This is a genomic window from Roseovarius gaetbuli (assembly GCF_900172365.1).
Lineage (GTDB): Bacteria > Pseudomonadota > Alphaproteobacteria > Rhodobacterales > Rhodobacteraceae > Roseovarius > Roseovarius gaetbuli.
This window is the reverse complement of sequence record NZ_FWFJ01000013.1, coordinates 1-57,026: the sequence shown is the minus strand read 5'-3', so window position 1 is coordinate 57,026 and position 57,026 is coordinate 1. Positions and strand designations below refer to the sequence as shown.

At 61.8% G+C, this 57,026-nt stretch carries 51 protein-coding genes and 1 tRNA gene (1 of these 52 running past the window's edge); 28 read left to right on the top strand and 24 right to left on the bottom strand.

What is annotated here, in order from left to right; translation table 11 throughout:
* On the bottom strand, positions 1-180 hold the 5' portion of the coding sequence (locus ROG8370_RS21395) for a LysR family transcriptional regulator (protein ID WP_370738331.1). It extends 180 nt beyond the left edge of the window; the window shows 180 of its 360 coding nt (coding positions 1-180); it begins with the start codon at positions 178-180; its stop codon lies off the left edge, out of view.
* Between the two features lie 102 nt (positions 181-282).
* Between ROG8370_RS21395 and ROG8370_RS08630 the strand changes: the two genes are divergently transcribed.
* Positions 283-876, top strand: coding sequence for a LysE/ArgO family amino acid transporter (locus ROG8370_RS08630; RefSeq protein ID WP_085826682.1), 594 nt, complete (start codon positions 283-285; stop codon positions 874-876).
* A 104-nt stretch (positions 877-980) separates the two neighbouring features.
* The gene (locus tag ROG8370_RS08625) at positions 981-1,904 is read left to right on the top strand and encodes a DMT family transporter (protein WP_085826681.1); all 924 of its coding nucleotides are present in this window, start codon (positions 981-983) and stop codon (positions 1,902-1,904) included.
* Between the two features lie 75 nt (positions 1,905-1,979).
* Here ROG8370_RS08625 and choV read toward each other — a convergent pair whose 3' ends face one another.
* The 4 genes from choV to ROG8370_RS08605 all read right to left on the bottom strand — a co-directional run bounded on the left by choV (position 1,980) and on the right by ROG8370_RS08605 (position 6,552).
* Positions 1,980-3,023 carry a choline ABC transporter ATP-binding protein gene (choV, locus tag ROG8370_RS08620; RefSeq protein ID WP_085826680.1) on the bottom strand — a complete coding sequence of 348 codons (1,044 nt, stop codon included), beginning with the start codon at positions 3,021-3,023 and terminating at the stop codon, positions 1,980-1,982.
* Positions 3,020-3,856 (bottom strand): choline ABC transporter permease subunit, encoded by an 837-nt coding sequence (gene choW, locus ROG8370_RS08615; protein ID WP_085826679.1) that lies wholly within the window; start codon positions 3,854-3,856, stop codon positions 3,020-3,022. Before choW ends, choV begins: the two co-directional genes overlap by 4 nt.
* 73 nt (positions 3,857-3,929) lie before the next feature.
* Positions 3,930-4,856: a choline ABC transporter substrate-binding protein gene (gene choX / locus ROG8370_RS08610; protein WP_085826678.1), complete on the bottom strand. Its 927-nt coding sequence runs from the start codon at positions 4,854-4,856 to the stop codon at positions 3,930-3,932.
* A gap of 121 nt (positions 4,857-4,977) precedes the next feature.
* Positions 4,978-6,552 (bottom strand): ABC transporter substrate-binding protein, encoded by a 1,575-nt coding sequence (locus tag ROG8370_RS08605; protein WP_085826677.1) that lies wholly within the window; start codon positions 6,550-6,552, stop codon positions 4,978-4,980.
* Between the two features lie 258 nt (positions 6,553-6,810).
* Here ROG8370_RS08605 and betI point away from each other — a divergent pair, with 258 nt between their 5' ends.
* The 5 genes from betI (at position 6,811) to ROG8370_RS08580 (ending at position 11,847) form a co-directional block, all read left to right on the top strand.
* Complete coding sequence (gene betI, locus ROG8370_RS08600) at positions 6,811-7,398, top strand: transcriptional regulator BetI (RefSeq protein ID WP_085826676.1); 588 nt, start codon at positions 6,811-6,813, stop codon at positions 7,396-7,398.
* Positions 7,395-8,903: a choline-sulfatase gene (betC, locus tag ROG8370_RS08595; RefSeq protein ID WP_085826675.1), complete on the top strand. Its 1,509-nt coding sequence runs from the start codon at positions 7,395-7,397 to the stop codon at positions 8,901-8,903. The genes betI and betC overlap by 4 nt, the downstream gene beginning before the upstream one ends.
* Positions 8,904-9,073: 170 nt before the next feature.
* Complete coding sequence (gene betA / locus ROG8370_RS08590; protein ID WP_085826674.1) at positions 9,074-10,732, top strand: choline dehydrogenase; 1,659 nt, start codon at positions 9,074-9,076, stop codon at positions 10,730-10,732.
* Between the two features lie 63 nt (positions 10,733-10,795).
* Positions 10,796-11,470 carry a thermonuclease family protein gene (locus tag ROG8370_RS08585; RefSeq protein ID WP_085826673.1) on the top strand — a complete coding sequence of 225 codons (675 nt, stop codon included), beginning with the start codon at positions 10,796-10,798 and terminating at the stop codon, positions 11,468-11,470.
* Positions 11,471-11,610: 140 nt separating this feature from the next.
* Positions 11,611-11,847: an HP1242/YdcH family protein gene (locus ROG8370_RS08580; protein ID WP_085826672.1), complete on the top strand. Its 237-nt coding sequence runs from the start codon at positions 11,611-11,613 to the stop codon at positions 11,845-11,847.
* A 160-nt stretch (positions 11,848-12,007) separates the two neighbouring features.
* Here ROG8370_RS08580 and ROG8370_RS08575 read toward each other — a convergent pair.
* The 5 genes from ROG8370_RS08575 to ROG8370_RS08555 all read right to left on the bottom strand — a co-directional run bounded on the left by ROG8370_RS08575 (position 12,008) and on the right by ROG8370_RS08555 (position 16,774).
* Positions 12,008-12,082: transfer RNA gene (locus tag ROG8370_RS08575), tRNA-Glu, on the bottom strand.
* 123 nt (positions 12,083-12,205) lie between these two features.
* Entirely contained in the window at positions 12,206-13,963 is a 1,758-nt protein-coding gene (recJ, locus tag ROG8370_RS08570) for a single-stranded-DNA-specific exonuclease RecJ (protein ID WP_085826671.1), read from the bottom strand.
* A gap of 90 nt (positions 13,964-14,053) precedes the next feature.
* Entirely contained in the window at positions 14,054-15,019 is a 966-nt protein-coding gene (gene glpX, locus ROG8370_RS08565) for a class II fructose-bisphosphatase (protein ID WP_085826670.1), read from the bottom strand.
* An 81-nt stretch (positions 15,020-15,100) separates the two neighbouring features.
* Positions 15,101-16,387, bottom strand: a complete 1,287-nt coding sequence (locus tag ROG8370_RS08560; protein WP_085826669.1) for a homoserine dehydrogenase — start codon at positions 16,385-16,387, stop codon at positions 15,101-15,103.
* 99 nt (positions 16,388-16,486) lie between these two features.
* Positions 16,487-16,774, bottom strand: a complete 288-nt coding sequence (locus tag ROG8370_RS08555; protein WP_085826668.1) for a hypothetical protein — start codon at positions 16,772-16,774, stop codon at positions 16,487-16,489.
* A gap of 110 nt (positions 16,775-16,884) precedes the next feature.
* Here ROG8370_RS08555 and ROG8370_RS08550 point away from each other — a divergent pair, with 110 nt between their 5' ends.
* Positions 16,885-17,472, top strand: coding sequence for a TetR/AcrR family transcriptional regulator (locus ROG8370_RS08550; RefSeq protein ID WP_085826667.1), 588 nt, complete (start codon positions 16,885-16,887; stop codon positions 17,470-17,472).
* Positions 17,473-17,520: 48 nt separating this feature from the next.
* Here ROG8370_RS08550 and ROG8370_RS08545 read toward each other — a convergent pair whose 3' ends face one another.
* Positions 17,521-18,318 (bottom strand): nucleoside deaminase, encoded by a 798-nt coding sequence (locus ROG8370_RS08545; RefSeq protein WP_085826666.1) that lies wholly within the window; start codon positions 18,316-18,318, stop codon positions 17,521-17,523.
* A 538-nt stretch (positions 18,319-18,856) separates the two neighbouring features.
* Positions 18,857-19,768: a pirin family protein gene (locus ROG8370_RS08535; protein WP_085826664.1), complete on the bottom strand. Its 912-nt coding sequence runs from the start codon at positions 19,766-19,768 to the stop codon at positions 18,857-18,859.
* A gap of 166 nt (positions 19,769-19,934) precedes the next feature.
* Between ROG8370_RS08535 and ROG8370_RS08530 the strand changes: the two genes are divergently transcribed.
* A complete protein-coding gene (locus ROG8370_RS08530) occupies positions 19,935-20,417 on the top strand; it encodes a hypothetical protein (RefSeq protein WP_085826663.1) in 483 nt (160 codons plus the stop codon).
* On the opposite strand, the gene ROG8370_RS08525 is transcribed toward ROG8370_RS08530, so the two are convergent.
* From ROG8370_RS08525 to ROG8370_RS08515, 3 genes are read right to left on the bottom strand one after another with little or no spacing between them, the layout of a single operon-like run.
* Complete coding sequence (locus ROG8370_RS08525; protein ID WP_085826662.1) at positions 20,414-20,998, bottom strand: TadE/TadG family type IV pilus assembly protein; 585 nt, start codon at positions 20,996-20,998, stop codon at positions 20,414-20,416. The genes ROG8370_RS08530 and ROG8370_RS08525 overlap by 4 nt on opposite strands.
* A gap of 1 nt (position 20,999) precedes the next feature.
* Entirely contained in the window at positions 21,000-21,536 is a 537-nt protein-coding gene (locus ROG8370_RS08520) for a TadE/TadG family type IV pilus assembly protein (RefSeq protein WP_085826661.1), read from the bottom strand.
* Positions 21,533-23,614 (bottom strand): Tad domain-containing protein, encoded by a 2,082-nt coding sequence (locus ROG8370_RS08515; protein WP_245827275.1) that lies wholly within the window; start codon positions 23,612-23,614, stop codon positions 21,533-21,535. Before ROG8370_RS08515 ends, ROG8370_RS08520 begins: the two co-directional genes overlap by 4 nt.
* Before the next feature lie 82 nt (positions 23,615-23,696).
* Between ROG8370_RS08515 and ROG8370_RS08510 the strand changes: the two genes are divergently transcribed.
* The 13 genes from ROG8370_RS08510 (at position 23,697) to ribD (ending at position 37,845) form a co-directional block, all read left to right on the top strand.
* Complete coding sequence (locus ROG8370_RS08510) at positions 23,697-25,127, top strand: Glu/Leu/Phe/Val family dehydrogenase (RefSeq protein ID WP_085826659.1); 1,431 nt, start codon at positions 23,697-23,699, stop codon at positions 25,125-25,127.
* Positions 25,128-25,220: 93 nt separating this feature from the next.
* Entirely contained in the window at positions 25,221-26,474 is a 1,254-nt protein-coding gene (locus ROG8370_RS08505; RefSeq protein WP_085826715.1) for a sarcosine oxidase subunit beta family protein, read from the top strand.
* A 60-nt stretch (positions 26,475-26,534) separates the two neighbouring features.
* Positions 26,535-26,813, top strand: a complete 279-nt coding sequence (locus tag ROG8370_RS08500; protein ID WP_085826658.1) for a sarcosine oxidase subunit delta — start codon at positions 26,535-26,537, stop codon at positions 26,811-26,813.
* The gene (locus ROG8370_RS08495) at positions 26,810-29,740 is read left to right on the top strand and encodes a sarcosine oxidase subunit alpha family protein (RefSeq protein ID WP_085826657.1); all 2,931 of its coding nucleotides are present in this window, start codon (positions 26,810-26,812) and stop codon (positions 29,738-29,740) included. The genes ROG8370_RS08500 and ROG8370_RS08495 overlap by 4 nt, the downstream gene beginning before the upstream one ends.
* Positions 29,733-30,278, top strand: coding sequence for a sarcosine oxidase subunit gamma (locus ROG8370_RS08490; protein ID WP_085826656.1), 546 nt, complete (start codon positions 29,733-29,735; stop codon positions 30,276-30,278). Before ROG8370_RS08495 ends, ROG8370_RS08490 begins: the two co-directional genes overlap by 8 nt.
* Positions 30,279-30,387: 109 nt before the next feature.
* Positions 30,388-30,678 carry a DNA primase gene (locus tag ROG8370_RS08485; RefSeq protein WP_085826655.1) on the top strand — a complete coding sequence of 97 codons (291 nt, stop codon included), beginning with the start codon at positions 30,388-30,390 and terminating at the stop codon, positions 30,676-30,678.
* 80 nt (positions 30,679-30,758) lie between these two features.
* The gene (gene dnaG / locus ROG8370_RS08480) at positions 30,759-32,708 is read left to right on the top strand and encodes a DNA primase (protein WP_085826654.1); all 1,950 of its coding nucleotides are present in this window, start codon (positions 30,759-30,761) and stop codon (positions 32,706-32,708) included.
* A gap of 119 nt (positions 32,709-32,827) precedes the next feature.
* The gene (gene rpoD, locus ROG8370_RS08475; RefSeq protein ID WP_085826653.1) at positions 32,828-34,819 is read left to right on the top strand and encodes an RNA polymerase sigma factor RpoD; all 1,992 of its coding nucleotides are present in this window, start codon (positions 32,828-32,830) and stop codon (positions 34,817-34,819) included.
* A gap of 8 nt (positions 34,820-34,827) precedes the next feature.
* On the top strand, positions 34,828-35,115 hold the full coding sequence (locus ROG8370_RS08470; RefSeq protein WP_085826652.1) for an HlyU family transcriptional regulator: 288 nt from the start codon (positions 34,828-34,830) through the stop codon (positions 35,113-35,115).
* A gap of 126 nt (positions 35,116-35,241) precedes the next feature.
* Positions 35,242-35,670 carry a secondary thiamine-phosphate synthase enzyme YjbQ gene (locus tag ROG8370_RS08465; RefSeq protein ID WP_085826651.1) on the top strand — a complete coding sequence of 143 codons (429 nt, stop codon included), beginning with the start codon at positions 35,242-35,244 and terminating at the stop codon, positions 35,668-35,670.
* On the top strand, positions 35,667-36,107 hold the full coding sequence (locus ROG8370_RS08460) for a hypothetical protein (protein WP_085826650.1): 441 nt from the start codon (positions 35,667-35,669) through the stop codon (positions 36,105-36,107). Before ROG8370_RS08465 ends, ROG8370_RS08460 begins: the two co-directional genes overlap by 4 nt.
* A 158-nt stretch (positions 36,108-36,265) precedes the next feature.
* Positions 36,266-36,748 carry a transcriptional regulator NrdR gene (gene nrdR, locus ROG8370_RS08455; protein ID WP_085826649.1) on the top strand — a complete coding sequence of 161 codons (483 nt, stop codon included), beginning with the start codon at positions 36,266-36,268 and terminating at the stop codon, positions 36,746-36,748.
* Between the two features lie 20 nt (positions 36,749-36,768).
* Complete coding sequence (gene ribD / locus ROG8370_RS08450; RefSeq protein ID WP_085826714.1) at positions 36,769-37,845, top strand: bifunctional diaminohydroxyphosphoribosylaminopyrimidine deaminase/5-amino-6-(5-phosphoribosylamino)uracil reductase RibD; 1,077 nt, start codon at positions 36,769-36,771, stop codon at positions 37,843-37,845.
* Positions 37,846-37,946: 101 nt separating this feature from the next.
* On the opposite strand, the gene ROG8370_RS08445 is transcribed toward ribD, so the two are convergent.
* The gene (locus ROG8370_RS08445) at positions 37,947-38,978 is read right to left on the bottom strand and encodes a LacI family DNA-binding transcriptional regulator (protein WP_085826648.1); all 1,032 of its coding nucleotides are present in this window, start codon (positions 38,976-38,978) and stop codon (positions 37,947-37,949) included.
* Positions 38,979-39,079: 101 nt separating this feature from the next.
* On the opposite strand from ROG8370_RS08445, the gene ROG8370_RS08440 reads away from it, so the two are divergent.
* From ROG8370_RS08440 to ROG8370_RS08420, 5 genes are all read left to right on the top strand, one after another.
* Positions 39,080-40,591, top strand: coding sequence for a tripartite tricarboxylate transporter permease (locus tag ROG8370_RS08440; RefSeq protein WP_085826647.1), 1,512 nt, complete (start codon positions 39,080-39,082; stop codon positions 40,589-40,591).
* Complete coding sequence (locus tag ROG8370_RS08435; protein ID WP_085826646.1) at positions 40,588-41,055, top strand: tripartite tricarboxylate transporter TctB family protein; 468 nt, start codon at positions 40,588-40,590, stop codon at positions 41,053-41,055. Before ROG8370_RS08440 ends, ROG8370_RS08435 begins: the two co-directional genes overlap by 4 nt.
* 45 nt (positions 41,056-41,100) lie before the next feature.
* Entirely contained in the window at positions 41,101-42,069 is a 969-nt protein-coding gene (locus ROG8370_RS08430) for a Bug family tripartite tricarboxylate transporter substrate binding protein (RefSeq protein WP_085826645.1), read from the top strand.
* A gap of 62 nt (positions 42,070-42,131) precedes the next feature.
* Positions 42,132-43,535, top strand: a complete 1,404-nt coding sequence (gene sauS / locus ROG8370_RS08425; protein ID WP_085826644.1) for an acylating sulfoacetaldehyde dehydrogenase — start codon at positions 42,132-42,134, stop codon at positions 43,533-43,535.
* A complete protein-coding gene (locus ROG8370_RS08420) occupies positions 43,532-45,040 on the top strand; it encodes an AMP-binding protein (protein WP_085826643.1) in 1,509 nt (502 codons plus the stop codon). The genes sauS and ROG8370_RS08420 overlap by 4 nt, the downstream gene beginning before the upstream one ends.
* 11 nt (positions 45,041-45,051) lie before the next feature.
* Here ROG8370_RS08420 and ROG8370_RS08415 read toward each other — a convergent pair whose 3' ends face one another.
* The 3 genes from ROG8370_RS08415 to ROG8370_RS08405 all read right to left on the bottom strand — a co-directional run bounded on the left by ROG8370_RS08415 (position 45,052) and on the right by ROG8370_RS08405 (position 49,631).
* Positions 45,052-47,097, bottom strand: a complete 2,046-nt coding sequence (locus ROG8370_RS08415) for a capsule polysaccharide biogenesis protein (RefSeq protein ID WP_085826642.1) — start codon at positions 47,095-47,097, stop codon at positions 45,052-45,054.
* On the bottom strand, positions 47,087-48,241 hold the full coding sequence (locus ROG8370_RS08410) for a polysaccharide biosynthesis/export family protein (protein WP_085826641.1): 1,155 nt from the start codon (positions 48,239-48,241) through the stop codon (positions 47,087-47,089). The genes ROG8370_RS08415 and ROG8370_RS08410 overlap by 11 nt, the downstream gene beginning before the upstream one ends.
* A 97-nt stretch (positions 48,242-48,338) precedes the next feature.
* Entirely contained in the window at positions 48,339-49,631 is a 1,293-nt protein-coding gene (locus tag ROG8370_RS08405) for a capsule polysaccharide biogenesis protein (RefSeq protein ID WP_085826713.1), read from the bottom strand.
* A 142-nt stretch (positions 49,632-49,773) separates the two neighbouring features.
* On the opposite strand from ROG8370_RS08405, the gene ROG8370_RS08400 reads away from it, so the two are divergent.
* On the top strand, positions 49,774-50,361 hold the full coding sequence (locus tag ROG8370_RS08400) for a riboflavin synthase (RefSeq protein WP_085826640.1): 588 nt from the start codon (positions 49,774-49,776) through the stop codon (positions 50,359-50,361).
* Here ROG8370_RS08400 and ROG8370_RS08395 read toward each other — a convergent pair.
* The 5 genes from ROG8370_RS08395 to ROG8370_RS08375 form a co-directional block, all read right to left on the bottom strand.
* Positions 50,358-51,008 (bottom strand): DUF3726 domain-containing protein, encoded by a 651-nt coding sequence (locus tag ROG8370_RS08395; RefSeq protein ID WP_085826639.1) that lies wholly within the window; start codon positions 51,006-51,008, stop codon positions 50,358-50,360. The two genes, ROG8370_RS08400 and ROG8370_RS08395, sit on opposite strands and share 4 nt — an antisense overlap.
* Complete coding sequence (locus tag ROG8370_RS08390; RefSeq protein ID WP_085826638.1) at positions 51,005-52,696, bottom strand: hypothetical protein; 1,692 nt, start codon at positions 52,694-52,696, stop codon at positions 51,005-51,007. The genes ROG8370_RS08395 and ROG8370_RS08390 overlap by 4 nt, the downstream gene beginning before the upstream one ends.
* A 65-nt stretch (positions 52,697-52,761) precedes the next feature.
* Positions 52,762-54,315, bottom strand: coding sequence for a BCCT family transporter (locus tag ROG8370_RS08385; protein ID WP_085826637.1), 1,554 nt, complete (start codon positions 54,313-54,315; stop codon positions 52,762-52,764).
* Positions 54,316-54,357: 42 nt separating this feature from the next.
* The gene (locus ROG8370_RS08380; protein ID WP_085826636.1) at positions 54,358-55,353 is read right to left on the bottom strand and encodes a membrane dipeptidase; all 996 of its coding nucleotides are present in this window, start codon (positions 55,351-55,353) and stop codon (positions 54,358-54,360) included.
* Complete coding sequence (locus ROG8370_RS08375) at positions 55,350-56,801, bottom strand: aldehyde dehydrogenase family protein (protein WP_085826712.1); 1,452 nt, start codon at positions 56,799-56,801, stop codon at positions 55,350-55,352. The genes ROG8370_RS08380 and ROG8370_RS08375 overlap by 4 nt, the downstream gene beginning before the upstream one ends.
* Positions 56,802-57,026 lie beyond the last annotated feature (225 nt).

Here is a 57,026-nt window from a genome sequence, read left to right as displayed (position 1 = left end):
CGCCGTACCGGTCGAGGGCTGGCCGCGATGCACAAGCTGAGCGCCGACGCGGGTTTCAAGCGCCTTGAGACGTTGCGAAATCGCCGATTGGGTCAGGCCGAGGTCTGCGGCGGCGGCGTCAAAGGTTCCGCAGCGCAGAATGGCGCAGAGGGCGGCGAGTTGTTGTGGGTCGAGGTTCATTAGCAACTCTTATGCAGCATGTTAATTATGCGTTTGGGTAATGTGCTGCGCCGCTTTAGGCAAGCGAGCAGTAGTGAGCCAGAGAACCGGGGAGAGGGAAACATGCAGGCAGAAATCGCGGGATTTGCCCTTGGGCTAAGCCTTATTCTGGCGATCGGGGCGCAGAATGCCTTTGTCTTGCGCCAAGGATTGCGGCGTGAGCATGTGCTGGCCGTGGTCTTGATCTGTGCGCTGTCGGATGCCGTGCTTATCGCGTTCGGGGTTGCCGGGTTCGGCGCGCTGTCGGCGGCGGTGCCGGGGCTTGAACAGGTCATGCGCTTTGGCGGGGCGGCGTTTCTGATCTGGTACGGCGCGCGCAACTTTCTTGCCGCCTGGCGCGGCGGCGCGGTGTTTGAGGCGGGCACGGGCACGGGCAGTCTGCGGCGCGCGATGCTGACCTGTCTGGCGCTGACCTGGCTAAACCCGCATGTCTACCTTGATACGGTGGTTCTTGTCGGCTCGGTTTCGTCACAATATGACGACCGGCTCGGGTTCGGCATCGGCGCGGTCACGGCAAGTTTTGTGTTTTTCTTTTGTCTTGGCTACGGTGCGCGGCTCTTGGCGCCGCTGTTTCGCCGCGAGGTAAGCTGGCGGGTGCTTGTTGCAGGCATCGGGGCGGTGATGTGGGCAATTGCGGCTCGGTTGGTGCTTGGCTGAGGGCAGTCGGCCATGCACCTGTCGGGACGCAGGGTTGCACCCTGTGCATGCATATAGGGCGCGCAAAGCTCGACAGCGGGTGTTTTGCATGAGTTAATGGCGCAATGCGCGCAGAACCAACCCTTTCGCCCAAGGTGGCCACAAATCCGATGTTGGGCATCTTCTGGATGGTTCTGACCGGTATCCTTTTTGTCGGGGTCACCGCGCTTGTGAAGGTGCTTGGCACGCGGGTGCCGGCGCCGCAGGCGGCGTTTCTGCGCTATGCCATGGGGCTTGTGTTCCTGCTGCCGATGTTGCGCCCGCTGATGCGGTTGCGGCTTGAGCGGCGGATCTGGCTTATGTTTGGCGCGCGCGGGGCGGTGCATACGATTGGTGTGTCGCTCTGGTTCTTTGCCATGGCGCGGATACCGATCGCGGATGTGACGGCGATGAATTACCTCTCGCCGATTTACGTCACCCTCGGGGCGGCGCTTTTTCTTGGTGAAACGCTTGCCCTGCGCCGGGTGCTGGCGGTGGTGGCGGCCTTGATCGGGGCGCTGATCATCCTGCGTCCGGGATTTCGCGAGGTCGGGCCTGGGCATTTCGCGATGCTGTTCACGGCGGTGTTTTTCGGCGCCTCTTACCTCACGGCCAAGGTGTTGTCGGGGCGCTGTAGCGCGGGAATCGTGGTGGCGATGCTGTCGATCACGGTGACGATCGGGCTGGCGCCGCTTGCGGCGGCGGTCTGGGTGACGCCGACCTTGGGCGAGTTGACGATCCTGTTTGGCGTGGCCTGTCTTGCGACGGCGGGGCATTACACCATGACGCTGGCGTTCGGGGCGGCCCCGCTGGCGGTGACGCAGCCGGTGACCTTCCTGCAACTGGTCTGGGCGGTGGCGCTTGGGGCGCTGGTCTTTGGCGAAGGTGTGGATGTGTTCGTTCTGCTGGGCGGCACGGTGATCGTGGCGGCGATCAGTTTCATCAGCTGGCGCGAAGCGGTGCTCAAGCGGCGCGCGATCACGCCGCCGGTCTCGGCGACCAAGGTCTGAGCCGGGCAGGGGGCGCTGCCCCCGTCGCGCGGGGCGCGACTCCCCCGGAGTATTTCCGGAACAGTGAAAGCGAGATCAGGCGCGCGGATCGAGCAGCTTGGCGAGAATCCGGTTGCGGGTGATCTGGCCGATGACCCGGCCCTGATCGCTGACGCCGACGGGGTTGTCGTGGCCCTGGGCCTTTTCCATCACCTGTTGGATGGTGGCGTCGGGGGCGACGCAATGCGCGGGCGTGCCGCTGGCGGGTTCCATCACGTCGCGGGCGCAAAGCACGCCGAGAGGGTTCATATGGGCGACGAATTCGGCCACGTAATCGGTCGAGGGATTGGTGAAGATATCCTGCGGGGTGCCGCATTGCACGATCCGCCCGCCTTCCATGATGGCGATGCGGTCGCCGAGTTTGAAGGCCTCGTCGAGGTCGTGGCTGACGAAGATGATGGTGCGCCCGAGGGTTTTTTGCAGGTCGATCAGCTCGTCCTGAAGGTGGCTTCGGATCAGCGGGTCGAGCGCCGAGAAGGGTTCGTCCATCAGCAGGATCGGCGCGTCGGTGGCAAAGGCGCGGGCAAGGCCGACGCGTTGTTGCATGCCGCCCGAAAGCTCGGCCACCTTGCGGTCGGCCCACTCCGAGAGGTTGACGAGGTCGAGCTGTTCCTGAACGCGCGCGTCGCGTTCGGGCTTGGGGACATCGGCGAGTTCAAGCCCGAGGCCGACATTCTCGCGCACCGAGCGCCAGGGCAGCAGGCCGAATTGCTGAAACACCATCGCGACGTGATGCTGGCGCAGGCGGCGCAGGGTGGCGGCATCGGCGCCAGTCACATCGACCATCTGTTGGCCGTCAAAGATCTCGACCTTGCCGCGCACCACCGGGTTAAGGCCGTTCACCGCGCGCAGAAGCGTGGATTTGCCAGACCCGGATAGCCCCATGAGAACAAGGATTTCGCCGGGCGCGACCGAGAGGCTACAGTCATGCACGCCGAGCACCTGGCCGGTCTGGGCCTGAATTTCGCTGCGCGACAGGCCCTGATCCATCAGCGGCAGGGCGGTTTTCGGGGTGTCGCCAAAGACGATCGAAACGTTCTGGAAATCGACGATGGGCTGGGCATCGGAAGGGCGGGTCATTTGCGCTCTCCCATCCGAAGCATGCGGTCAAGCACGATGGCGACGACCACGATCATCAGCCCGGATTCAAAGCCAAGCGAGATATTGACCGTGTTGATCGCGCGCAGGACCGGCACGCCAAGCCCGTCGGCGCCGACAAGCGCGCCGATCACCACCATCGAGAGCGACAGCATGATGGTCTGGTTCAGACCGGCCATGATCTGGGGCAGGGCATAGGGCAGCTCGACCTTGACAAGGGTCTGGCGGGCGGTGGCGCCAAAGGCCTGTGCGGCCTCGAGCAGGGGTTTGGGTGTGGAGGAAATGCCAAGATGGGTGAGGCGGATCGGCGCGGGGACCACGAAGATCACCGTGGCGATCAGGCCCGGCACCATGCCGATGCCGAAAAACACGATGGCCGGGATCAGGTAGACAAAGGGCGGCAGGGTTTGCATCAGGTCAAGCACCGGGCGCAGCCAGTCATAAAGCCGTGGGCGGTGCGCGGCGGCGATGCCGATGGGCACGCCGATGGCCATGCAGAAGATGCAGGACGACAGCACCAGAGTGAGGCTCTCGGTGGTTTCTTCCCAATAGTCCTGATTGTGGATGAAGAGGAAGCCGAGGAACACGAAGGCGCAGGTCTTCCAGTTGCGTTGCAGCACCCAGGTGAGACCGACGAAAATCGCCATGATCACAAGCGGGTGCGGTGCCTGAAGCAGCCAGAGAAAGCCGTCGATCAGCCCCTCCATCAGGGCCGAAAGCATGTCAAAGAACCACGCGGCATTGTCCTGAAGCCAGAGGAAAAAGCTCTCCGCTGCATCGCCGACGGGGATTTTGTGATCGCTCAGCCAGTCCATGCGCGTGCACCTTTATTCTTGCGGTGGGGAAAGGGGCTGCCCCGGTCGCATTGGGCCGGGGCAGGGTCAGCGATCAGAGACCAAGCGCCGCTTTGACCGCTTCCATTGCATCGCCGCCCTCGCGGGTGGTCACGCCGTCAAGCCAGGGGCCAAGCACATCGGGATGGGCGGCAAGCCATGCGGTCGCGGCCTTTTCGGGCTTTTCCCCGTCGTCAAGGATCGCGCCCATGATCTCGTTCTCCATCGCGAGAGTGAACGAGAGGTTCCCGAGCAGCTTGCCCACGTTCGGGCATTCATCGACATAGCCCGCGCGGGTGTTGGTATAGACCGTCGCGCCGCCAAGATCGGGGCCGAACCAGTCGTCGCCACCGGTCAGATAGGTCATGTCGTGATTGGCATTCATCGGGTGCGGTTCCCAGCCGAGAAAGACAATCGGTTCTTCACGGCGATCGGCGCGGCTGACCTGCGCGAGCATGCCCTGCTCAGAGCTTTCCTTGACGTCAAAGTCTTTCAGGCCAAAGGCGTCGGCGGCGATCATATCCATGATCAGGCGGTTGCCATCATTGCCCGGCTCGATCCCGTAGATGGTTGAATCCAGTGCCTCGGCCTGAGCGGCGATGCTCTCAAAGCTGGTGATGCCGAGGGCCGCGCCGACGGCATTGGTGGCCAGCGTGTATTTCGCGCCTTCCAGATTGGCACGCACGGTGTCGACGGTGCCCGCCTCGCGATAAGGCGCGATGTCGCCCTCCATGGTGGGCATCCAGTTGCCAAGGAACACGTCAATATCGCCCTTGGCCATCGAGGTATAGGTGACCGGCACCGACAGAACCTTGATGTCGGCCGCATAGCCAAGCGCGCGCAGCACCTCGGTGGTGGCGGCGGTGGTGGCGGTGATATCGGTCCAGCCGACATCGGCGAAAACCACCTCGTCGCAATTGGCAAGGGCGGGGCCGGTGGCCACGGCGAGGGCCATGGCTGAAAGCGTTGTTCTAAGGGTCATTTTGGCAGTCTTTCATGTTCGGTGTGTCGTAAAGCGGCCGCTTGCCGACCCGCCTTTGGGCGAGGGGCCCGGAGCATATTCTGCGCCGAGCCCCCCTTGTTGGTCCACGAGGTGGCGAGGCTTAGGCGAACCACCAGCGTTCGATAAAGCGCATGCCGTCCACATCCCAGTTCGAGCCCATCTGCTCGGTGTGGGCGACTTTGGTCGAGTTGCCGAAGACATAGTTCGCGAACATCGGCACGATCACGCCGCCGTCGCTGCTGCACAGCGCCTGCATCTCGTAATACATCTCGCGGCGCTTGGCATCGTCGAGTTCCGAGCGGGCCTTGACCAGGAGTTCGTCGAAGCGGTCATTGCACCAGAAGCTGTCGTTCCAGGACGCGCCGCACTGATAGGCGGTCGAGAACATCTGATCTTCGACCGAACGGCCCGACCAATAGACAGCAGCAAACGGCTTTTTCATCCAGACGTCGGACCAGTAACCGTCATTGGGTTCGCGCACCGGCTTGAGGTTGATCCCGCCCGCAGCGGCCGAGTTCTGGTAAAGAACTGCCGCATCGACCGCGCCGACAAAGGCCGCGTCCGCCGCCGAGAGCGAAACATCGACGCTCTCAAGACCGGCAAGCTTGAGGTGGTATTTTGCCTTGTCGGGATCGTAGGTGGTCTGTTCGAGGTCCTTGTTGAAGAACCGCTGGCCCGGACCGATCGGATGGTCATTGCCCACGGCGCCATAGCCGAACAGGATCTTGTCGACCAATTCCTGGCGGTTGATGCCGTATTTCAGGGCATGGCGCACATGCACGTTGCTGTAGGGCTCGGCGCGGGTATCCATGGCGAAGGTATAGTGCTGGGTGCCCGAAACCGAGTTGATCTGAATGTCGGGGCGTCGCGCCAGAAGGCCGACGGTCTTTAGGTCAAGCCGGTCGGCCATGTCCACGTCACCCGACACAAGCGCGGTGGTGCGGGCGTTCTGGTCAACGATGGCGATCACCTCGGCGCTGTCGAACCAGGCAACATCGCTGCGCCAGTGGTTGGGGTTGCGCTCCAGCGAATAGGAAACGCCGGGCTGGAAATCTTTCAGGATATAGCTGCCGACGCCATCGCCGGATTGCCAGTCGATGCTGTCACCAGCGGCCTTGCAGATGACCAGGTGATAGTCGCTCAGAATGAAAGGGAAGTCGGCATTGCCGCCATCGAGAGAAAAGACAACGGTGTCATCACCTTCGGCGGTGCAGCCAGTCACGCAGGCGATCCCGCTGATTGGCGCCACGATCGGTCCGGCGGCCGATGTTGATCCTTCGCCGCGGTGGAAGTTGATCGAGTTGACCACGTCTTCGACAGTCAGTGGCTTGCCTGAGTGGAAGGTCACGCCCTTGCGGATTTTGAACCGCCATTCCGACGCATCATCCGATGCTTCCCAGCTTTCGGCAACCTCGGGAATAAGCGAACCGTCCTGGGCAACCTCGGTGAGGCGACCGTGAATGGCAAAGGACAGCGATGTGGTGAAGCTGTTGGAATAGGTGCCGGGGTTCAGCGTATCGGTGGTCTGGCCGTGACCGATAGCGGCACGCAGATGCCCGCCGCGATTCGGCGCGGCCATCGCACCGCCCATCGGCAGCGAGGCGGCAATTGCCGTGGCGGCTGTGGTCGCGAGAAATCCGCGTCGGTTAAGCCGTCCGTTGTTGATAAGTGTCATTTATGGTCTCTCCCTTTGGTTTTTCTTTTATTGCCCGGCCCTGTTGCCCGTCACGCGGCAGGGTGGGGGGTGTCCTGGTAACGCAGTGCGCAAATTGCACGACTGCCGTGTCTCCATAGCAAGGCTAATATGACGCCGCTGTGAATTACAACGCTATTCTGGCTTTCCCTGCTGTGATCCGTCGATTGTCTTTTATTGATTGACGGGTCAATTAAACACGATTAGGCCAGTATGGCAACATTTTAACGGAGGATGACAATGCCCAAAATCGGGATGGAGCCGATCCGGCGCACCGCGCTGGTCGAGGCGACGATTTCCGAGATTGGCGCGCGGGGCTCACTGGATGTGACCGTGGCACAGATCGCGCGCCGGGCGGGCATGTCGAGCGCTCTGGCGCATCATTACTTCGGGTCCAAGGAACAGATCTTCGCCGCCGCCATGCGCCATATCCTGACGCTTTACGGAGCCGAGGTGCGCGGCGCGCTGATCATGGCCAAAAGCCCGCGTGACCGGGTCGAGGCGATCATCCGCGCCAGCTTTACGCCCGCGCAATTCCGTCCCGAGATGGTGTCGGCCTGGCTGAATTTTTATGTTCAGGCGCAGCGCTCGGACGAAGCATTGCGCCTGCTTCATATCTATCAGCGGCGCTTGCGCTCGAACCTGCATGACGCGTTTCGCCGCCTTGATCCCGCACAATCGCGCACTCTGACGCGCGGCCTGGCGGCGATGATCGACGGCCTTTATATCCGCCAGGCCCTGCGCGAAGGGCCGATGCAACCGGACGTCGCGGTGGACGTTCTGCTGCATTATCTCGACACAAGTCTGCCCTCAAAGGAGAGCCAATGACCGCCCCCAACATCCTGATTATCATGGTCGATCAGCTGAATGGCACGCTGTTTCCGGACGGCCCGGCGGATTGGCTTCATGCGCCCAACCTCAAGGCTCTGGCGGCGCGCTCTACGCGGTTTGCCAATGCCTATACGGCCTCGCCGCTTTGCGCGCCGGGACGGGCCAGCTTCATGTCAGGGCTTCTGCCGTCGCGCAGCCGGGTCTATGATAATGCCGCCGAGTTTGCCGCCGATATCCCGACCTACGCCCATCACCTGCGGCGTGCGGGCTATCAGACCTGCCTTTCGGGCAAGATGCATTTCGTCGGCCCCGATCAGATGCACGGGTTTGAAGAGCGCCTGACCACCGATATCTATCCCGCCGATTTCGGCTGGACCCCGGATTATCGCAAGCCGGGCGAGCGGATTGATTGGTGGTATCACAACATGGGCTCGGTCACCGGCGCCGGCGTCGCCGAGATTTCCAACCAGATGGAATATGACGACGAGGTCGCGTTTAACGCGCGGGCCAAGGTCTATGATCTGGCGCGCGGGCAGGATGAGCGGCCCTGGTGCCTGACGGTGAGCTTCACCCATCCGCATGACCCCTATGTGGCGCGCAAGAAATACTGGGATCTCTACGAGGATTGCGAGCATCTTTTGCCCGAGGTCCCGGCGATGGCGTACGAGGATCACGACGCCCATGCCAAACGCATCTTTGATGCCAACGACTGGCGCTCGTTTGACATTTCCGAGGAGGACATCTGCCGGTCACGGCGCGCCTATTTCGCTAATATCAGCTATCTCGACGACAAGATCGGCGAGGTGCTCGAAGCGCTGGAGACGACCCGGCAAGAGGCGGTGATCCTGTTTGTCAGCGATCACGGTGACATGCTCGGCGAGCGCGGGCTTTGGTTCAAGATGAGCTTTTACGAGGGCTCGGCGCGTGTGCCGATGATGATTTCAGCGCCGGGCATGGCGCCGGGGCTGGTCACCGATCCGGTGAGCAATGTTGATGTCTGCCCGACGCTCTGCGATCTGGCGAATGTCAGCATGGCCGAGGTCATGCCCTGGACCGAAGGGCAATCGCTCGTCCCCCTTGGGCAGGGGGCCTCGCGCAGCGAGCCGGTGGCGATGGAATATGCTGCCGAGGCGTCTTATGCGCCCATGGTCTCGCTGCGGTATGGCAAGTGGAAGTACAACCGCTGCGCGCTTGATCCCGATCAGCTGTTTGATCTTGAAGCCGACCCGCATGAGCTTTGCAATCTGGCCGGGGACGCGGCCCATGCCGGTACCTTGGCCCAGCTTCAGGCCAAGGCCGAAGCGCGGTGGGATCTGGAGGCGTTTGACGCGGCGGTGCGCGAAAGTCAGGCACGGCGCTGGGTGGTCTACGAGGCCCTGCGCAAGGGCGGCTATTACCCTTGGGATTATCAGCCCCTGCAAAAGGCCAGCGAGCGTTACATGCGCAATCACATGGATCTTAACGTTCTTGAGGAAAACAAGCGGTTTCCCCGAGGAGAGTGATGCTTTCACTGTTCCGAAAATACTCAAACTCCAACCGAAGACAGGTGCAATGACCTATCCGATTGAAACCACTGCCCGCCCGCTCTTGACGGCCCGCCGCCCTGGCACGACGCCCACCCACCCACCCCGTCGCGCCAGGGCGGCGTGTGGCACAGAAGGGACGCTCTGAGATGGAAGCAGATTATGTCATCGTCGGTGCCGGAAGCGCAGGTTGCGCCATGGCCTACCGTCTGTCAGAGGCCGGGCATTCGGTGCTGGTCATCGAGCATGGCGGCACAGATGCCGGGCCCTTCATCCAGATGCCCGGCGCGCTGAGCTATCCGATGAACATGGCGCGCTATGACTGGGGCTATCAGAGCGAACCCGAGCCGCATCTCGGCAACCGCCGCCTCGCCTGTCCGCGCGGTAAGGTGATTGGTGGATCGTCGAGCATCAACGGCATGGTTTATGTGCGCGGGCATGCCTGTGACTATGACCACTGGCGCGATCAGGGCGCGGGCGGCTGGGGCTATGCCGATGTGCTGCCCTATTTCAAGCGCATGGAAAGCTGGCATGACGGCGGGCATGGCGGCGATCCGGCATGGCGGGGCACGGACGGGCCGCTGCACGTCAGCCGCGGGCCGCGTGACAATCCGCTCACCCGCGCCTTTGTCGAGGCCGGCGCGCAGGCCGGCTATCAGCGCACCGGCGATTATAATGGCGAGCAGCAAGAGGGCGTCGGCCCGTTCGACATGACTGTCTGGCAGGGGCAACGCTGGTCGGCGGCCAACGCCTATCTGCGCCCGGCCCTGAAGCGCGACAATTGCGATCTGATCCGCGCCCTTGTGACCCGCGTGGTGATTGAAGAGGGCCGCGCAGTCGGGGTCGAGACGCTCCGCAAGGGGCGGCGAGAGGTTGTGCGCGCAAGGGCCGAAGTTATCCTTGCAGCCTCGTCGATCAATTCGCCCAAGCTCTTGATGCTGTCCGGTATTGGTCCGGGCGCGCATCTTGGCGAGCATGGCATTGCCGTTCAGGCGGACCGCCCCGGTGTTGGGCAAAACCTTCAGGATCACCTTGAGCTCTACATTCAGATGGCCGCCAGCCAGCCGGTCAGCCTGTTCAAATACTGGAACCTTCTCGGCAAGGGATTTGTCGGCGCACGCTGGCTTCTGGGGCGCAAGGGTCTGGGCGCGAGCAATCAGTTTGAGAGCGGTGGCTTCATCCGGTCCGATGCAGGCGTCAATTATCCCGATATCCAGTTTCATTTCCTGCCGATTGCCGTGCGCTATGACGGCAAAGCCGCGGCCGAGGGGCACGGGTTTCAGGCCCATGTCGGCCCGATGCGCAGCGCCTCGCGCGGGGCGGTCAGCCTGCGCAGCAATGAGCCCTCGGATGCGCCGGTGATCCGCTTCAATTACATGAGCCAGGAAAGCGATTGGGTCGATTTTCGCAAATGCATCCGCCTGACGCGCGAGATTTTCGCGCAGGACGCCTTCAAGCCCTTTGTCAGCCATGAAATTCAGCCCGGCGCAGATGTGACCAGCGAGGCCGATCTTGACGACTTCATCCGTGCGCATGCCGAAAGCGCCTATCACCCCTGCGGCACCTGCCGGATGGGGCGCGCCGACGACAGACAGGCGGTGGTTGATCCGCAGGGCCGGGTGATCGGGGTCGAGCGTCTGCGCGTTGCCGACAGCAGCATTTTCCCGCGCATCACCAACGGCAATCTCAATGCGCCCTCGATCATGGTGGGGGAGAAGATCGCCGACCATGTGCTTGGCCGCACGCCCCTGTCGCCGGAAAACGCAGAGCCCTGGATGCATCCGAGCTGGCAAGTGCAGCAGCGCTGAGCACGTTAACCGAGCCTGCGCTGCATGGGTTGATCTTTATTCGGTGCCCGATGATAAGCGGGCATGTTAAGAGTTTGTTCACTGTTGGTTCTGGGGGCGCTCGGTTTGGCCGGGCCGGTGCGCGCGCAAGTTTTCGACGGTCCGCTTGTCGTGATTGACGGCGATACCTTTGATGTCGGCCACACGCGTGTGCGCCTTTACGGCGTCGATGCGCCCGAGATCGACCAGAGTTGCACCAACCCAAGCGGGGTCGCATGGGATTGTGGTACATGGGTGAGCGCCGAGGTGCGCGCCCGCTTTGAGGGGCAAAAGGTACGCTGCGAAGAGGTGGTCCAGGATCTTTATGGGCGCTCGGTTGCGCGCTGTAGCCTGCGCGGCAAGGATCTAGGCCGCACGCTTGTGCAGGAGGGCCTTGCGCTGGCCTATCGCAAATATTCCATGGCCTATGATCTTGAAGAAAAGGGCGCGGTTGTGGCCGGGCGCGGGTTGCATGCGTATGTCATGGAACGCCCCGAAGACTATCGACGCGCGGTGCGCGCCGATCGCGTGGCGCAGAACCCGGCCCCCGATCCGGCCTGTATGATCAAGGGCAATATCAACAGCAAGGGGCGGCGAATCTATCATATGCCGGGTCAGGAACATTATGACCGCACGTCAATCCGTCTTTCGAATGGCGAGCGCTGGTTCTGCACCGAGGCGGGGGCGCGCACCGCTGGATGGCGGCGCGCCAAGCGTTAGATCCGTGACACACGGCAAGTGTTGGATTCGAGTATTTATGGAAAGATGAAAGACAGACTGCGCTTTTTGATCCGTATCAAAGTACAGGTCTTTGTTGGCTCCTAGATTTAGGGCAAGCACACAAAGAGGAGAGCTACGCAATGTCCCACACCCCCCATGAGCTTCACGAAGAGTTCCCGGAATTCGCAAGTAAAATCAGCGAGATGAAGAAAGGAGATGCGCATTTTGGCAAATTGGCGGATGAGTATCATCAGGTGAATCGCGCTGTGCACCGGGCGGAAACGCTGGTGGAGCCGGTGGAAGAACTCGCCGAGGTTGAAATGCGCAAGAAACGGGCGGCATTGAAGGATAAGATTTACCAGATTTTGACATCATAAGGCTGCCTGAAAGGGGAGCCTTGTTTTTGAGCCCGCGTGCGTGCCGATGGCAGTGCGCGGGCTTTTTTGTGCCGTAAGCAAGAAGCCGGGTCACTTAACAGCCACAAGCCATGGCGAAGCGCAATGTGCCAGCTTAATCTTCAGCGATGTCAATTGGAAGTGGCAGCCCGTAGGGGAATCGAACCCCTCTTTCCAGGTTGAAAACCTGGCGTCCTAACCGATAGACGAACGGGCCAGCGTTGGCGTGTCGCGGTACTAGGCAAAACGGGCGGGCTGCGCAAGAGGGATTTTGTAAAAACTTCGCTTGGTTGAAAGAAAAACCGTCTCGCTTGTAATGCCGGGCACGCGCGGGCGGAGTTCAGGGGCCAAGAGCGGCGGGCGCGGCGTCTTCGAGGCGCATTTGCACCGACTGTCGTCCATTCCAGGTGTTGATCTCAAGCCGCCCGGCAAGATGAAAGCTCGCACCGCCATGGGCCATCAGGGCGGGGCCGAGAGGGCCGTCAAATGCGCCAAAGGCAATGGCATCAAGGTTGGCGCCAAGACCATCGCCGAAGCGCAGTTTCAGGTGGCTGTCGCCGACCTGTTTGGCAAAGGTGATCTGACAGTCGGGAAAGACATAGCGTGGCCCCGGCGCGCCTGCGCCAAAGGGGCCGGCGGCCTCGATTTGCGTGATCAGATCGATCGTCGCGGCGCCGGGCATAAGCACCCCGTCAAGCCTTAGGTCAGCGGGCCCGTAGGTGCCCGCGCCCTGCTTGCCGAGCAGCTCAGAAAGGCGTGCCATCGCCGGTTCAAGCTTGTCGCGCGCGACGCTCAGGCCGGCGGCCATCTTGTGGCCTCCGCCTTTGATCAGCAACCCCTCGGCGGCGAGCCGCTGAATGGCGGCGCCAAGATCAATCCCCGCGACCGAACGCCCCGAGCCTTTGCCCTCATCGCCGTCAAGCCCGATCACGATGGCGGGCCGGTTGGCGGTCTCTTTCAGGCGGCTGGCCACGATGCCAACCACACCGGGATGCCAGCCCTCGCCGGCGGCCCAGACAAGAGGCGCGTCAAAGCCGCGTGTTTCGGCCTGTTCCATCGCGGCGGCGCGGACCTCTGATTCGACGGCGCGACGTTCGGTGTTGAGTTGATCAAGGCGTTCGGCCATGGCGCGGGCCTCGGCCGGGCTGTCACAGGCCAAAAGCCGCGCCCCAAGATCGGCGCGCCCGATCCGCCCGCCCGCATTCACCCTCGGCCCAAGCAGAAACCCAAGGTGATAGGCGTTTGGCGTGGCATCCATGCGCGCCACATCGGCCAGGGCCACAAGGCCGACACGTTCGCGCCGCGCCATGATCCGAAGACCTTGGCGCACGAAGGCGCGGTTGACACCGATCAGCGGGGCCACATCGGCCACGGTGCCCAGGGCGACCAGGTCGAGAAAGCCCATAAGGTCCGGACCGCTTTGCCCTGCCTCGCGCAACTGGCGCCCGGCCTCGACCAGCATCAAAAACACCACGCCAGCAGCACAAAGATGCGCCAGATCGCCAGTTTCATCCTGCCGGTTCGGGTTCACCACCGCCAAGGCATCAGGCAGGGTTTCACCGCCAAGATGGTGGTCAAGAATCACCACATCGGCGCCTTTGGCGGCGGCCACGGGGGCATGGCTGAGGGTGCCGCAGTCAACGCAGATGATCAGGTCATGCGCAGCGGCGAGATCGGCCATTGCCGGCTCGTTAGGCCCATAGCCTTCGTCGATACGATCCGGGATATAGAGCGTCGGTGCGGGCTGCTCCATCTGACGCAACCAGTCGATGATCAAGGCGGCCGAGGTGCCGCCATCGACATCGTAATCCGCAAACACCGCAATTTTCTGACGCTTGGCCACGGCCAGCAAAAACCGCTCCGCAGCCGCTTGCATATCGCGCAGGCTGCGTGGGTCGGGCAACAGATCGCGTAGCGCAGGTGTCAGATAGGCCTCGGCCTCGTCGGAGGCCACTCCAAGCCGCGCCAGCGTCTGACAGAGCGGGCGGGGCAAGGAGGTGGCCTGCGCCATCGCTTCGGCCTGCCGGTCCCGCTCGATGCCGGGGCCGCACCATTGCCGCCCTGTGATCGAGGTTTCAACGCCAAGAAAACCCGTCATATCGCGCGCGCCTGTTTCTTCTTGCTGGAAATATCCCGGGGGAGTCGCCCAAGGGGCGACGGGGGCAGCGCCCCCGATATGGGCCTGCGATCAGCCACGCGGGCTGCGATAGATCATCCGGCGCAGCGATCCGGTCCGCGAGCGCATGAGCACGGTTTCGGTCTCCACATAGCCGGGGCGACGCTTGACCCCGGCGGTGATCGACCCGTCGGTCACGCCGGTTGCGGCAAAGATCACGTCGCTGGTCACCATTTCGTCACGCGCATAGATGCGGTTGAAATCGGTGATGCCGGCTTTGGTGGCGCGGGCCTGTTCGTCGCTGTTGCGGAACACGAGGCGGCCCCACATCTGGCCGCCCATGCACTTGAGGGCGCTGGCGGCAAGCACGCCTTCGGGCGCGCCGCCGGTGCCCATATACATGTCGATGCCGGTGCGTTCGGCCTCGGCGCAATGGATCACGCCGGCCACATCCCCGTCGGGGATAAGAACCACGGCCGCACCGGTTTCGCGCAGCTCGGTGATCATCTCCTGATGACGCGGGCGTTCCAGCACGCAAACGGTGATCTCGGACGGGCGGCAATCGCGCGCCTTGGCAAGGGCCTCGACTCGCTCGCGCGGTGACATCGCAAGCGACACCACATCGGTGGGGTAACCCGGCCCGATCGCCAGCTTTTCCATATAGGTATCAGGCGCATGCAGCAGGGTGCCACGCGGCGCCATGGCAATCACGGTCAGCGCGTTCGGCATCGCCTTGGCGGTCAGCGTTGTGCCTTCAAGCGGATCAAGCGCGATATCCACGCCGGGGCCCTCGCCGGTGCCGACCTCTTCGCCGATGTAAAGCATCGGCGCCTCGTCCCGCTCGCCTTCGCCAATCACCACCACGCCCTTGATGGCCAGCATGTTGAGCTGTTCGCGCATGGCGTTGACGGCGGCCTGATCGGCGGCCTTTTCATCGCCGCGCCCAATCAGATCGGCGCAGGCCAAAGCGGCCGCCTCGGAGACGCGGGCAAGCCCGAGAGACAGCAACCGGTCATTGAAAGCAGTGTCAGAGGTCATAATATTCTGGTCCTTGTAAAACGGGAGTCCAAAAGGTTTAGCGCCCTGTCCCGCACCCGGCAAGGGCGGGCCCGGGGGCGATCAGACGGTTTCTATTCTGAGCGCGACCGGCTCGGTTTGCAGAACATCAAGCTTGTTGATGCCCGAAAGCGCGGTATCAAGCGCGCTGCGGGTGGTTTTATGGGTCACGATCAGAACTGCGGCGCTGGTCTCGTCGTGGTCGTGCTGGCGCATCCGGTCAATCGAAATTCCGGCCTCGCCCAGAAGGGTCGCGACCTTGGCAAGCGCGCCGGGTTTGTCGTCAAGCGACATCCGCAGGTAATAGCGCGCGGGCGTTGCGGTGCTTGCGGCCTGGGCCTTGGCAAGGCCTGCGGCGGGCTGACCGAAGGTTGCCAGGCGAAACCCGCGCGCGATATCCATCACATCGCCCATCACCGCGCTTGCGGTGGGGCCCATGCCGGCACCGGGGCCGCGCAACACGATCTGTTCGACATTATCGCCCTCAAGCACCACCATGTTGGTGCCGCCTTCAAGTTGACCAAGCGGGCTCTGGGCCGGGACAAGGCAGGGCGACATGCGCTGTTCAAGGCCGCGGCCGGTCATCTGGGCAACACCCAGAAGCTTTATGCGGTAGCCCATGTCGGCGGCGTGGCGGATGTCTTCGATGGTGACCTTTTCGATGCCCTCAAGCACAACGGCGCCAAAATCCACCTGCACCCCAAAGGCAATCGCCGAGAGCAACGAGAGTTTGTGACCGGCATCAATCCCGCCCACGTCAAGCGTCGGGTCGGCCTCGAGATAGCCAAGCTTGTCGGCCTCTTCAAACACCGTCTGATAGGGCAGGCCCGCCGAGAGCATGCGCGTCAGGATATAGTTGCAGGTGCCGTTCATCACGCCCATGACGCGGGTGATGTCATTGCCGGCAAGCCCTTCGCTCAGCGCCTTGATCACCGGAATGCCACCCGCAACAGCGGCCTCGAAGCGGATCACGCGACCGGCCTCTTCGGCGGCAAGCGCAAGCGCCTGACCGTGGTGCGCCAGCATCGCCTTGTTGGCGGTGACCACGTCCTTGCCGCTCGCGATTGCGGCCTCGGTCGCGGCCTTGGCGGGGCCGTCGCTTCCGCCCATCAGCTCGATGAACACATCGACGTCATCGCGTTTGGCAAGGGCAACGGGATCGTCTTCCCAGGCGTAGTCGGCCAGCGACACGCCGCGATCCTTGTCGCGGGTGCGGGCGGAAACGGCGGTGATCACCACCGGGCGGCCTGCGCGGGTGGCCAGAAGGTTTGCCTTTTGGCGGATGATCTTGACGACACCGGTGCCGACAGTGCCCAATCCGGCGATGCCAAGGCGCAGGGGTGTGTTCATGGGGCTCTCCGATTGTCACTGAAAGGGTTTGGATGCGCGATGTAACGGGTTCGCGGGGGCCTTGCAACGCGGCTTGACCGGATTATTGGCCGGTTGGGATCAATTGACACCGCTTTTCAGCCGCTCCTGCGTTTCGGCATCGACCACGCTTCCCTTGAGGCGCGCCGCACGTGCGCGCAGGCGGGCCGTGCGATCGGCAAGATCGGTCGAGGTTGCTGGCGTTACCGCGTCCGGCGTAACCTGGGCCAGGATGTCTTCGGCCGGGATAAAGTCGGGATAGGGCGCGTCGCGCGCGCCCTTGCTTGCCTCAAGCGTCGGAACCGGATCACAGCCCGCGATCAGGCTTGCGGCGAGGGCGGCCAGAAGGGGGGCGGGGCAAAGGCGCATGCCGTGGGTGTCCTTTCGCAAAGGGCAGGTTCGCCCCCTATTGCCATTCTTTTGGGGCACAGAGCAAGCAAGGGCTTTGATCTGAACGCATGTTCAGATAAATCATAGGCATGGCACGCACCCAAGGCTCTCATTCCGATATCACCGGCCCCCGCGTTCGCGAGGCGGCGCTTTCGCTTTTCGCGCGCCACGGCTATGCGGCGGTGTCGATGCGCCAGATCGCCGGGGCGGTTGGGGTGCAAGCGGGGGCGCTCTACAACTACACCCCTGACAAGCAGACGCTGCTCTATGAGTTGATGAAGGCGCATATGGATGAGCTGCTCGCCGCGCGCGCGGCCGAGCCGCAGCAAGACGATCCGATGGCGGCGCTTGAGGCGTTCACCCGGTTTCACATCCGCTTTCACGCGCGTCGCCCCGAGGCGGTGTTCATTTCCTATATGGAATTGCGCAATCTCAGCCCGGAAAATTTCGCGGTGATCGAAGATCTGCGCAAAACCTATGAAACCCAGCTTCAGGACATCCTGCAATGCGGCGTGGCCGAGGGCAGCTTTGCGGTGCGCGATGCGCGGATCACCAGCATGGCGCTGATCGCGATGCTGACCGGGGTCAATACCTGGTTTCGCGAAAAGGGGCGGCTGAGCTTGCCCGAGGTCGAAGAGATTTATTGCGACATGGTGCGCAAATCCGTGGCGGCCTGACGTCGGAAACAGCGGGTTTAATATTTGCGTCGCGCGGATCTCGCGGTCTCAGGCGCCCAGCATTTCGTTCTGCGCCTCGGTGTAGTCAAAGATGTCCTTCGCCAATTTTTCCAACGCTTCATAGTGTGATTTCTCGAATGACTTATCGCTCAGAAACCTCTTCCACACCTTCGGCATGTGGTCCTTATGGGTGACCATTCCGCCCTCCGGATCGGGGCTGAGATAGAGTGTCTTTTGAATCGGGGTCATGGAGATACGCGACAGGCACATCGGGCAGGGTTCCAGAGATGAAATAAGGGTCAAGTCCTTCAGGCCGTCGCCATTTTCGGACAATGCCTTGCCGTCGATCTGAAGCCCCGAGATAATGTTCATCTCTGCGTGGCAGCTGGTGTTCTGCCTTGTAAACACGGTATTCTTAGCCATGGCCACGATGCGATTTTCGCGGTCAACCAGGACGGCGCCCACACCAAAATCGCCGTTTGCCGCGGCCTCGAGCGCAAGGCAGGCCCACAGGGCCTGATTTTGAAACGCCGCACTGTTGTCGCTTGTCAAAAGCGCCCCTGTCCTTTTGATCAAGGGGCGAAGCTCTTCCGAGATGTCGGACTTTTTCAACCGCGCCTTGAGATCCCTGATGATCTGGGCGCTCAGGGTTGCCGTGGTTTCGAAATCGTCCTGGATGGATACGACCTTATGTTGGTCGGTGAGATTTCTTGGGATTTGGATTGGTTTCCCCCGGTGGGTTTCGTAGGCCTGTTCCAACGCTTTCAGATAGGCTTCTTTCTGGCCGCCGAAGGAATAGTTTTCGTTGACGATAAGTTCTTGGAGAGCGGCCTTGAGGTACGGCATGTCCAGAGCAAAACTCTGCGCACGGGCGAAAAACGGCTTCCATAGTCCGAGTTAATCTCTGCGGTGCACGATGTTTGTAATCACGAACTCATTCAGGGAATGAACCCAATACGCCTTCAATACCTTTCGTGCCCGCTGATTCAGTGAGCTATAGGCAAGCAAGGGCCTCATTTTGTTATGGTCCGGGATATCAGCCTGAAGCTATTCCAGAATAACGGCGTATTCCCTTCGCAATGCCATGAAGGCAGAGGATCTGTCGTTCTGACGGCTTCGGAAAAAGGCATAAATCGAAATGAGGAAGGCCAATGCAGCAATTATGACAGCGCATTTTTGAGCGATATCAAGGTAGTAAATCCAACTTAGGTCAACCTGAGTGGCGGTATCTGCGGGCGCGACGACAGGCGGGGCTTGCGTTTTTACGTTAGCGTTCATGTTATGTTTTAAGCATATCCCGCTTAGGGTCGCCATGCATTATTTGTGCACGCGCGGTCGGCCAAGCAGCCCCAGATTATTCGTCGAATAATCTGGGGTGACTCGCCTAATGCGCGGGTTTGATGAAGGTGCCGTTGCGCAGGTCGGCCATGGCGGTGCGCAGCTCCGCCTTGGTGTTCATCACGATCGGCCCGTGCCAGGCGACCGGCTCGGCAATTGGCGCGCCCGAGATCAGCAGAAAGCGGATGCCCTCGGGGCCGGCCTGCACGGTAACCTCGTCGCCGGTGCCAAAGCGGATCAGGGTGCGGTTGCCCGAGAGGTCGCGAATGTGCACCTCTTGCCCGGCCACCTCTTTCTCCAACAGAACGCCCTCGGGGGCACTTGCATCGGCAAAGGCGCCAGCACCCGCGAAGACATAGGCAAAGCTGCGTCGGTAGGTGTCGACGGGAAAGGTTTTCTTCACCCCCGGCGGTACCGAGATATCAAGGTATTGCGGATCTGCCGCGATGCCGTCGACCGGGCCGTGCTTGCCCCAGAACGCGCCGACGATCACGCGCACCGCGGTGCCGTCGTCATCAACCACCACCGGGATATCGGGCGCGCTCACGTCCTGATAGCGCGGCGCGGTCATCTTGAGCGCAGAGGGCAGGTTCGCCCAAAGCTGAAAGCCGTGCATCTGTCCGTTGGCGTTTCCTTTCGGCATTTCCTGATGCAGGATGCCCGACCCGGCGGTCATCCATTGCACATCGCCCGCGCCGAGGCGGCCCTGATTGCCAAGGCTGTCGCCATGTTCCACCTCACCGGCCAGAACATAGGTGATCGTCTCGATGCCGCGATGCGGGTGCCAGGGAAAGCCCTGCTCATACGCGGCGGGGTTGTCATTGCGAAAATCGTCAAACAGCAAGAACGGGTCAAGCTCGGTCGGGTCGTGAAACCCGAAGGCGCGGTGCAGATGCACGCCGGCCCCTTCCATGGTGGCCTGTGCCTTGCGGGTTTCCAATACGGGTCTGATCGACATGGCATGTCTCCTTTGCAACAGGGATATAGGCGCTCTTGGTGTGGGCGTCATGGGTCGGCTCTGTTCAGCGCTCAACCGCGGCTGTGCATTTTTGAGAGGCTTTGGCGGGCTTGCTCTCGCCAAAGCCGTCTTGTCGGGGTAAAGCCTGCCGAAAGGGAGAATTCGGATGCAAGATACAGAAGTACTGGCGGTGCTGCGGGCCTCGACCCCACGGCGGGTTCTCGGGGTCGTCGCGCTTGGGTCGCTTGGCCTGTTGATGCTCTACCTGGCGCTGGTTCAGCCGTCGGCCATGGTCTGGCAATTGGTCATGGTGGCACTTGGGGCGCTGATCCTCTTTCTGGCCGAGCGGATGTGGCGCGCCACATCGCATACCCTGGAGCTGACCCGTGAGGGATTGCGCAGCGATGACGGGGTTATGATCGCGCGGATCGCGGATTTGGCCAGCGTCGAGCGGGGCGTGTTTGCCTTCAAGCCGTCAAACGGCTTTTCGATCCGGCTCAAGACAAAGGCCCCTGCTGCCTGGCAGCCGGGGCTTTGGTGGCGTGTCGGTCGCCGTATCGGGGTTGGTGGTGTCACTGCCAGCACCAATGCCAAGGTGATGGCCGAGATCATGGAAGACCAGATGAACCGGCAGGCCGCACCGGATTAGGGCGTGCAGACCCCGACGTAGCAGAGTTGTGCGCCAAAGCGCAGCGACATGAACATTTGGGTTTTGATCGGTGTGTCCTTGGCCACGCCAAAGGGTAGATGTGCATCATATACTGATCTGGTTTCCACGATGATAAGATCCTGACCATTGGTCATTTTAGGGAAAGTCGCGTGCGCTTCTTTCACATCTGCCGTGGTCAATTTAAGAAGTTCGCCCTCGCCACGCACCTCTGACCAGCGCAGTTCAAATTCGTCGATGTTATCGGGATCATACTGATGATAGCGAACCACCGATGTCCTGATTTGATTGTCGCTTCCGTTCTTCGTCATTGTATCAAACAAAAGCTTGGTATTGTCGATATATGTTGCATCCACGACGTTGGTTTCACGCGACAGCATATCGGCAACTGTATAGGTGGCTTTTTCGCGCACGCTTTTGTAACGAAACATATCGAAGAACTCATAGCTGAAGACCAGCAAGCCAAAAAGAAATGGCAACATGATCACCGTCTCCATGGTGACGGTTCCCTGTTCGGATTTGCGAAAGCGTCGCAGGGCACGTTTTATGTCAAAGATATACATTTTAAACTGGCTCCTGAACAAAGGCAGTAGTGGAAATGATCGTTGCCTGTCCGTTGGTATCCGTTTGCAAAGCCCGTCCGAGGAATTGCTTTGGGAAAAGCGGATCGTATTTCACGCAGGCCCGCATCAGCATTAACTCGTTCTGTACTCCGGGGATGAAGGCACGTACCGGCTTGGTTGGTTCCGCCGCATCGGTACAGTCGACCGCTGCATCAAGTGCGCTGAAGGTCCTAATATCGGTCGGCCGCAATTCAAGCTGCAGAGTGTTCATGCAATCGTAGATGATCACAGACTTTTCACAGACGATTTGCTTGATCTCGTCATGCTGCGGCGCGGTGCCCGTACCAAGACGGACTTCACGTACCGCAATATCCAGCCCTCGTTCTAGCATGGTATTGCGTAGCGTTATGAAGCCAAGCTCGATTGAGAACATCATCAGCGCTATGAACACCGGAGCAACGATCACAAACTCAACAGAAGCTGTCCCGTCTTCATTACGCCGAAAGCGGTGCAGAGCATTCCTGAACCCGGGTATCATTGGCTCAACCTCAGATTTCTGATGTTCGCTGCGATCGAACCAAACGCGGTTATGATACTGCCGCCCGTAGCATGATAGTAATGCGATTCAGAGGTGGCGCATTTGATGAGTTCTCGCTCAGCGGCATCATTTACTTCGAAGCCGATGGTGTAAACTATAACACCTTCAGTCTTGGTGGCACTGCAGACGCTTTGCATAAGGGTGTTTTTATGGGCGGCGGTGATATTTTCTTCGGAGTAATAATCGTTCCAAGCGCTCCAGTCGCCGGTTATTTCACCGTAATAATCAGGCGACATCAGACCCCAGGCATCTTCCCAGTCGAGTTGAATGGTTTCAATATAGCCGGGCATTGTCTGGCTCAGATTATTGAATTCCGAGGGTGTATACCATTTTGGGTTTCCCATAGCCGCTGCACCGATGCTGTAGTATTCTCCAGCAATGGGGCTGTAGAGAAAGTAGACCGACTCTTGGGCGCCATCTCCCTCGTAAACGCATTCCCACTTTGGGTGGGCGCAAACGCTCTCGGCGTCAGTCCCCGTTTTCGTTTCATTGACATTTTTTATGTTAAACGCGTAGTCAACCTTATTCGTTGTACTGACGACCTCGTAGAGATTGGACGCCGTCCCGCGGAATTTCGGTGGATCAAGGTCGAATTTGGTGGTCGGGGTGTTAACACCATCACTCATGAAGATAATGACCTTATTCGTGTTGGGATCATCATAATCGACGGGCACATTCGCGAGGGACGGAGTCAAGGATCCTGCGTCGATCATCGAACTGGTCACTTGGCGGAATGTCGGATCTAGCAGGGCGGCACCCCAGTTCATGCCGTCGTTGCCCGAGCTGTCTCCAGCTGCACCAAGACCGTCGAGAATAGGATCAGGGATACTTCCGTAAGAACCGTCGACCTTACCGTCAAGGCCGTCGATCTTGGCGTAAAGTTCACCCGCGCTGATTGAATATGGCAGGATGCGCATTGCGTCTTCGTTGAAACACGACTGCTGGTTTAGATCGAGCGAATCCGCCCCAAATCCGCCAGAGAGTGAGGTGTAGACCATCTGGGAAGCCGGAATGCCGCTACTCAGTGACGAGCTGCCGCTCGTGAGCGTGGCATGGGTATAATCGTTGTCCTTGAACTCGAGGCAAGTCGTGTAATCGTGTCGATCGTCTACCGCGAGCGCATTGTAGATTGACTCGGGTGGCGAGACAGAGGAGCTGAACGGAACAATCGAGAGCACCACGCTGCCCGGGGTGCGACCATCGAGACTAAACTCTACGAACTCGTGAGCGCCCTTCTGGAGATTGGCGAGCTTGTTACCCTTCATCGTCGCGGACAAGTCCAGAACTAGAATTCCTTCGAGCTTCGGAATATTCACTTCCGCTGTAGATGAAGCCGCAACGCTGAGCGTTTTCACCCCGCTCATTTTCAACAGGTAAGTCTCGAGAGTGTTCTGTCCGCGAGCCGTGATACTAGCATTATCCAACATTGCGGTTATCTCGCCATCCTGTTCGGGCGAAAGGTAATCTATCTTACCGTGCTTGGTCACGTAGTCTTCGATTGCTGACCGGGCCTCGCTTTTGTTTTTGGCAGACGCTGCAGTCAGAACCGCACCATCAAGCGTGGCCTGCAAAGAGGAACGCTCCATCTCGTGGCGCATGGCATCAATTGTGATCCCGCCCATGATTAGGAATGTCACGGCGATGAAGAAAGCGAGTATGGTCACTGTACCATCTTCCTCGCGCACGAAACGCGTTGCCCAGGCGGGCAAATGGTTTTGTTCGTTGTGCCCAGCGGCATCTGAATCGGGGCGTTTGTTGTACTTTATGAGCATTTCATCACCTCTGTCGTGATAGCATTGGCCGTCGGGCCACGCATTCCACCATCGTTTTTTATCGCCGCGATGTGTGGCGGAATTAGGGCGAAAAACTGGCGAAACAGTAAGAGTTAACCATTTGAAAACAACAATATGGATCAGAAGTTGAGTATTGTTTTCAAGGTGGAAACGAAAGATGTGGAGTACCCGTTCAGGTAGATAGAATCCGCTCGGTTTTCTCTGTCGACTGGACAAAACGGTCACAGGTCTTAACCATGTTTAAATGTTCTGGGCACAATGATCTGCACCAATGCAGACGGCCACGGGTCGCATAAGGGAGAGGATAATGACCGCTATCAAAGAGCCAAGTTTTCGTGAAAGTGTGGATCTCATGTTCAATCGCGCGGTTGCGCTGATGGATCTGCCGCCCGGGCTTGAAGAGAAAATTCGCGTCTGCAATGCCACCTACACGGTGCGCTTCGGGGTGCGTCTGCGCGGGCAAATCCATACCTTTACCGGCTATCGCAGCGTGCATTCCGAACATATGGAACCGGTCAAGGGCGGCATCCGCTATGCCATGGGCGTCAATCAGGACGAGGTTGAGGCGCTGGCGGCGCTGATGACCTATAAATGCGCTTTGGTCGAGGCGCCGTTTGGTGGCTCCAAGGGCGGGTTGCGGATTGATCCGCGCGAGTGGGAAGAGCACGAGCTTGAGCTGATCACCCGGCGGTTTGCCTATGAGCTGATCAAGCGCGACCTGATCAACCCGGCGCAAAACGTACCGGCCCCGGACATGGGCACCGGCGAGCGCGAGATGGCCTGGATGGCCGATCAGTACAAGCGCATGAACACCACCGATATCAACTATCGCGCCTGCGTCACCGGCAAGCCGATCAATGCGGGGGGCATTCAGGGCCGGGTCGAGGCGACCGGGCGTGGCGTGCAATACGCCTTGCAGGAGTTTTTCCGCCACCTCGAGGATGTTGCGGCGACCGGTCTGAGCGGGTCGCTTGATGGCAAGCGGGTCGTGGTGCAGGGGCTTGGCAACGTGGGCTATCACGCGGCCAAGTTCTTGCAGGAGGAAGATGGTTGCGTGATCACCGGCATCATCGAACGCGATGGCGCGCTTTACAATGAGGCGGGTCTTGATGTCGAAGCGGTGCATGAGTGGATGCAGAAACACGACACCATCAAGGGCTTTCCCGATGCCACCCATAGTGCCGAAGGGGCAGCGGTTCTGGAAGCCGACTGCGATATTCTGATCCCCGCGGCGATGGAGGGGGTGATCAACATGCAGAACGCCGCCCGCATCAAGGCGCCGCTGATCATCGAGGCCGCCAATGGCCCGGTGACCGCCGGGGCGGATGAAGTCCTGCGCGAAAAGGGCACGGTGATCATTCCCGATATGTATGCCAATGCGGGGGGTGTGACGGTGTCGTATTTCGAGTGGGTCAAGAACCTGAGCCATATCCGCTTTGGCCGGATGGGGCGACGCCAGGAAGAGGCGCGCCACCAGCTTATCGTGGATGAGTTGCAGCGTCTGGATCAGCACCTTGGTGATGCCTGGGTGATGTCGCCCGGCTTCAAGCAGAAATACCTGCGCGGGGCTGGTGAGCTTGAACTGGTGCGCTCTGGGCTCGATGACACTATGCGCATCGCCTATCAGTCGATGCGCGAGGTCTGGCATGGCCGCAAGGATGTGACCGACCTGCGCACGGCGGCCTATCTTGTGTCGATCGCCAAGGTTGCGGCCAGCTATCGCGCGATGGGGCTTTGAGCGTGTGAAAAAGATGGCAGAGCCTGTGCTCTGCCATTGCTATCCCCGGCGCGACTTGGTTCACTCGGACCAATGCATCATGAGGGGGTTTACATGCGGTTTTCGGGCTGGCGTGTTCTGAAAGAGGGTCTGACCGGCAACAAGGGCTGGCAGGCCCATTGGCGCGACGCGACGCCGAAATCCGAGTATGACGTGGTGATCATCGGCGGCGGCGGGCATGGCCTTGCCACGGCCTATTACCTGGCCAAAAAACATGGCATCACCAATGTCGCGGTTCTTGAAAAGGGCTATCTAGGCGGCGGCAATGTCGGGCGCAACACCACCATTGTGCGCGCCAATTACTTCCTGCCCGGCAATTCGGAATTCTACAGCCATTCTCTCAAGCTCTGGGAGGGGCTTGAGGAGGATCTGAATTACAACGTCATGCATTCGCAGCGCGGTCAGATCGTGCTGTTTCATTCCGACGGACAGGGCGATGCGATGGCGCGGCGGGGCAATGCGATGATCAATCAGGGCGATGATGCCGAGATGCTCGACCGGGCCGCTTTGCGGCGGATGGTGCCCTATCTCGATTACGACAATGCCCGGTTCCCGATCTATGGCGGCATGCTTCAGCGCCGCGCCGGTACTGCGCGCCATGACGCCGTGGCCTGGGGGTATGCGCGCGGCGCAAGTGAGCGCGGCGTCGATCTTATCCAGAACTGTGAAGTCACCGGCATCGACATCGAGGGCGGCGTCGTCAAAGGCGTGCAGACCACGCGCGGCGCGATCCGCGCCAGGAAGGTGGCCATGGTCGTGGCCGGGCGCTCAAGCCAGGTGGCGGCGATGGCGGGCATGCGGCTTCCGATCGAAAGCCATGTGTTGCAGGCCTTTGTCACCGAGGGCCTCAAGCCGGCGATTGATCATGTCATCAGCTTTGGCATGGGTCATTTCTATATCAGCCAGTCTGACAAGGGTGGGCTGGTCTTTGGTGGCGATCTTGACATGTATGCCTCTTATGCGGCGCGCGGGAACCTGCCGCTGGTCGAGCATGTGATGGAGGCGGGCATGGCGTTGATGCCTGCCATCGGCAAGGCAAGGGTGCTGCGCAGCTGGGGCGGGATCATGGATATGTCACCGGATGGGTCGCCGGTGATTGATCGCACCCATATCGACGGGCTCTATCTCAATTGCGGTTGGTGTTATGGCGGGTTCAAGGCGGTGCCGGCCTCGGGCGACGTGACGGCGCATCTGATTGCCACCGGGGCGCCGCATACCGCCGGGGCGCGGTTCCGGCTTGATCGGTTCCGCACCGGGCGGGGGCTGATGGATGAAGAAGGCACCGGCAGCCAGCATAATCTGCATTGAGGGGGCTGTGATGAGCGTTGCAAGATTGAGTATTTATGGAACGATGAAAGAGCGGGTGCGATGAGACTTCCCTGTCCGATTTGCGGCGCGCGTGATCGGCGCGAGTTCACCTATCGTGGCGCGGCGGTGGCGTTGGAGCGCCCCGATGCAGAGGCCGGGCCGGAGGCCTGGGACGACTATGTGCACAATCGCGACAATCCCGCCGGGGTGACGCGCGATCTTTGGTATCACGAACAGGGCTGTGCCGCCTGGATCGTGGTGACGCGCAACACCGCCACGCATGAGGTGTTGGGCTCCATACTGGCAAGTGAGGCGCGCCGCGCCGGGAGCGCGTCATGAGGATCGAGGGCAAGGGGCTTGTCGAGGGCAGGACGCCGATCAGTTTCACCTTCGATGGCACGCGCTATCAGGGGTTTGAGGGCGATACTCTTGCCTCGGCGCTTTTGGCCAACGGGGTGCGGATGGTGGGGCGGTCGTTCAAGTATCACCGTCCGCGCGGCGTAATGACGGCGGGCAGCGAGGAGCCGAACGCCCTTGTCACCCTTGGCTTTGGCGCCGCGCAAGAGCCGAACATGCGCGCCACCACGGTCGAGTTGCGAGAGGGGCTCTGGGCGCGCAGTCAGAACCGCTGGCCGACGCTTGGGTTTGATCTTCTGGCGGTGAATGATCTGGCCGCGCCTTTCCTTGGCGCCGGGTTTTATTACAAGACCTTCATGTGGCCGCGCCGCTTTTGGGAGCGGGTCTATGAGCCGCTTATTCGGCGTGCGGCGGGGCTTGGGGCGCTGTCGGGTGCGCCGGACGAAGACCGCTATGAACGCGCCTTTGCGCATTGTGATCTGTTGGTGATTGGCGCGGGGCCGACCGGGCTTATGGCCGCGCTGAGTGCGGCCAAGGCCGGGGCGGATGTCATTCTGGCGGATGAGGATGTCGCCCCCGGTGGTCGGCTTTTGGCCGAGACGATTGAGGTTGATGGCATCTCTGGCGCCGCCTGGGCGAGGGAGATGGCGGCAGAGCTTGCCGCGTTGCCGAATGTGCGGGTGATGACGCGCACCGCCATTACCGGCGCCTACGATCAGGGCACTTACGCAGCGCTTGAGACGCGCGCCGATGCTCTGGCGCGTCGCCCCGGTGCGGCCTGTGGCACGTTTTGGCGGATCGTGGCGCGGCGCAGCATTCTGGCGGCGGGTGCACTTGAGCGACCGATAGCCTTTGCCAACAACGACCGACCCGGCGTGATGATGGCGGGCGCGGTGCGCGCCTATCTCAACCGCTGGGGCGTGGCGCCGGGCCAAAGCGTGGTGGTCTTTGGCAATAACGATAGCGCGCATCGGACCGCCGCCGACCTCGATGAGGCGGGGGTGCATGTGGCCGCATTGGTGGATTCGCGGCATTATGCGACCTGCGACCTCGACGTGCCGTTTTATCCCGGCGCGGAGGTTTGCGACACGCAGGGGCGGCGCGCGCTTGAATCCGTCACCATCCGCTCGGCCAAGGGCGAAGAGCGGCTCCGCGCCGATTGTCTGGCCGTTTCCGGGGGCTGGAACCCAAGCGTGCATCTGGCCTGTCACATGAATCCGCGCCCCGTTTGGAACGCCGATTTGCTGGCGTTTTTGCCGCCCGAGAATGCCCTGCCGGGGATGGTGGCCGCTGGGGCCGCCGCCGGTGATTTCTCGACCCGCGCCTGTTTGCAGGGCGGCGCGCGCGCCGGGCAAGAGGCGGCGCGTGACCTTGGCTTCAAGGGCGGCGAGCTTGCCGTTCCCATGGCCGAGGATGCGCCTTGCGACATCTTTCCGCTCTGGCAGGTGCCGGGACGCGGGCGCGCCTGGCTTGACTTTCAGAACGACGTCACGGTCAAGGATGTGCAGCAGGCGGCGCATGAGAACTTTCGCTCGGTCGAGCATATGAAGCGCTATACGACCCAAGGCATGGCGCCCGATCAGGGCAAGAATTCCAATGTCGCGGCGCTTGCGGTGCTGGCCGATGCGACCGGGCGCGGCATTCCCGAGACCGGCACGACCACGTTCCGACCGCCCTATGTTCCGGTACCGATTGCGGCCATCGGCGCGGGGGGAAGCGGCAAGGGCTTTGCGCCCGAGCGCCTGACCCCCTCGCACGATGAAACGCGGCAAAGGGGCGCGCCGATGATCGAGGCCGGGCTTTGGTATCGGCCAGGCTATTTCCCGCGAGACAAGGAAACCCATTGGCGTCAATCCTGCGACCGTGAGGTCAACATGGTGCGGGGTGCCGTCGGCGTCTGTGACGTGACGACCCTTGGCAAGATTGACGTGCAGGGGCCGGATGCCGGTGCGTTTCTCGATTTTGTCTATACCAACATGATGTCCACTCTGGCGGTCGGGCGGGTGCGCTATGGTCTCATGCTGCGCGAAGACGGGCATGTGATGGATGACGGCACCTGTGCGCGGCTTGGCGCACAACATTATCTGCTGACCACCACCACGGCGGCGGCGGGGCAGGTGATGCGGCACCTGGAATTCGTGCATCAGGCGCTGCGCCCCGATCTTGACGTCCGGCTGGCCTCGGTCACCGAGGCTTGGGCGCAGTTTGCCGTCGCCGGGCCGAAATCGCGCGAGCTTGTGAATGGGCTGTTGGATGCGCCGGTTGGGGATGCGACATTTCCTTACATGGCCTGTGGTGCGGTGCGTCTTGGCGGGATCAATGCGCGGCTGTTCCGGATTTCGTTCTCGGGCGAGCATGCCTATGAGATCGCCGTGCCGGCCCGCTATGGCGCGGCGCTTTTCAGTGAGCTTGTGGCGCGGGCCGAGGCGATGGACGGCGGCGCTTACGGGATGGAGGCGCTGAATGTGTTGCGCATCGAAAAGGGCTTTATCACGCATGCGGAAATTCACGGGCGCACCACCGCCTTTGACATCGGCATGCAGCGGATGATCAGCGCCAAAAAGGATTGTATCGGCAAGGCGGCGGCCGCGCGCCCCGGTCTTGTGGAGGAGGGCCGCGAGCAGCTTGTGGCGCTTAAGCCCGTCGGCGCCGTCAAAGAGCTGCTGGCAGGGGCGCATCTTTTCAACGCCGGTGATCCGGCGACAAGCGCGCATGATCAGGGCTATGTCACCTCGACGTGTTTCTCGCCGACATTGGGCCATGTGATCGGCCTTGGGTTCTTGAAAGCCGGACGCGCGCGGATCGGCGAGAGGGTGCGCATGGTCGATCACCTGCGCGGGTCTGATACGCTCTGCGAGGTGCTGGACCCGATCCAGTTTGACAAGGACGGAGGCCGGTTACGTGGTTGATCTTAAACCTAAAACCCCCTGCGCGGGGCTTGTGCCGCTGCGTGTTGGGCCGCTCTCTCTTCTTGAGGATGCGCCCGGGCACATGACTGCCATTGCGCCCTACCTCGGGCAGGATGCCGCCCTCTCGGAGGCGTTGAAAGCCGCGCATGGCATGGCCGCGCCCGGCGTGGGGCGGATGAGCGGAACGCGCGGTGCGCGCGCGCTTTGGTTCGGGCAACGGATGATTCTTCTGATCGGGCCTGCGCCCGATGCCGGTCTGGTAAAGTTTGCCGCGCTGAGCGATCAATCGGATGGCTGGGCGGTATTGCGCCTTGAGGGGCAGGGCGCGGGCGATGTGCTTGCGCGCATGACGCCGTTAGACCTGCGGCCCACGCAGTTCAAGCGCGGGCACACGGCGCGCAGTGACTGCGCGCATATGCCCGCCTCGATCACCCGGCTTGGCGAAGACGCGTTTCAGATTATGGTGTTCCGTTCGATGGCGGCGACGCTTGTGCATGAGCTGAAAATCGCCATGGGCCGGGTCGTGGCTCTGCAATAGCGCCCCAAGGGGCAATGTGCGGGCAATTTTCCCCGCGCCACCCCCCTTACAATGCCTTGCGGTTATACTAGGTTAGGGGCAACTGACGCCAATGTTCACGAGGTCTCCCATGCGCCGTTTTGCCCTGATTGCCACGCTTCTTGCCCTGCCGATGACCGCGCAGGCCGAAAACCCGATGTGCGCCACCTCTGGTGATATCGTAACGGCCGCCGTCGAGGCGCGCGGCGCGGGCATAGAATCGCCCGAGGCGATCGAGGCGATCAGCGCCGGGTATACCGGCGACGAGGCGCGCTATCAGAACGCGGTTCAGCCGCTGGTCGATTGGGTCTATTCGCTCTCCGAGGAACAGCTTGGCGATGGCGTGGCCGAGGCCTATCTTGCGGCCTGCCTTGCGCAATAGCGCGGCGCGCGGGGGGTTATCCCCAGCGAAATCATCTGCGCCCACTGGACAGTGACGCGCGCGCGCCCGATATATAGGGTATGAGCCTGCCACCCGGATTTCTTGAAGAATTGCAAACCCGCATCTCGCTTAGTCAGGTGGTCGGGCGCAAGGTCATGTGGGATACGCGCAAGTCCAATCAGGGCAAGGGCGACATGTGGGCGCCATGCCCGTTTCACCAGGAAAAATCCGCCTCTTTCCATGTCGATGACCGCAAGGGGTTTTACTATTGCTTTGGCTGTCACGCCAAGGGCGATGCGATTTCCTTCGTGCGCGAAAGCGAGAATGTCGATTTCATCGAGGCGGTGAAAATCCTCGCCGCCGAGGCCGGCATGCAGATGCCCGAGCGCGACCCCCAGGCCCAAGCCAAGGCCGACCGGCGCACCGAATTGGTCGCGGTCATGGATCTTGCGGTCAAGTTTTTCGCCCTGCAACTGCGCACCGGCGCGGGGGCGGCGGCGCGGGATTATCTTGTGGGTCGCAAGCTAAGTGAGGACACGCAGGCGCGGTTCGAGATCGGTTTTGCGCCGGATGCCTGGCAGGGGCTTTGGGATCATCTAACGGCCAAGGGCGTCAGCGAAGAGATGATCCTTGCCTGTGGTCTGGCCAAGGCCAGCCAGAAGGGCGGCAAGCCCTATGACACCTTTCGCAACCGGATCATGTTCCCGATCCGCGATGCGCGCGGGCGCTGTATTGCCTTTGGCGGGCGCGCGATGGACCCGAATGACAACGCCAAGTACCTCAACTCGCCGCAGACCGAGCTGTTTGACAAATCCCATTCGCTTTACAACCACGGCCCTGCCCGCGAGGCGGCCGGCAAGGGCCAGCCGCTTATCGTGGCCGAAGGGTACATGGATGTGATCGCGCTTGTCGCGGCGGGGTTTGGCGCGGCTGTGGCGCCGCTTGGCACTGCGGTGACCGAACATCAGCTTCAGATGCTCTGGCGGGTCGCGCCAGAGCCGATCATCGCGCTCGATGGCGACAAGGCGGGGCTGAACGCCGCCTACCGGGTGGTTGATCTGGCGCTGCCGTTGCTGGAGGCCGGTAAATCGCTGCGCTTTGTGCTGATGCCCGAGGGTAAAGACCCTGATGATTTGTTGCGCTCTGACGGGCCGGGGGCGGTGCAGGCTTTGCTGGATAAGGCCCTGCCGATGGTTCAGGTCCTGTGGCAGCGCGAAACCGACGGGCGCGATTTCGATAGCCCTGAGCGCAAGGCGGCCTTTGACAAGGTGCTGCGCGAAAAGATCAAACTGATCCGTGATCCCTCGATTCGCGGCCATTACGGCCAGGCGATCAAGGACATGCGGTGGCAGTTGTTCAACCCGCGCCGCAGCGCGCCCAATGCGCCGCGCTTCAAGGCGGGCAAATGGCCGCCGCCGCCGACGGCGCGCGCGACCACCAAATCCTCGCTTCTGGTGGCCTCGGGCGATCATGCCGATATCCACCTGCGCGAGGCGGTTATCCTGGCCACGCTGATTTGCTGCCCTTCGGTGACAGAGGCCTTCGAGGCCCGCATCGAGCGGATGGAATGCCATGACCCAGACCACGCCCGGCTGCGCGACCTGATCCTGCGTCACGGCGCATCGGGGCAGGGCGCGCTTCAGGCCCTGATTGAGGCCGACCTTGGCCCCGAGCCCCTTGAAAAGCTGATGGCACTGCCCCACGTTGCGATAGCAGCCTCGGTGCGCAATCCCGGCGAGGCAGAGATTGCCCGCATGACCCTCTCGGAAGAGTTGGCCAAGCTGGAGGCACAGCGCGGGCTGAGCGCCGAAGTGTCCGAGGCCAGCGAGGATATCGACGGGCTGGCCGACGAGGCGATGACATGGCGCCTTGGACAGGCGGCAGAGGCGCGAAATCGGGCGGTGCGCAGCGAACAGGAAGACCGCGCCGAATACGATCTCGGCGAAAATGGTGCGCGGATCAAACGAGACGAGAAAGAGCAGTTCGACGAACTGCTCGGCAAGATTAGTTTTTCCAAACCGGGGCGTTGACCTATTTTGGTGAGGAAGCGGTAAAGAAATCAGGGTAAACGGGTGTGCGAATCACTTATTCGCGCTAATGATTCGTTTTAACCGAATCACCCGTCCCGTTCATAGATCAGGAGTCTTTCATGGCCGCCAAAGATACCGACGACCAAAAGCCCGACAATTCGGAATCCGAAGTCTCGCTTGATATGAGCCAGGCCGCGGTCAAGAAAATGATCGCCGAGGCGCGTGAAAAAGGCTTTATAACCTATGATCAGCTGAACGAAGTTCTGCCTCCTGATCAGGTATCTTCTGAACAAATCGAAGACGTTATGTCGATGCTCAGCGAAATGGGCATCAATATCATCGAGGCGGAAGAGGCCGAAGAAGACGATAACCGCACCACTGCCCTGGCCGAGGTCGGGCGTCGCGGCGAGATCACTCTTGGCTCTGGCAAAGAGGAAAAGCTTGATCGTACCGACGATCCGGTGCGCATGTACCTGCGCGAGATGGGCAGTGTCGAACTTCTGAGCCGCGAAGGCGAAATCGCGATTGCCAAGCGGATCGAGGCCGGGCGCAACACGATGATCGCCGGGCTTTGTGAAAGCCCGCTGACCTTTCAGGCGATCACGATCTGGCGCGACGAACTTTTGGGCGAAGACATTCTGCTACGCGATGTGATCGACCTTGAGGCGACATTCGGCAATCAGCTTGGCGATGAAGAGGGCGGCGAACCCGTCGTCGAGGCCGCCAATGTCGGCACCGCGCCGAGCGCGGCGCCCGCTGCTGGGGCCGATCAGCCCGAGCTTGACGCCGATGGCAACCCGATTGCAAATGACGATGACGACGACGAGGACGAACAGGCCAACATGAGCCTGGCCGCGATGGAGGCCGCCCTCAAGCCGCGCGTGCTTGAGACGCTGGACCGGATCGCGGATGATTACGTCAAGCTCTCGGAAATGCAGGACAGCCGGATTTCGGCCACCCTCAACGAGGACGGCTCGTTCAGCAAGGGGCAGGAAGTCACCTACCAGACGCTGCGCTCGGAGATTGTCGAGCTGGTGAACGAGCTTCACCTGCACAACAACCGGATCGAAGCGCTGATCGATCAGCTTTACGGCATCAACCGTCGGATCATGCAGATCGACAGCGCGATGGTGAAGCTCGCCGATCAGGCCCGCATCAACCGCAGCGAATTTGTCGAGGCCTATCGCGGTCGCGAACTTGATCCCAACTGGGTCGATGACATGGCGAAAAAGCCGGGTCGCGGCTGGCAGATGTTCATGGAGCGCTCGCCCGAGAAAGTAACCGAGCTGCGCTCTGACATGGCGCAGGTCGGGCAATATGTCGGCCTTGATATCTCGGAATTCCGCCGCATCGTGAACCAGGTGCAGAAGGGCGAGAAAGAGGCGCGTCAGGCCAAGAAGGAGATGGTCGAGGCAAACCTGCGTCTGGTGATCTCGATTGCCAAGAAGTACACCAACCGCGGCCTGCAATTCCTTGATCTCATTCAGGAAGGCAACATCGGCCTGATGAAGGCGGTGGATAAATTCGAATATCGCCGCGGCTATAAATTCTCGACCTATGCCACCTGGTGGATCCGTCAGGCGATCACCCGCTCCATCGCCGATCAGGCGCGCACCATCCGTATTCCGGTGCATATGATCGAGACCATCAACAAGCTGGTGCGTACCGGCCGCCAGATGCTGCATGAAATCGGCCGCGAACCGACGCCCGAGGAACTGGCTGAAAAGCTCCAGATGCCGCTTGAAAAAGTGCGCAAGGTGATGAAAATCGCCAAGGAGCCGATCTCGCTTGAGACCCCGATTGGCGACGAAGAAGACAGCCAGCTTGGCGATTTCATCGAAGACAAGAACGTGATCCTGCCGCTGGATTCGGCGATTCAGGACAACCTCAAGGAAACCACAACGCGGGTTCTGTCCTCGCTTACGCCGCGCGAAGAGCGGGTTTTGCGGATGCGTTTTGGCATCGGCATGAACACCGATCACACCCTCGAAGAGGTCGGCCAGCAATTCAGCGTGACCCGCGAACGTATCCGCCAGATCGAGGCCAAGGCGCTGCGCAAGCTCAAGCACCCGAGCCGCTCGCGCAAGCTTCGGTCGTTCCTGGATCAATAGGGCGCAGCATGTCGCTTTGGTCTAAATTGTTCGGCGGCAGTGGCAGTGGCAAGAGTATGGCCAAGCCCGCACCCGAGGCGGAAACCTACAAGGGGTTTGTGATCTTTCCCGAGCCGCAGCCCGGTGAGGGCGGTTACCGCGTCGGGGCGCGCATCGAAAAAGAGATTGTCGGCGAGGTGAAGGTGCATCAGCTTCTGCGCGCGGATGCGATCCTCAACATGGACGATGCCGCCGCCTTTTCGGTGCGCAAGGCGAAACAGGTCATCGACGAACAGGGCGAGCGGATTTTCCGCTGATCCGCCAAGCCCGTAGGGTGGGTGAAACCCACGTTGCACCGGCCAAGGACAGATGCGCGCTGCCCCAAAGGGTGGCGCGTTTTTTAATGGCTTGAGCCTGGCCAGAAACTGGCGCAGCTTGGGGGGATGCACACCAGCTTTCATATTCCGACCCGTGGCCAGGGCCTTTACGAGTTCACCGATCAGGTGGCGGTATGGGTGCGCGGGAGCGGGCTTTTGACGCTGTTCATCCGCCACACCTCGGCTAGTCTTCTGGTTCAGGAAAACGCCGACCCGGAGGTGCAGACCGATCTGCGCGCCTTTTTCGCGCGGCTGGTGCCGCCGACCACCGATCCGTCGATGCGCTATCTCACCCATACCTATGAGGGCCCCGATGATATGCCTGCCCATATCAAGGCGGCGATGATGCCGGTCAGCCTGTCGATCCCGGTGATTGCCGGGCGCATGGCGCTTGGCACCTGGCAGGGGATTTACCTCTTTGAACATCGCGACGCCCCGCAGTCCCGCGAGGTGGTGGGCCACCTTGCGCTTTCCCCGGCAAAGGAGCGATCATGACCCGGATTTTCGCTGCTAGCCTTGCTCTGTGCCTCTTGGCGCGCCCGGTTTTGGCCGTATGCGTGCAAGATCAGACGCTCTTTCTGCGCTGCGATATGGAGCGTGGCGGCAAGACGTTGGAGCTGTGCTGGAACGAAAAGCAGGCCACTTACCGCTTTGGCCCCAAGGGCGGCATGCCGGAGCTGGCGCTTGGCCTGGCGATGGGCGCGGGGGCGACCCACACGCCCTGGCCCGGCATCGGGCGCACCATCTGGGAGGCGATGCGCCTGCGCAACAATGATGTGGTCTATGAGGTCTATGGCGGGTTTGACCGGATGGATGCCGCGACCCGCGACGCCCCCGATAGTCGGTTCGGTGGTGTGATCGTCTTGCAGGATGGCGAAGGCGAGATTGCCCATCTGAAATGTCGCGCAGGGACCGTTGAATTCACCTATTAAGCGCGGCGCGAGTCCTGAAAACCACGGAAGGTCTCGCATGATGTGGGGGCTGCAAATCCCCTCTACCCAAAACCTTGCGGCTGTCCTATAGTGGCTGTGGATAACTTGGGCGACAGACCCATGATCACAGAGGCAAGGACAGAAAAGGGGGACGGCCGATGCGCTGCCCGTTTTGCGGAAACATTGACACTCAGGTAAAAGATTCACGCCCCGCCGAGGATCATGTTTCGATCCGGCGCAGGCGGTTTTGCCCGGCCTGCGGGGGCCGTTTCACGACCTATGAACGCGTGCAGCTGCGCGATCTGGTGGTGGTGAAAACCAATGGCCGACGCGAAGATTTCGACCGGGACAAGCTTGAACGCTCGATCCGGATCGCACTTCAGAAACGCCCGATTGATCCCGATCGTATCGAACAGATGATCAGCGGCATCGTGCGGCGGCTAGAGAGCATGGGCGAGACCGATATCCCCTCGAAAACCGTGGGCGAGATCGTGATGGAAAGCCTGGCGCGGATCGATACCGTCGCCTATGTGCGCTTTGCCAGCGTCTATAAGAACTTTCAGGCGGCGGATGATTTTGACAAGTTTGTCAGTGAGTTGCGCCCCGAAGATGCCGTCACCAACCCCAAACCGGACGCGTGAGGGGGCCTGACGCGCGCTTTATGGCCTTGGCCCTGTCGCTTGGTCGACGGGGGCAGGGCCAGTGTTTTCCCAATCCTGCCGTGGGCTGTGTGATCGTGCGCGAGGGCCGGATCGTCGGGCGGGGCTGGACCGCGCCGGGCGGGCGGCCCCACGCCGAAACGCGCGCGCTTGCGCAAACGGGCGAGGCGGCGCGTGGCGCCACCGCCTATGTCACGCTTGAACCCTGCGCCCACCATGGCAAAACGCCGCCCTGCGCCGAGGCCTTGATCGACGCGGGTATCGCACGCGTCGTCGCGCCGTTCGACGACAATGATGCGCGGGTCTCGGGGCGCGGCTTTGCGATGTTGCGCGCTGCGGGCATTGAGGTCACCACCGGGGTGATGGCCGACGAGGCCGGGCGCGATCTGGCCGGGTTCATTATGCGCAACGAATTGGGGCGGCCCTGGCTGACGCTCAAGCTTGCGACCTCTTTTGACGGGCGCATTGCCACCGCCACCGGCCACAGCCAATGGATCACCGGCCCGGCCGCGCGGCGCGCGGTGCATGGTCTGCGCGCGCGTCACGATGCGGTCATGGTGGGGGCGGGCACGGCGCGCGCCGATGACCCGACGTTGAACGTGCGCGACATGGGCGCGCGTCGTCAGCCGGTGCGCGTGGTGGTGTCGCGCCGTCTTGATGTGCCGCTGATGTCCAACCTGGCGCGCACTGCCAAGGATGTGCCGCTCTGGCTTTGTCATGGCCCCGAGGCCGACGCCGCCCTGACCGAGGCCTGGACCGGCATCGGCGCGCGGCTTTTGCCCTGTGGTGTGCGCGCGGGACAGATGGATATGGCCTCGGTTCTGGGCGAACTTGGCGCGCGGGGCCTGACGCGGGTGTTTTGCGAAGGCGGCGGGTCGCTGGCCGCTTCGCTCTTGTCGGCCGGGCTTGTGGACGAGTTGGTCGGCTTTACCGCCGGGCTTGCGATTGGCGCCGAGGGCCTGCCGGGCGTGGGCGCATTGGGGCTGGCGCGGCTCGAAGAGGCGCGACGCTTTACCCTGATCGAGACCCGCGACGTGGGCGGCGACGTGATGCACCGCTGGCAGCGGAGCAGATCCTAGAGCGTGTCGTGTTCACTCAAAATTCACACGACATGCTCTGACATATTGAGTCCGCATGTTGTCGACGCTCAAAACCGGTTCCCACTTTTGAGCAACATGCTCTAAACGCCCGTGACCCTGCGACAGGTCTTGCGCGCGACCACAGAGATATCACAGCTAGTGCGTTGAATTTCTGAACTTTCCTTGGTCACCAGCCGGGCCAGTTCTTTGCCGGCCAGCTCGCCAATGGTGCGCGCGGGCAGGCGGACGGTGGTCAATCCCGGCTCCATCTCGCGGGAGCCTTTGAAATCGCCGATCCCGATGATGGAAATATCATCCGGCACCCTGAGACCACAGCGCATCGCCGCATAAATCGCCCCGACCGCCAGAACATCATTGCCACATAAAATGGCCGTCGGCAGCGCGGGCTGGCTTAGCATGCGGGTGACCGCCTCTTTGGTGTCGGCGATGCTATAGGGGGTTTCGACAATCCATTCCTTCGGCGTGGCGCGCGGCAGGTCGGCCAGCACCGACATCGCCCCCTGCTGGCGGTCGCGGGCGCGGTCGTTGTCCCTTGTCGGGGGAAAGACCATGCCGATGTCGCGGTGGCCAAGATCGACAAGGTGGCGCGCGGCCAATTCCCCGGCGTGGCGGTTGTCGGCCCCGACACAGGGCAGGATCGAGGTCTTGTCATAGTTCCAGATCGAAATCGCGGGAATGTCCTGTCGCTGGATCAGGTTGTAACTTTCGGCAGAATGATCAAGCCCGATCAACGCAAGCCCGTCGACGCGGTGTTCGAGAAACTTGCGCAACGCGCCATACTCGCGCTCAAGGTCATAGCCGTGCGAGGCCACCAGAAGGGTAAAGCCATAAGGCTCGACTGCGTCCGAGAAGGCCTGAATCACCTCGGCAAAGATGGCGTGATCAATCGTCGGCACCACCAATCCGATGGTGCCGCTGCGAATGCCGTGGATCGTCTGGGCCGCGCGGTTGCGGATATAGCCAAGGCGGCGCACGGCGGCGTCGATCTTCTTGCGAGTCGCCGGTTTGACCAGCTCGGGGTGGTTATAGGCGCGCGAGACGGTCGAGATCGACACCTTCGCAGCCTTGGCGACGGCGACGATATCTGCATTTCCATTATTTTTATCAGCCATTTAGGGCGCCCAATGCACGATTTTATGAAAACGTTTGCAAAACTATTTTCATCCCCTAGCCTAAGAAGTCAATATCTGTCCAAACGGGTTGGGAGGCCTTGATGGAATTCCTCTATTATTTTGGTGACGTCTTCACGCCGATCAATTTCGCGCTGTTGATGCTTGGCACCATCGGGGGGCTTATCCTTGGGGCGACGCCCGGCCTGTCGCCGACCATGGCGGTGGCGCTTTTGATCCCCTTCACCTTTCAGCTTGAGGCGGCGCAGGGGCTTATCCTGTTGGGGGCGGCCTATACCTCGACCGTCGCCGGGGGCGCGGTTTCGGCGATCCTGCTCAAGATTCCCGGCGCCCCGGCCAATATCGCCACAACCCTTGACGGGCACACGATGGCGCAAAAGGGCGAGGGCGCCAAGGCGCTTCAGCTCAGCTTCCTGTCCTCTGCGGTGGGCGGCGTCTTTGGGGTGATGTTGCTGATCTTCCTGACGCCGGTGCTGGCGAAATGGGCGCTGGCCTTTGGGCCGAGCCACCTGTTTTGGCTGGCGATCCTCGGGGTGACGGTGATCGGCACGCTTGACAGCCGCTCGGTGGTCAAGGGGCTGTTGTCGGGCTGTATCGGGCTGTGGCTCTCGACCATCGGGTTTGACGATATCATGGGCGCGCAGCGCTTTATCTTTCACCCCTCGCTTGGTGGCGGCATCAACATCATCGCGGCGCTGATCGGCCTGTTCGCGATCCCGCAGGTGATCACCATGTTCGCCAAGGGCCGTCGCAATGACGGCGCCGAGGTGATCACGGTGCAAAAACACTCGATCCTTGATGCAATGAAAGAATTGATGCGCAACAAGCGCGCCATGGGGATCGGCACGATCACCGGCTCGATCATCGGCCTTATCCCCGGTGTCGGCGGTCAGATCGCGGGGCTTGTCGCCTATGATCAGGCCAAGAAGTTCAGCCCCGATCGCGACAAGTTCGGCACCGGCCACCCCGAGGGCGTGATCGCAGCCGAGGCCGCCAATAACGCCATGGTCGGTCCGAGCCTCGTGCCGCTTCTGACGCTGTCGATCCCCGGTTCGCCGACCGCCGCCGTCTTGCTTGGCGGGCTGTTGATCCACGGGATTTTTCCGGGCACTGATTTGTTTGACAATCACCCCGATGTGGCCTGGACCTTTATCAACTCGATGCTGATCGGGCAGATTTTGATGTGCGTCTTCGGGCTTTACGTGGCGGGCATGGCGGCGCGGGTCGCGCAGGTGCCGCAATCGGTGATGGCGGCGGTGGTGCTTGGTCTGGCCGTGTTTGGGAGCTATTCGGTGCAATCGAGCATGGGCGATGTCTATGTCATGGCAGCCCTTGGGGTGATGATGTATTTCCTCGAACGCTTCGGCTTTTCCGCCGCCCCTCTGGTGCTTGGTCTGATCCTCGGGCCGATCGCCGAGGCCAACTTTATCCAGGGCGCGATGATTGCGCGCGCCACTGACGGGCTTGGGCCCTATTTCCTTGTCGGGCCGCTCAATATCTTCCTGATTGCGGTGGTGATCCTGTCGGTTCTCTATTCCGCCTACATGGAGCTGCGCACCCGGCGCTATACCAGCAAAGAGGAGATCATGGCATGACCCCGAACCTGCCGCGTCTTCAGAATGTTATCGGCTCTGGCATCGTGGCCGCTGTCGGCCTCTGGGTCGCCTATGTGAGCTATACCCAGCAACCCTCCGAGGCGTTCCTGTTTCCGCGCCTGATCGCCACGGTGTTCGTGGTTCTTGCGCTCTGGACCTTTGGCAAGGCCTGTCTTGGCTGGACCAAGGTCGGCAATGGCATTTCAATAAGCCAGATGGCAAACCTGACGCCGGGCCTGATCGTGACGCTGATCTATATCTTTTGGGCGGCCAAGGGGCTTGGGTTTTATACCGCCACCCCGATCGCCTTTTTCATCCTGCTGAGCCTTTATGACCCGGCCTCGCACCGCGAGGTGAAATCATGGCTCAAACGTCTTTTCATAACGGCCTGTTTCGTGGCCGTCATGTACGGTCTCTTCGCAAAACTTCTAAAAGTGTACACACCGCGAGAGATATTCTTCTGAACCGTAACAGCGGCAGAATTCATCATCCCAGGGAGGAACCAACCAATGAAACAACTGCTAGCAGGGGCCGCAATCGCCCTTATGGGCCTGACCACCACAGCAACCGCAGAGGGCGCCGAAAATTACCCCGAACGCCCCGTCATGATGATGGTCAGCTATGGTGCCGGCGGCGCCACCGACTTTCAGGCGCGCATCGTCACCATGACGGCGGGCAATGAGGATGCACTTGGCATGCCCATCGCGATCCTCAACAAGCCGGGGGCCGGCGGGCGTGTCGGCTGGAACTGGCTGGCCACGCAGGCCGATGCCGACGGCTATACGCTTGGCGCCTATAACGTGCCGCACTTTATCGCTCAGTCGATCAAGGGCGGGGTCGAGTATTCCACCGACAGCTTTGAGCCGATTGCAAACTGGGGCGCCGATCCGGCGGTCTTTGTGGTCGGGGCCGACAGCGACTTCACCTCGATGCAGGATGTGGTTGCCTTCGCCAAGGAAAACCCCGGCAAGCTGACCTTCTCGGGCGCGGGTCTTTTCGTGGGGCACCACATCGCGGCGCTTCAGCTTGAAAAGGCGGCGGACGTCAAGATGGCCTATATCCCGAACAACAAGGGCGGCGCCGGCGCCATGAAGGCCGTCATCGCAGGCGAAGTCATGGGCGGGATCAACAACCTCTCGGATGCCTTCCGCGCCGAACAGGCGGGCAACGTCAAGATCCTCGGCGTGTTCGATCTTGAGCGCAACGAGTTCCTGCCCGACGTGCCGACGCTCAAGGAGCAGGGCTATGACATCGACAACGCTTCGGTCAACTTTCGCGGCATCATGGTGCCCAAGGGCACACCCGAAGACGTGATCGAAAAGCTGGCCGCGACGGTGCCCGCGATGTTCGAGAACGGCAAGGTTGCCGACAAGATGAAAGCGGGCGGCTCGCCGATGAAGGTGATGACCCGCGACGAGGTCAAGCAGATGTGGGCCGACCGCGCGGCGACCCTCAAAGAGCTGCTTGCAGGCCTCTGAAACCACTGCCCCCCACCCCCCGTTACGGGGTGGGGGGTTCCTCTGACCAAGGACCGAAAATCATGAATGCCCCTGATGCAATTGCCCAAGTCGATGCCATCGTCGCCCGTGCCCATGCGGCCCAAAAGGCCTATGAGGCGAACGGCTCGCAGGCGCGCTATGATCGCGCCGCACAGGCCGCCGCATGGGCCATCATGGAACCCGCCCGCAACCGCCACCTGGCAGAGCTTGCGGTTGAAACCACCGGCCTTGGCAATGTGGCCGACAAGATCATCAAGAACCACCGCAAGACGCTTGGCTTGATGCGCGATATCGCGCAGGCCAAGACCTATGGCGTGATCGCCGAGGATGACGAAACCGGCATTACCACCATCGCCCGCCCGATGGGGGTGATCGGCGCGGTGGTGCCCTCGACCAACCCGGCGGCGACGCCGGCCAACAATATCATCAACGCTTTGAAATGCGGCAATGCAATCGTGCTGTCGCCCTCGCCCAAGGGCGTGCCCGCCTGCGAGGTTCTCTTGGGCTATATCCACGCCGAGTTCGACAAGATCGGCGAGGATCATGACCTTGTCCAGATGGTGCCGGCGCCGGGCTCCAAGGACAAGACGCAGCGCCTGCTTGAGATCAGCGATCTGATCGTCGTCACCGGCTCGCAAAACAACGTCAAACGCGCCTATACCTCGGGCACGCCGGCCCTTGCGGTCGGGGCCGGCAATGTCACCGTGATCGTCGATGAAACCTCTGATCTGCGCGCCGCCGCCGAGAAAATCACCGCCTCCAAGACCTTTGACAACGCGACCTCGTGCAGCTCGGAAAACGCCATCGTGGTGGTTGATGCGATCTTTGAGCCGTTCATGGCCGAGCTTGCCATGACCGGCGGGGCGCATGTGACGGACGTGGTGAAAATCGTGTCCAAGCTCTGGCCCGACGGCCACCTCAACCGCGCGGTGATTGCGCAGGACGCCGACAAGATGCTCGCGGCGCTTGGCATGGCGGGCGAGGTGCCCGCCGACACCAAATTCCTCGCGGTCGAGACCACCGGCATCGGCCCCGAACATCCGCTTTCTGGCGAAAAGCTGTCGCGGGTGGCGGCCTTGTACCGGGCGCGCGATTTCGAGGATGCGATGGCGATCACAGCGCGCATTCTGGCCCATCAGGGGGCAGGGCATTCTGTCGGGTTGCATTCCACCGTTGACGCGCGCGCGATTGCGATTGGTCAGGTCATTCCGACCTGTCGGGTGATCGTCAACCAGGCGCATTGCTTTGCCACCGGCGGGGCCTTCAACAACGGCATGCCGTTTTCGCTCTCGATGGGCTGTGGAAGCTGGGGTGGCAATTCGATTGATGACAACCTGCATTGGAAACACTTCATGCAGACCACCAAGGTGATCCGCGAAATTCCGCCGCGCGAACCCAAGGTCGAGGATATCTTCGCCGCCTATTGGGACGTGGCGGGGCGATGAGACTGGACCAGGACACCCCGCCAAAAGGCACGGTGCGCGATTGGCTTGATCATCGCGCGGGCGAGGATGGCATTGCCTTCATCTTTACCGACGACGGCGCGACCCTGCGCTGGTCCGAGTTGCGCGCCGAAGCGGCGCAGATCGCCTCGCAGCTGAGCATGGCGGGCCATGCCAAGGGCGAGAGCGTCGCCATCCTGCACCCCAACGGGCGCGCAGGCGTCATCGCGCTTTACGGCGCGCTTTACGGCGGGTTTCGCGCGACGATGATCAACCTTGCCGCCGGGCGCGACGCGATTGCCTATGCGCTTGAGCACAGCGACGCGCGCACCGCTTTCGTGCACGAAAGCGCCGCCGAGCTGTTTGACGCCGCCAAACCCGCGGCGATGACCCGCTTTGTGGCGGGGGCGATCCCGGCGGCGACGGTGCTTCACGATGTGGGTCCGCAGGATCATGCGCTTTTGATGTATACCTCGGGCACCACGGGGCGGCCCAAGGGCGTGGTGCACACCCACGCCAGCCTGTTGGCCGGTGGCTGGACCACGAGCATCGCGCATGGCTTGCGCCCCGTGGATCGCGGGCTTTGCGTCTTGCCGATCTATCATATCAACGGGTTGTGCGTCTCGGTCATGGGCGCGCTTGTGTCGGGGGGCTCGATCGCCATGTCGCCGAAGTTTTCCGCCGGTCAGTTCTGGGCCGATGCCGGGGCATCCGGGGCGACGTGGTTTTCGGTCGTGCCCACGATCATCAGCCACCTGTTGCACGGCGCCAATGACCCCGATGCGATCACCCGGCAGCGGCTGCGCTTTGGGCGCTCGGCCTCATCGGCGCTCGCGCCGGATGTGCAGACCGCGTTCGAGACGCGCTTTGACGTGCCGATCGTGGAAACCATGGGCCTGACGGAAACGGCGGCGCAAATCCTGTCCAACCCGCTGCCGCCGGGGGTGCGCAAGATCGGCTCGCCCGGTGTGGCCTATGGCAATGAGGTCGCGATCTTGGGCGCTGACCTTCGGCCTTGTCTGCCCGAGGTCGAAGGCGAAATCGCGATCCGCGGGCCCAATGTCATGCTGGAATACCTCAAGAACCCCGAGGCGACCGCCGGAACCTTTACCGGGGATTGGCTGCGCACCGGCGATCTTGGTCGGATTGATGCGGATGGCTATGTCTATGTCACCGGGCGACTTAAGGAATTGATCATCAAGGGCGGCGAAAACATCGCCCCGCGCGAGATTGACGAGGCGCTTTACAGCCACGCTGACGTGATCGAGGCGGCGGCCTTTGCGCGCCCCTGCAAAAGCTATGGCGAGCGCGTCGAGGCGGCGGTGCGCCTGCGTGATGGCTCGGATGTGTCGGGGGGGGATTTGCGGCAAATCTGCGTTGAGCGTGTAGGCGCGTTCAAGGCGCCGGATGTGGTGCATATCATTGATGAGCTGCCCAAGGGCCCTTCGGGCAAAATTCAACGTCTGAAGCTGGCCGAAGTACTGGGCACGCTGGAACCCTCAGACTAGCGCCCATTTCCTCAGCGCCAGAACCCGGCGTAAGAGGCAAACACCCCCTGAAGCTTGGCCAAGGCGCGATTGGCGGTGCCGACACGCGGCAGATCGCCGGTGCTCAGGCGGTCGATGACCACCTCGACCGGGCAGGCCGCGCGGGTTTTGGGATCGAAATAGCGCGGGTAGTCAATCAAACTGGCATGCACCAGCCCCTCAAGCGTTGGCGACGCGCGCCGCCGCCGGCGGGGCGGCTCTCCGAGGTCGCGGGTCAGGCCCCAGCCTGCATAAAACGGCGCCCCGGTGGTGGTGACGCGCACCCCGCGCAACAGCGCCTCGAAGCCCAGAAGCGAGGTCATGGTCCAGACCTCTTGAACCTCGCCCAAAAGCGCGGCCGGATCGGCACCACCCACCACCAGATCGGCAAGCGCGCCAAGGCGTTCGGGGGCAATGGCGCCGGGGCGCAGACCCGCTTCGACATCGGGGTGAGGCTTATAGAGGATCACCGCCTCGGGGTTCTTGTCGCGCACCAGTTCCAGCAGCGCCAGATTGGTGTTGACCGCCCCCGCGCCAAGCCGGATCGAGGCATCGTCCTCGACCTGGCCGGGCACCAGAATGCGATGGCCGGGCGGAAGATCGGGCGCAGCCCCGCCAAGGTTATACTTGCTCAGGCCAGCCCCCGTCAGGCGCCGGATCAGAGTTTCGGCGCGCAGGTTCTGATCCGGACGCAGCGCGGCGCGGGCGGCAATCAGGCGCTCAAGGCGGCTCTCGCCGGTCGGATCGTAGTAAATCCCGAGATCGTCACAGACCAGCGACAGCGGCGGCACCAGATCGGCCCCAAGCCCGCGCGAGCGCAGAAAGCCATCCTCGACACGCACCGCGCCCTCAGGGCCGACCTCGGGTTTGGAGGCCCAGACCATCGCCGGGCGATCCGGCAGGGCACTGGTGGAATTCCTGACGGATTTGGCGAACTGCACCCGGCGATACTTGCCGAAAAACCGCTGAAGCGGCGCGCGTTTCCACAGGCGCATGCCATGCGCAGCCCAGCCGTTGCGATCCTCGCGCCAGGCGCGGGTTTGGGCCTCAAGCGCGCTGATCGCGGTGTCGAGATCACATAATTCGTCGCGATAGGGGTCGTACCATTTGGGATAAAGCAGCATCGCCCCGGCAAAAAGCTGCGCTCGCGTCAGGCTGCGCGCGCGCCGCTCAAGGCGGATCGGATGGCGGTCGTCGGTCAAATCCCACCCGGCATAAAACGGCTGGCCAAAGACCCGTGGGCGGTGGCCCGCAAAAATCGCCTCGAAGCCGAGCTGCGAGGTGACGGTATACACGGCAATCGCCCCTTCCAGCAGGGAAAACGGGCTGACCGGATCGCTGAACAGGGTGATGCGGTCGGTTTCGTCCTTGGCACTGAAATAGCCCTGACGATGCCCGGCATCGGTTTCCGGGTGGGTCTTGATCAGAATGCGCGCGCCGGGGTTATCTTCCTGCGCGTAATAGAGCATCTCGCGAAAGGTATTGGCATCGGCGCCGCCACGGGTGACGCTGGCATCGCCCCGGGTCTGGTCGATCACCAGAACATACCCCGGATCGGGGCAGGGGGCGCTTGGATCAAAGGTATTGTATTTCGACAGATGCGCCTCGGCCAGACGCGCGATGCCTGCGCGCGCGCGGTCCAAAAGGGCGGTATCATCCAGCGGAAGCGTCTTTAGAATATGTTCAAGATCAGAGGGTTGCGCGCTATCGAATGCGGCGCCGCGATGGTCGATCACAAGGCCGAGCGGCGGCTCGCCGTCGCGCCCCGGATGAACCGAGCGCAAGAAGGCATCCTCGACACGGATCAGCCCCGCCCCGCTGCGCCTCGCCATGGCCTCGCCGCGATGGGCATAGGGGCTGTGGCCCCAGACCGCGATCAGATCATCGGCGCCGGGCGTGCCAAGCGTCAGGTCATAACCCGCAAGAGACAGGATGCGGGACACGCGGCGTTGGCGCAGAAATCCGGCGTTGTAATAGAAAACCCGCCGGGATGTGGTGGTCCCGGCGGGGTCAGATCTGCGGGCGGTGTCAGAGTCCACTGCCGCCAAGCGTATCGCCTGCGGTCGAGAACGAGCCGACCGCGCCAAGCGTGCCGGTGAGGGCCGAGATAACCTTGGCCCACTGGGCGAAGGGCGCCTCTGTCACATAGAGCGTGTCATCGTCACGGATCGCGAAATCGCGCGCGACAAACATGCCGTTCGGCTTGGTCAGGTCAAGCACATAGATCATCCGCTGTGCGCCGACGAGATCGTCGCGGCCAAGCACCTGATTGGCGATTTCCGCCGGTTCGTTGCGCAGCACGAAGACACCTGTCGGATCAGCGGCGGTGGTGGTCAGGCCACCGACCTGCGCAATCGCCTCGATGGCGCTGAGGGTCTGGGTCTGAAAGGTTACGCGGGCCTGGGCGCCGGTCGCGCCAAGCGCGGTATAGGCGCGGGTGTCGGATTCGACCAGAATGCGGTCACCGCCGCGCAGGGCGATGTCGAACTGCGGATATTTGAACAGGTCCTGGAACCAGACCTTGCTGCGCTTGTCGCCCCGGATCACGGTGATCAGCGCGACTTCGGGTTCGATCGCGATACCGCCGGCCGAGGCAATCATGCTTGACAGGGTGCGCGTCGGGCGCTCGATCGGATAGACGCCTTGCCCGCCGACCGCGCCACTCAGCGACACGGTTGATCCATTGCCCGCAAGGCGGCGCACCTCGACCTGGGGGTCGGGGGTTTGCTCGTCAAGCTTGGCGGTGATGATCCGGCGGATGCCTTCGGGCGAGTTGCCAGCGGCGCGGATACGCCCGGCATAGGGCACAAAGATAAAGCCCGAGCCGTCAACCTGCACCTCTTGCAGAATGGTCTGGTTGGTGGCCTCGCCCGCCAGAAGCCCGTCATCGACGTTCTCCCAGATCGTCAGGCCAAGCGTGTCACCGGGGCTGATCGTGTCAGACCCAAGCAGGCCTGCGTTCTTGAAATCATCGGTAAATCCAAGCGCGGGTTGCACAGCGGTGGCACGGGTGACGCGGTCGTTCACGGTCACGACAAAGGCGTCGCCCTGTCGTTGAACCGAGCCTGAGTAAATCTCGCGCTTGTTCGGCCCGACACGGGGCAGAACGCCACAAGAGGCGACGATTGACACAATGGCCAAAGCGGCGACGGGCTTCGCCCATCGGAAATGTTGGGGTTTCACTGCTCGGTCTCCTCGACCTGTTTTTGTTCTGCCTCGGTCTTTTTTTGTCAACCTACAGGAATCGTAAGTTTAAATCCAGCGTTAGTGAGGTCAGAGGTCAGGGGACAATCCGCAACTGTTGCCTTGGGGCCGCGGTGCCGGATTTGAGCGCGTCATAGGGGTCTTCTGGCGCGAGCATCATATCGACCGCTTGGCGCAGCAATTGGCGCCGCCCCTGGGCCGAGTAGAAACCGCCGGCAATTTGGCTGGTTTCAAGCAGATAGCGGCGATAATCGGTATAGGCGCGCCGGTCTGGGCGTTCGGCCCCGGCAAAGAAATCGCGCAGCGGTTTGGTGCTCACGAACTCGGGTTTGGCATAGACCGCCTGCCCGAAAGTGCGCAGCGGAATGCCGCGCCAAAGCACCTGTTGCGCGGCCGTGGAATTGACGGTGACCGCGCTGCGTGACTCGTCCAGAAGTTGTGCAAGCTTGCCGCCGCGCACATAATGCACCCGCCCCTTTACCCCGTGCCCACGCACCAGACGGCGCAGCTCGGCGCGGATCGGGGCGCGGCCATCTTCAAGCGGATGCGCCTTGATCACCAGATGATGATGCGGCGGCGCGCCAAGGGCAAAACCCTCGATCACGGTTTCCAGAAACTCGGTCATGCTTGAGAACGGCGAATGCGCCTGAAAGGACGAGTCGTGTTCAAGCTGTAAAAGGGCAAGATGATAGGGAAAGCCGCCATGGCGGATGCGCCAGGTGGCGAGGCGGCGCTCGATCGCCTGAAACGGCATCAGCAACAGACGCTTGATATAAAGGTGAAACTCTTCGCGCACGCTCAGCGCCCGATGCGGGCGGAAATCGCGATAGCGCCGGTTTGCGAGCAGGACAAAGCCGTGGTAAAGCGCGCCGTAGAAGATATGCTGGCGCATGTCGCCCCAGCTTGCCGGCGGCAGGGCGGTGTCCATATCCGAGTTTTCCAGCGCCGTGCGCATCTGCGGCACGCTCATTTCCATCAGCCTGGAGTTGCCATTGGTGCCGTCGCGTTCATAGGTGACCCAATAGGGCCGCATATAGCCCTCTTCATAGACATGCACCGTCAGCCCCGCCTCGCGCGCAATCTCGACGGCTTGGGCATGAATGGGGCGGGTATCGCCGTAAAGCACGATATCGGTGATGTTTTTGTCGCTCAGGATCTGGCGGAACGTCGCGGGCCAGTCGGCGGCACAGCCGGTAAAGGGGATATAGGCCTTGCGGTCACGCCAAAACGCCTGATCACCGGCGTTAAAGCCGACACGCCAGACCTCGGCATTGGCCCGGCGCAGCATCTGCCCGAGTTTCTGAAAAAACGGCCCGTGCGGCCCCTGAAGAAACAGGAACGCGCGGTTTTGCCCGGTCAGACCTGTCATGGCCTTTGCTGTCCTTTTCCACTCACCACGCCCCTCATAGCGCAGCATTTTGGCAAAAATAAGCCCCGTGATGCGCGCCTTGCTTGCCATGGGCGGGCGCCACCGCTAGGTCGAAGACATGAGACTAGGGGAGACAGGTTAAATGTTTACTGGCATCGTCACGGATGTGGGCCGCATTCGGCAGGTTGAACAACGCGGCGATCTGCGCGCGCGCATCGCCACCAAGTATGACACGACCCGTATCGACATCGGCGCCTCGATTGCCTGTGACGGGGTGTGTCTGACGGTGGTGGCGCTTGGCCCCGATTGGTTTGAGGTGGATATCTCGGCCGAGACAGTCTCAAAGACTAACCTTTCGGCATGGGGCGAAGGGCGGCGTGTTAACCTTGAACGCGCGCTCAAGGTCGGGGATGAGCTTGGCGGGCATATCGTGTCGGGTCATGTCGATGGTCTGGCCGAGGTGGTGGGCCTGCGCGACGAGGGCGACAGCACCCGCGTGACATTGCGCGCCCCCAAAGAGCTAGCGCGCTTCATCGCCTCCAAGGGCTCGGTCGCGCTGAACGGCACGTCGCTGACGGTGAACGAGGTCTCGGGCTGTGACTTTGGCATCAATTTCATCCCCCACACCAAAGAGGTCACCACATGGGGCGATGTGGCGCTCGGGGATAAGATCAACCTCGAAATCGACACGCTGGCGCGTTACGTGGCACGGCTGGCCGAGGCGGGTTAGTCGTTATCGCTTAGCCCCGCGCCGGCCCCGGCAAGGCGGCTTTGGGCCGTGTCGGGCGCATAGGTGCGATGGGCGAACGCGCTCAGGACCTGCGCGATCTCGGGGTCGATATCGCCGCGCGTTATGGGCGCGAGCGGCGGAATATCCTCGGCACTGGTCAGGGCGATGCGCACCGCTTTGGTGCAGTCAAGGTCGAGCGCGCCGGCAATGGTCTGCTTGATGCAGGTCTCAGCGCCGAAGGTCACGGTGACGCCGGGCCATTCCAGCTTCAGCGTGGTCTCATTTTCCTGCGCGGCGGCCGCCACATAGGGCAAAAGCAACAGCGGAAAGGATGTCTCGCCAAGCTCAAGTGGTTTGCCCTCTGCGATGTCTTTGGCGTGATCGCAAATCGCCGCGCCGCTGATCAACGGACAAAGCGCGCCACCCTTGGCCGCCCATGTGCCGGTGTCTTCAAGCGGGCAGAGGGTTTCGTATTCCGCGCCATCATTCTGGCGCAAGAGCCCCGCCAGGGCCTCGGCCCCCGGCAAGCCAGCCGCACAGAGCCAGCGGGTCGCCTTGCCGGCCTCTTCCGCCAATCCCCAGCTTAGCCCGGCCCCGCGCGCCGCCTTGCGTGACAGGCCCTCGATCTCGTTCAGCGACCAGGTCATGCGCGGCCCTCCAGATACGGGTAGGTCCAGTCATCGGCATTGCCGCCCGCCAATTCACCGGGGAAAGGCGCGTGCTGAAACATGTTGATGCGCAGCCAGCGATCCGAGCGCGGATCGAAATGGCAGGCCCCGAAGAACGACAGCTTGGCGCGCAGCATGTCGATGGGCAGAACGCTGGCGTCAATCGTGTTGTCGCGGATTTCTGCGTAGGGCAGGCGCGCGGCGATCTGGGCGCGGCGCACCACGTGGCGATGCTCGGGGTGCTTGAGCAGGAAACCAGCCACCGGCCCGTCGGGAAAATCCGCCAGATCGGCAAACATGCGTGCGGCGTCGCGCCCCGGGCAAAGCGGTTGCTCATAGGGTTCGATTGGCTCGTCAAACCGCTCGCCAAGGCGCGGTTCAAGCTTTGCCTCGGAGGTGTACCAGACCCGCGCGGTTGCGTCCCGCTCGGCCCAGTCGATCTCAAGCGCCCAGCCATAGACGTCTTGGGTGATGGCGCGCAGATCGCTCACCTGCATCGCCCCGTCGATGCGCCAGGTGGCACCCTCATCGGCGGCCATGCAACAGCTTAGCCCATCCACCAGATCGCCGTAGGGCTCCATCAAAAGCGAGGCCAAAAGCTCTTGCCCCTCGACGGCAAGCGCGGTTTCACCCCAGAGCCAGAGGCGGTTCCAGGGCGTATCGCGTGTCAGGTCGGCCTCGGTCAAATGCGCAATCAGCGCCTCCATATCGGCGCGCAGGTCGTGCAGTTTCGCAATCTGGATCGGGTGCTCTGATTGCCAGCTTAGCGCGTGCAGGCGCGCGCGCTTGGCAAAGTCGCAAAAGCTCTGCGCGGCCTCTGCGGTGGCCTCGGGCAGGGCGCGGATGCGGGCCAAGGCCTCTTCGCGCGCCGCGATCCAATTGTTGAGCAAGGCCGGGTGATTGAGCAGGAACGGCGCCATGCCAAGCCCGGTTGAATTGCCGATGCCAAAGCGGCGACGCAGCTTGGGCGCCAGCGGCACGGCGGTCTCGGGCGCGCGCAGGGCGGCCATATGCTCGACCAGATCCATCACGACGGCGCGGGTCAGGAAGACCGACAGCATCTCGATCTGGAAGGGGGCCTGAAATTCATCGCGATCAGCGGTGGTTTCGCGATCCGCGGCGCCAAACTTGCCCGAGCCATAAACGGCGGTGGTGCGCATCAGATAGCCGACATCGTCAATCCGCGCCTGATCGGGCTGTTGCCCGCGCGCAAGGCAATCCACGACGTAATCCCAGAGCCGGACCGAACGGTTGGCGCGGCTCAGCGACAGCTCGGTCTCGGTGATGCGCCCGGCCTCCTGGCGGGGGACGTTTTGCGACAGGCGGTCAAGATCGGAGGGGGTGGGGATGCCGTCAAACAGGGTAAATGTCGCGTCCCATTCGGTGGCAATCACCCGGTCCGAGCGTTTCTCGGGCGGCAGATCATTGGCAAAGGCAATCAGCGAATAGCTGCGCTGCGGCCCATGCGCGGTATAAACCGCACGGCCAACGCCGCGCGCGTCGATGTCGAAAACACCGCGCTCGAACTGCCAGTTCTCGGCCTTGAGGCGGCGCAAAAGCACGCGCATGAACGACAGCCGGGATTGATGAAAAGACCCAAGCCGCGCCAGACGCATGACCACATTGGGGTCGCGGGGCGCGATGCGAATGCTGTCGGTCTGTTGCATTGGCCTGTCCTTTTCCGGTCTTGAATTTAAACGGGGCGGCCCCGGTAAAGGGCCGCCCCGAAATGTCAGCGCATCTCGCGGCCTTTGGCAAGGGTGATACGGATCGCATCCCAAAGTGAGGGCAAAAGCACAAGCGACACCGGCACGGCCGTGACCACGATAAAGCTCTGCAATTTGCCGACACCGCCGGCCCCTGTATAGATCAGGATGATCGCCATCACCCCCATTGCCACGCCCCAGAACAGGCGGACGGGCAGGGCCGGCCGGTCCTCGTTGGACATGGCAACCGAGATCACATAGGTCATCGAGTCGCCGGTCGTGGCCACGAAGATCGTGGTCAGGATCAGGAACAGCACCGACACGATAAAGCCCATCGGCAATTGCTGGGTGATCGCCAGAAGGGCGGCCGGCAGGTTGAAGCCCTCAAACGCGGTCGAGACCGAGCCCTGATTGGCCAGCTCGAACGCAATGCCAGAGCCGCCGACGATGGTGAACCAGAATGCGGTCACGATAGGTGCCACAATCGACAGCATGATCACGATAGAGCGGATCGAGCGCCCCCTACTCACGCGCGCGATGAACATCGCCATCAGCGGGCCATAGCCAAGGAACCAGCCCCAGAAGAAGACGGTCCACCAGCCAAGCCAGCCGGGATCGCCAAACACACCCGCCTCGCCACGATAAAGCGCCATCGGGAAGAAATCGCTCAGGTAGGTGGCAAAGCCGCCAAAGAAGCTTTTGAAGATGAACATCGTCGGCCCGGCCACCAGCATGAACACCAACAAGGCGGCGGCAAGAAGCACGTTCACCCGGCTCAGGATCTGAATGCCCTTGGTCAGCCCCGACGCCGCAGAGGCGGTATAGAGCGCCACAAGCGCAAGGATCACCATCGCCTGGGTGGCAAAGCCGTCGGGAATGCCGAACAGCGCGTTCAGACCATAGCTGACCTGAAGTCCGAGAAAACCGATCGGCCCCACGGTGCCCGCCACCACGGCGATGATGCAGGAGGCATCGGCAATAAGACCGATCGGCCCCTTGATCGCCGCATCGCCAAACACCGGGTAAAGCAGGGTGCGCGGTGCCAGCGGCAGGCCCTTTTCATAGTGGTAATGCATCAGCATGACCGTGGTCAGCGCGCCAAGGATCGCCCAAGCCAGAAAGCCCCAATGCATGAAGCTTTGCGCAAGCGCGGGGTTTACGGCGGCGGCACTGGCGGCCTCGGCCCCAAAATGCGGCGGTGACGACAGGAAATGCGCCATCGGCTCGCCAGCGGCCCAGAACACACCGCCCCCGGCCAGAAGCGTGCACATGATCATCGCGCCCCACTGGAACAGCGGAAATTCAGGCGCGGCAAGCCCGCCCATGATCGCGCGCCCACCGGGCAGAACCACAAGCACAAGCCCGATCAGGAAGGTGGCCAGCAACAAAAGCTGCCAATAGAGGCCGAAATACTTGGCCGACCAGGCAAAGCCGGTGTCGACCATGCTTGACAACAGATCGAGGTCAAACAGGGCAATCACGCAGAAAAGCGCGATAAAGCCGCCGGTTATGGCAAACAGAGGCTTGTTGATGTGATGCATCTGCCCTTTGGCTGCATCCGTGTTGGTGATGTCGGACATGTATTCCTCCGTAAGGGTTGTCCGTGGGGGGGCGAGGATGCCCTAGTGGTCCGGCGGCGCGTCTGCCGGGGTGAAGTTTTCGTCAAAGAACCGGAGCCAGTTGCCGCCCATCAGTGCGTCAACTTCGGTTGCGTCAAAGCCGGTGCGGGCAAGCCCTTCGCGGATATTGCCGAAATCGCGGTTGTCGCGGAACCACACGGGCTGGGGCGGGAAACCGGGGGCAGAAGCAGAGCCTTCGCCATAGTCGATCTCCTTGGTCCAGCGCCCGGTGCGCATCCACTCGACAATGCTGTCGGGCTGATCCTGGCACAGGTCGCTGCCGATACCGAAATGGGCGACGCCAAAGGTTTCCGCGGCGCGCGCGATCATCTCGCTAAAGCTGTCGACAGTGCAGTCGGATTTATCCTTGAGGTGATGCGGATAAAGCGAAAATCCCATCATGCCGCCGTTTTGCGTCACCGCGCGGATCACATCGTCGCGCTTGTTGCGCAGGGCCGGCTGCCAGCTATGAAGATTGGCATGGGTGATGGTGATCGGGCGGGTCGAGATATCGGCCGCCTCGATGGTCGAGCGGTCGGCGGAATGGCTCATGTCGACGACAAGGCCGACGCGGTTCATCTCTTTGATCACCTGACGGCCCATGCGGGTGATGCCGGGGTCCTCGGCCTCGTAACACCCCGTAGCCAAAAGCGACTGGTTGTTATAGCTCAGCTGCATGAAACGCGCGCCAAGGCGGTGCAGGATCTCGACCAGCCCGATATCGTCCTCGATCGGGCTGGGGTTCTGAAAGCCAAAGAAAATCGCGGTGCGCCCGGTCTCTTTCGCGCGGCGCACATCATCGCCGGTGAACCCCTGAAAGATCAGCTCTGGAAAACGCTCGAACCAGCGGTTCCAGGCCTCGAAGTTGAGCACGGTTTCGCGGAAATTCTCGTGATAGGAAATGGTGACATGCACCGCGTCCACGCCGCCCGCGCGCATCTCGCGGAACACCTTTTCCGACCAGTTGGCATATTGCAGCCCGTCGATCACCACGTTCATTTCGGCGTACCTGCTGCGATATAGGCGGTCTTGACGGTGGTATAGAATTCCGCCGCCGCGCGGCCCTGTTCACGCGAGCCATACGAACTGTCGCCGCGCCCGCCGAAGGGCACGTGATAATCGGTGCCCGCCGTCGGCAGGTTGACGGTGACCACCCCGGTGCGCGCGTTGCGCCGGAAATGCGTGGCGCGCGCAAGGCTTTGCGTCACGATGCCAGAGGTCAGGCCGAAGTTGGTGTCGTTGACGACCGACAGCGCCTCGTCATAGCCATCGACCTTGATCACCGAGGTGAGCGGCGCGAACATTTCCTCGCGGTTGATGCGCATGGCGTTGGTGGTGTTGAGAAATACGCCGGGGGTCATGTAATAGCCCTCGGTTTCGCGGGTAACGCGCGTGCCGCCACAGGCAAGCTCGGCGCCCTCGGATTTGCCGAGATCGACATAGGCGAGGTTCTCGTTAAGCTGGGTTTCGCTGACCACCGGGCCGATCTGTGTGCCGGCCTCAAACGCGTGGCCGACGGTCATCGCCTCTGCGCCTGCGACAAGCTTTTCGACAAAGGCGTCGTGGATGCCCGCATGCACCACAAGGCGCGAGGAGGCGGTGCATTTCTGCCCCGTGCCGCCAAAGGCGCCGCCAAGCGCGAGGGTGACGGCGAGATCAAGATCGGCGTCATCCATCACCGCAAGGGCGTTCTTGCTGCCCATTTCCATCTGGACCTTGGTGAGGTTCTGGATCGCGGCGGTTGCGATGCCCTTGCCCACCGGCACAGAGCCGGTAAAGGAAATCGCGGTCACTTTCGGGCTTTCGACCAGACGCTGGCCGATGCTTCCGCCGGCCCCCATGACGAGGTTGAACAGGCCCTTCGGGATATCCTGGCGCGAGATGATCTCGCTCAGCGCATAGGCCGAGGCGGGGGTCATGTTGGCGGGCTTCCAGATCACCGCGTTGCCATAGCAAAGCGCCGGTGCGATCTTCCAGCTGGCGGTGGCGGTGGGAAAGTTCCAGGGGCTGATCACGGCGACGGTGCCGATGGGTTCGCGGCGCACATCGACCTCGACACCGGGGCGCACGGAATCGGCATTCTCGCCAAGCTGGCGCAGGCATTCGGCGGCGTAATAGGTAAAGAACTGACCGGCGCGAAACACCTCGCCCTTGCCCTCGGCCAGCGGCTTGCCCTCTTCGCGGCTGAGCAGGCGGCCAAGCTCTTCGGCGCGTGCCATCATCTCGTTGCCGATCGACATCAGTGCCGCCTGCTTGCGCTCCATCCCATAGGCGGCCCATTCGATCTGGGCGGCGCGGGCGGCGTCAAGCGCGTGCTCAAGCTGATCGGGTTTGGCCTGCGCATAAAGCCCGATCAGGTCGCTGATATCGGACGGATTGCGGTTTTCGATCTCTGCGTCCCCGGCAACCCAGTCACCGGCGATATAGTTGAGATATGTCTTGGCCATGGTTTGATCCCTTTCCTTGCGTCGCGCATAAAAGGGCACAGATCAAACTTCAGGACAAACGTAAAATAGTTGAATTTAATTCAGCATAATTGAAGTTTAGTATCCACGCCGTGGAGCAAACCCTCCGACTTCCAGTCGGACCCGCTTCAGCGTGAAAGAATCGCTTTATGATCGTACCCTCAGAAAAATGAGCCGCAGCCGGGTCGGAGGCTCATTTTTCTGAGG

Coding starts and splice junctions, on each gene's coding strand:
- ROG8370_RS08630 (WP_085826682.1), top strand. CDS start 283: ATGCAGGCAGAAATCGCGGGATTTGCCCTTGGGCTAAGCCTTATTCTG.
- ROG8370_RS08625 (WP_085826681.1), top strand. CDS start 981: ATGCGCGCAGAACCAACCCTTTCGCCCAAGGTGGCCACAAATCCGATG.
- choV (WP_085826680.1), bottom strand. CDS start 3,023: ATGACCCGCCCTTCCGATGCCCAGCCCATCGTCGATTTCCAGAACGTT.
- choW (WP_085826679.1), bottom strand. CDS start 3,856: ATGGACTGGCTGAGCGATCACAAAATCCCCGTCGGCGATGCAGCGGAG.
- choX (WP_085826678.1), bottom strand. CDS start 4,856: ATGACCCTTAGAACAACGCTTTCAGCCATGGCCCTCGCCGTGGCCACC.
- ROG8370_RS08605 (WP_085826677.1), bottom strand. CDS start 6,552: ATGACACTTATCAACAACGGACGGCTTAACCGACGCGGATTTCTCGCG.
- betI (WP_085826676.1), top strand. CDS start 6,811: ATGCCCAAAATCGGGATGGAGCCGATCCGGCGCACCGCGCTGGTCGAG.
- betC (WP_085826675.1), top strand. CDS start 7,395: ATGACCGCCCCCAACATCCTGATTATCATGGTCGATCAGCTGAATGGC.
- betA (WP_085826674.1), top strand. CDS start 9,074: ATGGAAGCAGATTATGTCATCGTCGGTGCCGGAAGCGCAGGTTGCGCC.
- ROG8370_RS08585 (WP_085826673.1), top strand. CDS start 10,796: ATGTTAAGAGTTTGTTCACTGTTGGTTCTGGGGGCGCTCGGTTTGGCC.
- ROG8370_RS08580 (WP_085826672.1), top strand. CDS start 11,611: ATGTCCCACACCCCCCATGAGCTTCACGAAGAGTTCCCGGAATTCGCA.
- recJ (WP_085826671.1), bottom strand. CDS start 13,963: ATGACGGGTTTTCTTGGCGTTGAAACCTCGATCACAGGGCGGCAATGG.
- glpX (WP_085826670.1), bottom strand. CDS start 15,019: ATGACCTCTGACACTGCTTTCAATGACCGGTTGCTGTCTCTCGGGCTT.
- ROG8370_RS08560 (WP_085826669.1), bottom strand. CDS start 16,387: ATGAACACACCCCTGCGCCTTGGCATCGCCGGATTGGGCACTGTCGGC.
- ROG8370_RS08555 (WP_085826668.1), bottom strand. CDS start 16,774: ATGCGCCTTTGCCCCGCCCCCCTTCTGGCCGCCCTCGCCGCAAGCCTG.
- ROG8370_RS08550 (WP_085826667.1), top strand. CDS start 16,885: ATGGCACGCACCCAAGGCTCTCATTCCGATATCACCGGCCCCCGCGTT.
- ROG8370_RS08545 (WP_085826666.1), bottom strand. CDS start 18,318: ATGCCGTACCTCAAGGCCGCTCTCCAAGAACTTATCGTCAACGAAAAC.
- ROG8370_RS08535 (WP_085826664.1), bottom strand. CDS start 19,768: ATGTCGATCAGACCCGTATTGGAAACCCGCAAGGCACAGGCCACCATG.
- ROG8370_RS08530 (WP_085826663.1), top strand. CDS start 19,935: ATGCAAGATACAGAAGTACTGGCGGTGCTGCGGGCCTCGACCCCACGG.
- ROG8370_RS08525 (WP_085826662.1), bottom strand. CDS start 20,998: ATGTATATCTTTGACATAAAACGTGCCCTGCGACGCTTTCGCAAATCC.
- ROG8370_RS08520 (WP_085826661.1), bottom strand. CDS start 21,536: ATGATACCCGGGTTCAGGAATGCTCTGCACCGCTTTCGGCGTAATGAA.
- ROG8370_RS08510 (WP_085826659.1), top strand. CDS start 23,697: ATGACCGCTATCAAAGAGCCAAGTTTTCGTGAAAGTGTGGATCTCATG.
- ROG8370_RS08505 (WP_085826715.1), top strand. CDS start 25,221: ATGCGGTTTTCGGGCTGGCGTGTTCTGAAAGAGGGTCTGACCGGCAAC.
- ROG8370_RS08500 (WP_085826658.1), top strand. CDS start 26,535: ATGAGACTTCCCTGTCCGATTTGCGGCGCGCGTGATCGGCGCGAGTTC.
- ROG8370_RS08495 (WP_085826657.1), top strand. CDS start 26,810: ATGAGGATCGAGGGCAAGGGGCTTGTCGAGGGCAGGACGCCGATCAGT.
- ROG8370_RS08485 (WP_085826655.1), top strand. CDS start 30,388: ATGCGCCGTTTTGCCCTGATTGCCACGCTTCTTGCCCTGCCGATGACC.
- dnaG (WP_085826654.1), top strand. CDS start 30,759: ATGAGCCTGCCACCCGGATTTCTTGAAGAATTGCAAACCCGCATCTCG.
- rpoD (WP_085826653.1), top strand. CDS start 32,828: ATGGCCGCCAAAGATACCGACGACCAAAAGCCCGACAATTCGGAATCC.
- ROG8370_RS08470 (WP_085826652.1), top strand. CDS start 34,828: ATGTCGCTTTGGTCTAAATTGTTCGGCGGCAGTGGCAGTGGCAAGAGT.
- ROG8370_RS08465 (WP_085826651.1), top strand. CDS start 35,242: ATGCACACCAGCTTTCATATTCCGACCCGTGGCCAGGGCCTTTACGAG.
- ROG8370_RS08460 (WP_085826650.1), top strand. CDS start 35,667: ATGACCCGGATTTTCGCTGCTAGCCTTGCTCTGTGCCTCTTGGCGCGC.
- nrdR (WP_085826649.1), top strand. CDS start 36,266: ATGCGCTGCCCGTTTTGCGGAAACATTGACACTCAGGTAAAAGATTCA.
- ribD (WP_085826714.1), top strand. CDS start 36,769: ATGGCCTTGGCCCTGTCGCTTGGTCGACGGGGGCAGGGCCAGTGTTTT.
- ROG8370_RS08445 (WP_085826648.1), bottom strand. CDS start 38,978: ATGGCTGATAAAAATAATGGAAATGCAGATATCGTCGCCGTCGCCAAG.
- ROG8370_RS08440 (WP_085826647.1), top strand. CDS start 39,080: ATGGAATTCCTCTATTATTTTGGTGACGTCTTCACGCCGATCAATTTC.
- ROG8370_RS08435 (WP_085826646.1), top strand. CDS start 40,588: ATGACCCCGAACCTGCCGCGTCTTCAGAATGTTATCGGCTCTGGCATC.
- ROG8370_RS08430 (WP_085826645.1), top strand. CDS start 41,101: ATGAAACAACTGCTAGCAGGGGCCGCAATCGCCCTTATGGGCCTGACC.
- sauS (WP_085826644.1), top strand. CDS start 42,132: ATGAATGCCCCTGATGCAATTGCCCAAGTCGATGCCATCGTCGCCCGT.
- ROG8370_RS08420 (WP_085826643.1), top strand. CDS start 43,532: ATGAGACTGGACCAGGACACCCCGCCAAAAGGCACGGTGCGCGATTGG.
- ROG8370_RS08405 (WP_085826713.1), bottom strand. CDS start 49,631: ATGACAGGTCTGACCGGGCAAAACCGCGCGTTCCTGTTTCTTCAGGGG.
- ROG8370_RS08400 (WP_085826640.1), top strand. CDS start 49,774: ATGTTTACTGGCATCGTCACGGATGTGGGCCGCATTCGGCAGGTTGAA.
- ROG8370_RS08395 (WP_085826639.1), bottom strand. CDS start 51,008: ATGACCTGGTCGCTGAACGAGATCGAGGGCCTGTCACGCAAGGCGGCG.
- ROG8370_RS08390 (WP_085826638.1), bottom strand. CDS start 52,696: ATGCAACAGACCGACAGCATTCGCATCGCGCCCCGCGACCCCAATGTG.
- ROG8370_RS08385 (WP_085826637.1), bottom strand. CDS start 54,315: ATGTCCGACATCACCAACACGGATGCAGCCAAAGGGCAGATGCATCAC.
- ROG8370_RS08380 (WP_085826636.1), bottom strand. CDS start 55,353: ATGAACGTGGTGATCGACGGGCTGCAATATGCCAACTGGTCGGAAAAG.
- ROG8370_RS08375 (WP_085826712.1), bottom strand. CDS start 56,801: ATGGCCAAGACATATCTCAACTATATCGCCGGTGACTGGGTTGCCGGG.